Annotated in this window: 49 protein-coding genes (2 of these 49 cut by a window edge); 27 read left to right on the top strand and 22 right to left on the bottom strand. The window is 41.5% G+C overall.

From position 1 onward, the window contains the following. From SJY38_RS12230 to SJY38_RS12210, 5 genes are all read left to right on the top strand, one after another. A protein-coding gene (locus tag SJY38_RS12230; RefSeq protein ID WP_377109849.1) for a phage tail protein crosses the window boundary here: on the top strand, positions 1-1,491 show its end. It extends 1,545 nt beyond the left edge of the window; the window shows 1,491 of its 3,036 coding nt (coding positions 1,546-3,036); its start codon lies off the left edge, out of view; the stop codon is at positions 1,489-1,491. Further along, positions 1,492-1,983: an adenine glycosylase gene (locus SJY38_RS12225; protein WP_377109848.1), complete on the top strand. Its 492-nt coding sequence runs from the start codon at positions 1,492-1,494 to the stop codon at positions 1,981-1,983. It abuts the gene before it with no gap. Further along, complete coding sequence (locus SJY38_RS12220; protein ID WP_377109847.1) at positions 1,983-2,672, top strand: hypothetical protein; 690 nt, start codon at positions 1,983-1,985, stop codon at positions 2,670-2,672. Before SJY38_RS12225 ends, SJY38_RS12220 begins: the two co-directional genes overlap by 1 nt. 2 nt (positions 2,673-2,674) lie before the next feature. After that, complete coding sequence (locus tag SJY38_RS12215; protein WP_377109846.1) at positions 2,675-3,436, top strand: hypothetical protein; 762 nt, start codon at positions 2,675-2,677, stop codon at positions 3,434-3,436. A 515-nt stretch (positions 3,437-3,951) separates the two neighbouring features. Continuing rightward, positions 3,952-4,158, top strand: coding sequence for a hypothetical protein (locus SJY38_RS12210; RefSeq protein WP_377109845.1), 207 nt, complete (start codon positions 3,952-3,954; stop codon positions 4,156-4,158). On the opposite strand, the gene SJY38_RS12205 is transcribed toward SJY38_RS12210, so the two are convergent. Next, the gene (locus SJY38_RS12205) at positions 4,151-5,221 is read right to left on the bottom strand and encodes a site-specific integrase (protein ID WP_377109844.1); all 1,071 of its coding nucleotides are present in this window, start codon (positions 5,219-5,221) and stop codon (positions 4,151-4,153) included. The genes SJY38_RS12210 and SJY38_RS12205 overlap by 8 nt on opposite strands. Positions 5,222-5,365: 144 nt before the next feature. On the opposite strand from SJY38_RS12205, the gene dusA reads away from it, so the two are divergent. The 7 genes from dusA (at position 5,366) to SJY38_RS12170 (ending at position 10,192) form a co-directional block, all read left to right on the top strand. Continuing rightward, complete coding sequence (gene dusA / locus SJY38_RS12200) at positions 5,366-6,340, top strand: tRNA dihydrouridine(20/20a) synthase DusA (protein WP_377110212.1); 975 nt, start codon at positions 5,366-5,368, stop codon at positions 6,338-6,340. A 245-nt stretch (positions 6,341-6,585) separates the two neighbouring features. After that, positions 6,586-7,278 (top strand): PspA/IM30 family protein, encoded by a 693-nt coding sequence (locus tag SJY38_RS12195; protein ID WP_377109842.1) that lies wholly within the window; start codon positions 6,586-6,588, stop codon positions 7,276-7,278. A gap of 10 nt (positions 7,279-7,288) precedes the next feature. Then, positions 7,289-7,495: a PspC domain-containing protein gene (locus tag SJY38_RS12190; protein WP_377109841.1), complete on the top strand. Its 207-nt coding sequence runs from the start codon at positions 7,289-7,291 to the stop codon at positions 7,493-7,495. 9 nt (positions 7,496-7,504) lie between these two features. After that, positions 7,505-7,831 carry a hypothetical protein gene (locus tag SJY38_RS12185; protein WP_024031509.1) on the top strand — a complete coding sequence of 109 codons (327 nt, stop codon included), beginning with the start codon at positions 7,505-7,507 and terminating at the stop codon, positions 7,829-7,831. A 79-nt stretch (positions 7,832-7,910) separates the two neighbouring features. Further along, positions 7,911-8,423, top strand: coding sequence for a copper chaperone PCu(A)C (locus SJY38_RS12180; protein ID WP_029773289.1), 513 nt, complete (start codon positions 7,911-7,913; stop codon positions 8,421-8,423). Positions 8,424-8,431: 8 nt separating this feature from the next. Then, positions 8,432-9,418 (top strand): DUF2333 family protein, encoded by a 987-nt coding sequence (locus tag SJY38_RS12175; RefSeq protein ID WP_004585847.1) that lies wholly within the window; start codon positions 8,432-8,434, stop codon positions 9,416-9,418. A gap of 3 nt (positions 9,419-9,421) precedes the next feature. Next, on the top strand, positions 9,422-10,192 hold the full coding sequence (locus SJY38_RS12170) for a TIGR04219 family outer membrane beta-barrel protein (RefSeq protein ID WP_004585848.1): 771 nt from the start codon (positions 9,422-9,424) through the stop codon (positions 10,190-10,192). A 24-nt stretch (positions 10,193-10,216) separates the two neighbouring features. Here SJY38_RS12170 and SJY38_RS12165 read toward each other — a convergent pair whose 3' ends face one another. Together SJY38_RS12165 and SJY38_RS12160 are read right to left on the bottom strand one after the other, a co-directional pair. Further along, a complete protein-coding gene (locus SJY38_RS12165; RefSeq protein ID WP_121636978.1) occupies positions 10,217-11,104 on the bottom strand; it encodes a TIGR03899 family protein in 888 nt (295 codons plus the stop codon). Further along, positions 11,073-11,654 carry an SRPBCC family protein gene (locus tag SJY38_RS12160; protein WP_004585850.1) on the bottom strand — a complete coding sequence of 194 codons (582 nt, stop codon included), beginning with the start codon at positions 11,652-11,654 and terminating at the stop codon, positions 11,073-11,075. Before SJY38_RS12160 ends, SJY38_RS12165 begins: the two co-directional genes overlap by 32 nt. A 141-nt stretch (positions 11,655-11,795) precedes the next feature. Here SJY38_RS12160 and SJY38_RS12155 point away from each other — a divergent pair, with 141 nt between their 5' ends. Further along, on the top strand, positions 11,796-13,997 hold the full coding sequence (locus SJY38_RS12155) for an EAL domain-containing protein (RefSeq protein ID WP_054983551.1): 2,202 nt from the start codon (positions 11,796-11,798) through the stop codon (positions 13,995-13,997). A 105-nt stretch (positions 13,998-14,102) separates the two neighbouring features. Continuing rightward, positions 14,103-16,289, top strand: a complete 2,187-nt coding sequence (locus SJY38_RS12150; RefSeq protein WP_024031514.1) for a YgiQ family radical SAM protein — start codon at positions 14,103-14,105, stop codon at positions 16,287-16,289. An 87-nt stretch (positions 16,290-16,376) separates the two neighbouring features. Here SJY38_RS12150 and SJY38_RS12145 read toward each other — a convergent pair whose 3' ends face one another. The 7 genes from SJY38_RS12145 to lptD form a co-directional block, all read right to left on the bottom strand. Then, positions 16,377-18,392, bottom strand: coding sequence for a methyl-accepting chemotaxis protein (locus SJY38_RS12145; RefSeq protein WP_004585853.1), 2,016 nt, complete (start codon positions 18,390-18,392; stop codon positions 16,377-16,379). A gap of 112 nt (positions 18,393-18,504) precedes the next feature. Continuing rightward, complete coding sequence (locus SJY38_RS12140) at positions 18,505-19,323, bottom strand: symmetrical bis(5'-nucleosyl)-tetraphosphatase (protein ID WP_377109840.1); 819 nt, start codon at positions 19,321-19,323, stop codon at positions 18,505-18,507. An 11-nt stretch (positions 19,324-19,334) separates the two neighbouring features. Continuing rightward, entirely contained in the window at positions 19,335-19,724 is a 390-nt protein-coding gene (apaG, locus tag SJY38_RS12135; protein WP_004585855.1) for a Co2+/Mg2+ efflux protein ApaG, read from the bottom strand. Continuing rightward, complete coding sequence (rsmA, locus tag SJY38_RS12130) at positions 19,708-20,514, bottom strand: 16S rRNA (adenine(1518)-N(6)/adenine(1519)-N(6))-dimethyltransferase RsmA (RefSeq protein WP_004585856.1); 807 nt, start codon at positions 20,512-20,514, stop codon at positions 19,708-19,710. The genes apaG and rsmA overlap by 17 nt, the downstream gene beginning before the upstream one ends. Further along, entirely contained in the window at positions 20,511-21,503 is a 993-nt protein-coding gene (gene pdxA / locus SJY38_RS12125; RefSeq protein WP_024031517.1) for a 4-hydroxythreonine-4-phosphate dehydrogenase PdxA, read from the bottom strand. Before pdxA ends, rsmA begins: the two co-directional genes overlap by 4 nt. Before the next feature lie 2 nt (positions 21,504-21,505). Next, positions 21,506-22,801 (bottom strand): peptidylprolyl isomerase SurA, encoded by a 1,296-nt coding sequence (gene surA / locus SJY38_RS12120; RefSeq protein WP_064385734.1) that lies wholly within the window; start codon positions 22,799-22,801, stop codon positions 21,506-21,508. A gap of 92 nt (positions 22,802-22,893) precedes the next feature. Beyond that, positions 22,894-25,146, bottom strand: coding sequence for an LPS assembly protein LptD (lptD, locus tag SJY38_RS12115; RefSeq protein ID WP_055254919.1), 2,253 nt, complete (start codon positions 25,144-25,146; stop codon positions 22,894-22,896). Positions 25,147-25,247: 101 nt separating this feature from the next. Between lptD and SJY38_RS12110 the strand changes: the two genes are divergently transcribed. From SJY38_RS12110 to djlA, 3 genes are read left to right on the top strand one after another with little or no spacing between them, the layout of a single operon-like run. Further along, positions 25,248-26,249: an aminoglycoside phosphotransferase family protein gene (locus SJY38_RS12110; protein WP_377109839.1), complete on the top strand. Its 1,002-nt coding sequence runs from the start codon at positions 25,248-25,250 to the stop codon at positions 26,247-26,249. Further along, positions 26,246-26,908: an N-acetylmuramate alpha-1-phosphate uridylyltransferase MurU gene (gene murU / locus SJY38_RS12105; RefSeq protein ID WP_024031520.1), complete on the top strand. Its 663-nt coding sequence runs from the start codon at positions 26,246-26,248 to the stop codon at positions 26,906-26,908. Before SJY38_RS12110 ends, murU begins: the two co-directional genes overlap by 4 nt. A gap of 17 nt (positions 26,909-26,925) precedes the next feature. Continuing rightward, complete coding sequence (gene djlA / locus SJY38_RS12100) at positions 26,926-27,786, top strand: co-chaperone DjlA (protein ID WP_029773301.1); 861 nt, start codon at positions 26,926-26,928, stop codon at positions 27,784-27,786. Here the strand turns inward: djlA and SJY38_RS12095 are convergent. Both SJY38_RS12095 and rluA read right to left on the bottom strand, forming a co-directional pair. Further along, positions 27,769-28,713 carry a DUF3530 family protein gene (locus SJY38_RS12095; protein WP_286744469.1) on the bottom strand — a complete coding sequence of 315 codons (945 nt, stop codon included), beginning with the start codon at positions 28,711-28,713 and terminating at the stop codon, positions 27,769-27,771. The genes djlA and SJY38_RS12095 overlap by 18 nt on opposite strands. 81 nt (positions 28,714-28,794) lie before the next feature. Continuing rightward, the gene (rluA, locus tag SJY38_RS12090) at positions 28,795-29,448 is read right to left on the bottom strand and encodes a bifunctional tRNA pseudouridine(32) synthase/23S rRNA pseudouridine(746) synthase RluA (RefSeq protein ID WP_024031523.1); all 654 of its coding nucleotides are present in this window, start codon (positions 29,446-29,448) and stop codon (positions 28,795-28,797) included. 135 nt (positions 29,449-29,583) lie between these two features. Here rluA and SJY38_RS12085 point away from each other — a divergent pair, with 135 nt between their 5' ends. Further along, positions 29,584-29,805, top strand: coding sequence for a CopG family transcriptional regulator (locus SJY38_RS12085; protein ID WP_286744465.1), 222 nt, complete (start codon positions 29,584-29,586; stop codon positions 29,803-29,805). A 176-nt stretch (positions 29,806-29,981) separates the two neighbouring features. Here SJY38_RS12085 and rapA read toward each other — a convergent pair whose 3' ends face one another. Continuing rightward, positions 29,982-32,876: an RNA polymerase-associated protein RapA gene (rapA, locus tag SJY38_RS12080; RefSeq protein WP_096041176.1), complete on the bottom strand. Its 2,895-nt coding sequence runs from the start codon at positions 32,874-32,876 to the stop codon at positions 29,982-29,984. A 306-nt stretch (positions 32,877-33,182) separates the two neighbouring features. Here rapA and SJY38_RS12075 point away from each other — a divergent pair, with 306 nt between their 5' ends. From SJY38_RS12075 to SJY38_RS12065, 3 genes are all read left to right on the top strand, one after another. Beyond that, entirely contained in the window at positions 33,183-34,580 is a 1,398-nt protein-coding gene (locus tag SJY38_RS12075) for a PhoH family protein (RefSeq protein ID WP_004585867.1), read from the top strand. A 66-nt stretch (positions 34,581-34,646) separates the two neighbouring features. Continuing rightward, positions 34,647-38,438, top strand: coding sequence for an ATP-binding protein (locus SJY38_RS12070; RefSeq protein ID WP_377109838.1), 3,792 nt, complete (start codon positions 34,647-34,649; stop codon positions 38,436-38,438). After that, positions 38,422-39,327 carry a diguanylate cyclase gene (locus SJY38_RS12065; protein WP_248442668.1) on the top strand — a complete coding sequence of 302 codons (906 nt, stop codon included), beginning with the start codon at positions 38,422-38,424 and terminating at the stop codon, positions 39,325-39,327. Before SJY38_RS12070 ends, SJY38_RS12065 begins: the two co-directional genes overlap by 17 nt. A gap of 88 nt (positions 39,328-39,415) precedes the next feature. On the opposite strand, the gene SJY38_RS12060 is transcribed toward SJY38_RS12065, so the two are convergent. Together SJY38_RS12060 and SJY38_RS12055 are read right to left on the bottom strand one after the other, a co-directional pair. Continuing rightward, on the bottom strand, positions 39,416-39,796 hold the full coding sequence (locus SJY38_RS12060; RefSeq protein ID WP_004585870.1) for a DUF3192 domain-containing protein: 381 nt from the start codon (positions 39,794-39,796) through the stop codon (positions 39,416-39,418). A gap of 295 nt (positions 39,797-40,091) precedes the next feature. Continuing rightward, positions 40,092-41,036 carry a D-2-hydroxyacid dehydrogenase gene (locus SJY38_RS12055; RefSeq protein WP_377109837.1) on the bottom strand — a complete coding sequence of 315 codons (945 nt, stop codon included), beginning with the start codon at positions 41,034-41,036 and terminating at the stop codon, positions 40,092-40,094. A gap of 430 nt (positions 41,037-41,466) precedes the next feature. Here SJY38_RS12055 and SJY38_RS12050 point away from each other — a divergent pair, with 430 nt between their 5' ends. Both SJY38_RS12050 and SJY38_RS12045 read left to right on the top strand, forming a co-directional pair. Further along, positions 41,467-42,606, top strand: a complete 1,140-nt coding sequence (locus SJY38_RS12050; protein WP_029774392.1) for a 1-acyl-sn-glycerol-3-phosphate acyltransferase — start codon at positions 41,467-41,469, stop codon at positions 42,604-42,606. A gap of 108 nt (positions 42,607-42,714) precedes the next feature. Beyond that, positions 42,715-42,960, top strand: coding sequence for a DUF1289 domain-containing protein (locus tag SJY38_RS12045; RefSeq protein ID WP_004586824.1), 246 nt, complete (start codon positions 42,715-42,717; stop codon positions 42,958-42,960). 15 nt (positions 42,961-42,975) lie between these two features. On the opposite strand, the gene SJY38_RS12040 is transcribed toward SJY38_RS12045, so the two are convergent. Further along, positions 42,976-43,674: a substrate-binding periplasmic protein gene (locus tag SJY38_RS12040; RefSeq protein ID WP_377109836.1), complete on the bottom strand. Its 699-nt coding sequence runs from the start codon at positions 43,672-43,674 to the stop codon at positions 42,976-42,978. 156 nt (positions 43,675-43,830) lie between these two features. On the opposite strand from SJY38_RS12040, the gene SJY38_RS12035 reads away from it, so the two are divergent. The 3 genes from SJY38_RS12035 to SJY38_RS12025 are packed head-to-tail and all read left to right on the top strand — an operon-like array spanning position 43,831 to position 48,965. Continuing rightward, the gene (locus tag SJY38_RS12035; protein ID WP_377109835.1) at positions 43,831-44,034 is read left to right on the top strand and encodes a DUF3283 family protein; all 204 of its coding nucleotides are present in this window, start codon (positions 43,831-43,833) and stop codon (positions 44,032-44,034) included. Between the two features lie 3 nt (positions 44,035-44,037). Next, positions 44,038-44,439, top strand: coding sequence for a GNAT family N-acetyltransferase (locus SJY38_RS12030; RefSeq protein WP_004586827.1), 402 nt, complete (start codon positions 44,038-44,040; stop codon positions 44,437-44,439). Positions 44,440-44,459: 20 nt separating this feature from the next. Further along, positions 44,460-48,965, top strand: a complete 4,506-nt coding sequence (locus tag SJY38_RS12025) for an EAL domain-containing protein (RefSeq protein WP_377109834.1) — start codon at positions 44,460-44,462, stop codon at positions 48,963-48,965. An 8-nt stretch (positions 48,966-48,973) separates the two neighbouring features. Here SJY38_RS12025 and SJY38_RS12020 read toward each other — a convergent pair whose 3' ends face one another. Both SJY38_RS12020 and SJY38_RS12015 read right to left on the bottom strand, forming a co-directional pair. Continuing rightward, entirely contained in the window at positions 48,974-49,921 is a 948-nt protein-coding gene (locus SJY38_RS12020) for an ion transporter (RefSeq protein WP_377109833.1), read from the bottom strand. Beyond that, positions 49,918-52,590, bottom strand: a complete 2,673-nt coding sequence (locus SJY38_RS12015; protein ID WP_377109832.1) for a bifunctional acetate--CoA ligase family protein/GNAT family N-acetyltransferase — start codon at positions 52,588-52,590, stop codon at positions 49,918-49,920. Before SJY38_RS12015 ends, SJY38_RS12020 begins: the two co-directional genes overlap by 4 nt. 114 nt (positions 52,591-52,704) lie before the next feature. On the opposite strand from SJY38_RS12015, the gene SJY38_RS12010 reads away from it, so the two are divergent. Next, positions 52,705-53,421, top strand: a complete 717-nt coding sequence (locus tag SJY38_RS12010; RefSeq protein ID WP_377109831.1) for an SIMPL domain-containing protein — start codon at positions 52,705-52,707, stop codon at positions 53,419-53,421. Here SJY38_RS12010 and SJY38_RS12005 read toward each other — a convergent pair. The 4 genes from SJY38_RS12005 to SJY38_RS11990 all read right to left on the bottom strand — a co-directional run. Further along, positions 53,418-54,086 (bottom strand): hypothetical protein, encoded by a 669-nt coding sequence (locus SJY38_RS12005; protein ID WP_377109830.1) that lies wholly within the window; start codon positions 54,084-54,086, stop codon positions 53,418-53,420. The genes SJY38_RS12010 and SJY38_RS12005 overlap by 4 nt on opposite strands. Positions 54,087-54,169: 83 nt before the next feature. Further along, positions 54,170-56,002 (bottom strand): DUF885 family protein, encoded by a 1,833-nt coding sequence (locus tag SJY38_RS12000; protein ID WP_126005912.1) that lies wholly within the window; start codon positions 56,000-56,002, stop codon positions 54,170-54,172. 86 nt (positions 56,003-56,088) lie between these two features. Beyond that, positions 56,089-57,225 (bottom strand): radical SAM family heme chaperone HemW, encoded by a 1,137-nt coding sequence (hemW, locus tag SJY38_RS11995; protein ID WP_377109829.1) that lies wholly within the window; start codon positions 57,223-57,225, stop codon positions 56,089-56,091. Then, a protein-coding gene (locus tag SJY38_RS11990; protein ID WP_377109828.1) for an XTP/dITP diphosphatase crosses the window boundary here: on the bottom strand, positions 57,222-57,671 show its 3' portion. 150 nt of this gene lie beyond the right edge of the window; the window shows 450 of its 600 coding nt (coding positions 151-600); its start codon lies beyond the right edge, outside the window; it ends in the stop codon at positions 57,222-57,224. The genes hemW and SJY38_RS11990 overlap by 4 nt, the downstream gene beginning before the upstream one ends.

Here is a 57,671-nt window from a genome sequence, read left to right as displayed (position 1 = left end):
AGGATTTCAGATACACCTATAAAAAATGTAATATTAAAAGGGACTTACACAACATATGATAGGTTTGGTTGTATAAATGTTGATGGTTTAACATATGATAGGGTTCATTGTAAATCTGACCCTACTAAACACGCTACAGGAGGTTATGGTGGAGGTGTGCATATATTTACAATGTGTAAAAATTTTAACGGAAGAGACACCATTATTGATGACACTCAGAGCCAAGCGCAGAGCGCAAACCAGCATGCAGCGTTTGCGTGTGATGGCATAGGGCTAGAAAATAATAAATTTGGTAGAGTTTGGGTGAAAGACTCACGTTGTAATGGGGCAATAATCCAAGGGGAAGGGTGCTCTGTCGACACGCTCATAGTCGATGCATATGGCAGAGGGGTGATGAGTAGCGTGATCCCTTTTGTTGGGCAGTCAGATTTACAGGGCGGTAGCTCTGCAAATATTGCCCATGGTGTGTGGTTGAGTAGATCGTGTGGAAAAATAGGCTACATTAGAGTAAATCAAAAATATGGATTTGATGGGCGAGGTTATGCTCACAAAGATGTGGTTTTTGATAGAGACTTTTTAAGATGGGATAGTCCTAATCAAAGTTCATTTTTAGATGAAGAGCTAGCTATGAGTGTTGGGCACATAGAATGTTTAAACCCGCAATATGTTGCTGTTGACCTTGGTACATATAAGGGGTGGTGCTCGCCAAGTATAGGAAAAATAAGCTTGGGTATTATTCCAGATGAAAATGAAATAATTTTATCTGATGCTTCAAGGCTTGATAAGGGACTAATAAATATAGGGTATACGAGAGCTAAAATAGGGAAAGTAAAGTGCAAAAACGCAAAGCAATCATCCGTTATTTTACATAACCCCTTATATACACCAGCAAACACACCAGCAATGCTCAAAGAGCCAAGCTTAACGTTAGGTAGTTTTGAGTGTGGTGACCATTCAGCTTCACCAATTTCAATTCATTGTAAACACGACATAGGTAATGTTGTCTTTGATAAGGTGACTATTAAAGGGAGTTACTATTTAGAGCCCAGCGTATTAATTGGAACAAGAGCTATATGTTCTGATTTTGGACCTATACATGCGAAGTCAGAAGTGGCGGTTAATAAAAAATTATTAGAGTATGGTGCGCAGCATTCAATGGTTGGTCCTATTGATTCGCACAATATTACTGCGAACAAGAGTACAAATGATGCAACGATACATATAAAAAATAGTAAATACTCAAAACTGAGGGTAGCTAAAGTTAATGCTGATTCCTTGTCGGCTAATGGTGGCGGCATTAAATATACAGGCACTTATAACTTCACAACGGAGAACTTGCTCGTAGATAAAATGGCGCAGGGGGTAATTGATGGTGGTGGTAATGGTAGAATGATAGCCATAGGTTGTGTGTCTTTAGGTAATTCGACTGCTAGTGATTTGCCTAAATCAGTATTAGTTGGTGATGTAGGTAATTACCAATGGAGTGTTTAAATGCTAAATCTCAACTCACTTTCAATAAACCTTAAGTCACTTCGCATTACGGCAAGTCTTGAACTTGCTAGCGAGGATGCGAGCGGCCAATCATCCAGTACAGACCAAGCTGAAACAGGAACTAAAGCTAAAAAGCTAACGGTCAGTGGTTTATTACCATTTACTAAGGCTGATCATTTAGCTGAGCTGTTTACTTTAGCCGAAGCAACTGAAAGTGGTGCGCGCTCTATTTATCGTATAAGCAACAATACGGCCAGTGCGCTTGGTGTTAAACAAGTGCGCTTTAGCAGTAAAATTGAAGCGGTGGAGCAAGAAACCACGCGCCAATGGGCCGTTAGTTTTACGCTAAGCGAATACCGCTCAGTGCCACAAAAAGTGGAAGAGCGTACACCCGGTGCAACGGCAAATGTGCAAGGCGGTGATACTGGTGTTCAATATGCAAACATTAGCCAGCATTTAAACGAAAACTTTGCCGCACTGAGAACAGTATAATGACTACGGCTAACGCGTGTTTTATATCACGTGCTTATGTCAGCGATTCAAAAGTTGATATGAAAGAGCACTGGATAGTACTGCAATCATCAACGCCTGGTACATGCCAAATTACGGTTAATCAAAAGGCTGATAAATTGGCACCGGTTGCGGTTGATTTAGGTTGGGGTGATATGGTCGACCGTGTATTTAGCGGCTATGTTGAACGTGCAATGCCAGCAGTAAATGGCTGGTATACATTGTTTTGCCGTGAATGGGCGGCATCACTTGCTTATAATTTAAGTGTAATGCTGCGCCACCCAACCATGCGCCAGGTACTTGACGAAATTACTAATCAAACAGGTATAGAGTTTGTTATACCAAACGCTGCTTATGTTGATACGGCCATACCGTGTTTTTACTCTGATAGCTCAGGCTATGCCATGTTAAACAACATAGGTCGTGCGTTTAAGATTAACGATTTTGTATGGTATCAACAAGGCAATGGTAAAGTTTATGTGGGTAGTTATGCCGACTCGTTTTGGTCTGATAAACCAATTACCATAGCAAATGGCCTAATGACTGATCATCAAGCAGGAAGAACCGCCACTATGCCAGCCGCACCAATGATACGCCCAAACGTAACTGCCAATGACGAACGTATAACAGCGGTTGAGTTTAAAGGCACTAACATGCAAATAAGTTGGTGAATATGGATAAATCAATTCAAAGAATAGTGCGCCGGCAGTTTCCAGAACTAACGGGCCAATTACATTTACCGCGCTGGGGTAGAGTAGTTGCATTGCCTGAACTGCCGACCGATGATGGCGAACGGGGTAGCGATGCGTTCTACCCGCGCTATGCTGTTAACGTTCAGCTTGTTGATGAAAACGGCACAGACACCAAATCGAAACCACTTCAAGCTGTGCCGTTACCATTACCAGGTGCGGGTGATAAAGCAGGCCGATTAGAACCGCCGGCTATTAATTCAATTGTAGAAATTGGTTTTGCCTACGGACGAGCCGATAAGCCATTCATTAGAACCGTGCTACCGTTTGGTTGGGACCTGCCCGCAATCAAAGAAGGTGAAACCCGTATCCAAGTACGTGAAGGTGTTTATCAACACATTGATGACGCCGGTAACTTTGAAAACAAAACCGACGAATCATTAAAAGACATCATCGGCAAATTAGCCGACCTACAATGTGAAACCCGCAAAGTAATAGCAACTAAAGAGCAAGACCACCGAAGCCCAAAAACATGGTTAGGCAGTGAAGGCGAGAACGTACTTAAGCTACTATCAGAACTAATGGCAACAGTAAGCGCATTAGCTAACACATGTGCAAGCCACACACATAAGGGCGTTGCTGCAGGAACTGCAAAAACCCAAGCACCAGAACAAGCCGGAGACTTTAGCGGCCAAGCATCACAAGCCGACGAACAAAAAGGCAGGCTAGACCCAATAACAAAATAGCATCAAAGCCACTCAAACAAGCCCAGCACCCCGCTGGGTTTTTTATTGCCCGCCACTCACTGCAGTAAAGTTAACGCCGTCTATGTTGGCCAGCGTAGTTTCACCCACGGAAAACAGCCCCACACAGAATGTATGCCACGAAATCCGCACTCTTCCTCACCCTCCTGCGCGCTCTTTATCGTTAATTTTTTTCAGTTTTTAAGTACTTCATTTAAACCGCCAGCCACCGCCTTATATAAAGTTATTAGCAGATCAAAGATCTGAAAAGATCGAAACTAATTTCACTGTTTTACAGTTTAACCGCCTGTAAATAATAAGGAATAAAACAAAATAGAATTGCTAAACAATAGCTTAGCTAGTTTACGTGAGGTTTTGAGGATCAAAGTGCTTTTTATAAGTTATATAAAAAACAATATAAAACAGAAGCTTAAATAAAAACAAAACTGAAATTGGTTGATTAGGAGTGACAAACAAAAGATAGTATAATGGTGCAAGTTTTAAACAGAGGATTCAGCATGAGCGTACTATACGGATACAATGAAAACTTTGATGGCGAGATATTTCTCAGGAACAGAGGGAACTTTGAATACCATGAAGAGGTTATCGCTGTAGAGTTAAAGCCTAATGCAGATCAGCAGGTGGTTGGTAAATTAGAAGATGCTCTATCAGCTGATTTCATTGAAATAGATGAAAACAACTTGGCTATATTCAAAGCTAGGTAAACTTATCATGCAATTTATGCGGGAATAATTGCGTATAAACTTGCCATAAAATATTTAAATTGCGATGGCCTGTTACTTGGGCCACTTCTTCAATTGAATAACCTTTCTCAAATAATCGGCTCGCACCTTCACGGCGTAAATCGTGATAGCGTAAATCCTCAATCCCCAAAGAATTACGCACCCGTTGAAAACCAGCAGTAACCGATCGTGAGTTATAAGGAAATATTAATTCATCATTCCTAGGTTGTTTCATAGCTATATCAAATGAACCAGCCAGCAAAGGAACTATCATGTGGTTGCCTTCTTTTTTACGCGGGTCTTTTCTATCGCGGACTAAAATAGTTTTGTGATCTTCGTTTAAATCTTCCCAGCGTAGTTTGCAAACTTCACCAATGCGCATGCAGGTTAAAATGCTAAAATCCAAAATATCTAAAAAGGGAATCCGCACTTTACCGTTCCGCCTATAGTCCATGCGTTCCTTTAAGCCTTCACGCAATTTATCTAATTCATTATCGGTAGGGCGGCGTGTTCGTTTTCGGCTTTTGCCAACTAACCCCATTTCGATTAGCACCGGCACTGCGTCTTCAAATATTTTATGGTTAGCATCAATATTCCATACTGGCCCCGCCTTTTTCATAACACTGCGTAAATATGCAATATCATGATAAATAGTTGCTGGGCCTGCACCAGCGCTGCGTCTATTTTTACAATGCTCTATCAAATCACTAGTGCGTAACTCATTTGATAAAACCGATGCTATATCGCAATCAATCAGCATCTTAATAACAAATTGCTTAGTGCGTCCGGTAGCATTCCATAAATCATGATTTTCATAATACATGTTCATCAGGGTGCCTAGGGTGACCGCTTGTTTTGTTTCAGTCACCCTCGATTGCTCAATATCGTTAACTTGTTTCTTGCCCCAACTCTCAGCCAACACTCTTTTACTGAATGTTTTACTTTCATTGTGTATAATCTTACCCTTAGATTTCTCGCGTACTACGCACTTGTAGCGGTAGTCGCCTGAAGCAAGACGGCGTTTTTCGATATTATATGAAGCCATTTTTTAACCCTAAGTTATTGAACAGTCCAACCCCATGAGGGTGACTATAGGGTGACTGTATATCGAAACTCGCGGCAATTCAAGGCAATTCAAGGCAATTCAGACTATATGAGTAACACACTAAATAAGGGCTCTAGCCCAGTAATGGCAAGTAATACAGGGTTTAGGCGGTTTAGCGTGGCACCGATGCTTGATTGGACTGATCGTCATTGTCGCACTTTTCATCGTAAGATGACTAAGCACGCTGTTTTATACACTGAAATGATCACCACGGGGGCGATTTTATTTGGTCGCGGCGATTACCTACACTTTAATCAGCACGAGGGGCCGGTTGCTTTGCAGCTGGGGGGCTCTGATCCCGAGGCGCTAGCAAAGTGTGCAAAGCTTGCCGGTGAGCGTGGCTACGATGAGATTAACTTAAATGTAGGCTGCCCTTCAGATAGAGTACAGAACGGGCGCTTTGGTGCATGCCTAATGGCCGAGCCTGAGCTGGTTGCCCAGTGTGTTGCGGCAATGAAAAGCGAAGTTAGTATACCTGTTACGGTAAAAACACGCATCGGTATTGATGAGCAAGACTCGTATGAATTTTTATGCGCATTAATTGAAGCCAGCCATAAAGTTGGCTGTGATGACTTTATTATTCATGCCCGTAAAGCGTGGTTAAATGGTTTGAGCCCTAAAGAAAATCGTGAAGTACCGCCTCTTGATTACCCACGCGTTTACCAACTAAAAAAAGACTACCCACAGCTCGATTTAAGCATTAATGGCGGCGTTAAAACAATTGAAGAAAGCCTAGCGCATTTAGCGCATATAGATGGCGTTATGATTGGTCGCGAAGCATATAGTAATCCATTTATGCTTAATGAGGTGGATGAAAAGATTTACGGTGAGGTGGCTAATACTCAGACTCGTCACGATGTGGTGCGCGCTATGTATGATTACATAGAAGAAGAAATGCGTTTAGGTGCTAACTTTTGGCATATAGCACGCCATATGCTGGGGATTTTTCAGGGGCAGCCAGGGGCGCGCGGATTTAGACGTCACCTTTCAGAAAACGGTCATGGTAAACAGGCTGATTTGTCGGTAATGGATAAAGCATTAAGTTTTGTGCCTGAGTAATACTAAAGCGTTGACCAGTTATAAAAAAACCACTTTATAAAGTGGTTTTTTTATAACTAAAATTTAGTCAAAAGATAAATAAATTAGTGATTTTAGCTTATTAGCATTCAGTTTTTAGTCAGTTTAAAATAACTTGTTAGTTATCTAACTGTCTGAATATAAAGGCTTATAAATAAATTTTTGTTAATTGGCATAACTCTTGGAATCCTGTTGTTGTTATCAATTAAAAACAACAGGACAAAACAATGAGTATATTTAATCGCGTAAATGATGTTATCCAATCCAATATTGCTGCCATGCTGGATAAAGCAGAAGACCCAGAAAAACTCCTCAACCTTATGCTAAGTGAAATGCAAGAAGCGCTTAACGAATGTAGAAGCACGGCCGCAGCCTTACTGTGCGAAGAAAAAACGCTTAAACGCCAAATTGCACAAAAACAAAAAGACTTAACTTTGTGGCAAACAAAAGCTGAGCTGGCAGTTGCTAAAAACCGTGACGATTTAGCCAAGTCTGCGTTAGTAGAAAAACAGCGAGTAGATGAGCAAATTGTAGCAAAAAACACTCAGCTAAATACTCTAAAGGAGTCGATAGAGAAAATTACGGCAGATTGTGAGCGCTTACAGCAAAAAATGGCGCAAGCTAAAAGCAAACAAGCTCAATTAATAAAACGCCACGATATTGTTGCTGCACGTGAAAAAATGAACATGCAATTACACAGCGACAAGGTCGCAAATGCTTTGTCTCGCTTTGAAATGATAGAGCAAAAAGTGGAAGGCATAGAAGCACAGGTTGATGCTTATGAACTTACAAATACAGCGCAATCAACCGCTGAACAAATTGAGTCTTTAGTTAAAAATGAAAAAATAGATGCAGAGCTGGCTCGTTTAAAAGCCAGTGTTAAGCAAAGTAATACCAATACAACTGCGCCAAGCGCTTAAGGAGTAAAGTATGAATAACTTTAAAACACGGCGTGGTTGGTACAAAGATTCACTGAATAAAAAAATATCGGGCGTATGCAGTGGGTTAGCGCGTCGCCTTGATTTTCCAGTGTGGTCAACACGCTTAGTAACAATTTTATTATTTATAAGTTTTCCGTTTGCAGTAGCGCTTGGTTATTTGATTGCTCACTGCTGTCTTGAAGAGCGTGCGTATTAGGAGAGGGATATGAAAACCTTAGCAATATGTGTTGTCGTATATGTGTTACTTTTTACTGATACTGTGTCGCTAATACATTTTGATTCATGGCAGTTTCCACTTTGGATTGCAGATATGAGCTGGGTGGGGCTTGAGCTGGCTGGCGTATTAGTCGCTATTATTGCAGTGGTAGCCGTAATGGCTTTAGTGACCATGGGGTTAATAGGCGCAGGGATTGTCGCGCTGGTTGGCACCATTTTGGCACTGTTATTTGGTTCAGTGATGATAGCCTGGCCATTATTATTTGTAGCTGTACTGTGCTGGTTGGTGCTCGATAACAAAAAAGTAACCTCTTAAGCCTTAATTTAACTGACTATTATTAGTTAACTATGTTAAATTTAAAGTGAAATTTTATGCTTTCACAAGGAATAAAGCGATGATGAAGCAGTGCTTTTTTATGGCCTCGGCGTTAATGATTAATGTGTTTTCGTCATCGGTTGCTGCACATGCTGGGCACAGCCACGATACAGACGAAGCTAAGCTTGAAGTAAGCCATGCACAAGTAAGGGCATTTTTGCCTGGTAGTAAGTCGAGTGTTGGCTATTTAACAATTTCTAACCACGGTGGTGGTGTTGCTAAATTAACTAAAGCGACCATCGAAGGTTTAGGCCGTGTAGAAATACATGAGCATAAACATGTCAACGGCATGATGAAAATGCAACAGGTTAAAGCCGTTACTATTAAGGGCCATGAAAGCCTAAGCTTTGAGCCTGGTGGTTACCATTTAATGGTATTTGATCCACAAGAGCCACTAAAAGTAGGGCAAGAACGTAAACTCACGCTATATTTTAGTGACGGTAACCGCTTGTTTACTAATGCTCAAGTGGTTTCGCTTGAAGCGCAAGCTGCGCATTCAAAGCCATCTAAAAAACAACACGCTCATCACTAGGAGGATAAATGTCGCAACATAAAGGAAAAATAGCTGGTGCCTTAGTGGTACTACTTATTATTTTTTACGCTATTGCAGTTTATTGGAGCATTGAGCCGGCACGTTTTAACGTAGTAACTAATGCAAAAGAAACCGCGCAAGCACGCAACGAAAAAATGGTAACAGGCTATACAACCACCTCAACGCTTATTACCGTTGCTAGCACATTACTTGATAAGCAAGGTGGATATTTATCAAACGATGTGATGCCGCCAAGTGTGATAATGGATGACATGCCTGCGTGGGAATATGGCGCGCTTGAAATGGTGCGTGATTTAGCGCTATCAATGCGTAAAGACTTTAGCCGTTCACAGTCGCAATCTACCGAACATGAAGCCCTTAAAAAAGCGCAGCCGCAATTTAATATTAGCTCTGAGGCATGGGCATGGCCAAGTGCCGAGGGAGAGTATCAAAAGGGAATAGACTACCTTCTTGTGTACCGCTCACAAATTGCTAACGAACATGAGCGCGATAGCCAATTTTATTCACGTGCAGATAATCTACGTAGCTGGTTAAAAGAAGCCGAAAAGCGTTTAGGCAGTTTAAGTCAGCGTTTAAGTGCAAGTGTTGGCCAAGACAAAGTAAATACCGATTTAGCCGGTAATTCTTCAAACACGCAAGCGACCTATACACCACTTCAGCAACAAGTAAGAACGTCGTGGTGGGAAATAGACGACGTGTTTTACGAGTCACGCGGTGCAACGTGGGCGTTATTACACTTTTTACAAGCAGTTGAGTATGACTTTGCTGATGTATTAGAAAAGAAAAACGCGCGTGTAAGCTTACAGCAAATTATACGTGAGCTTGAGGCAACACAAGAAACCGTGTGGAGCCCAATTATATTAAACGGGAATGGTTTTGGCTTTGTGGCAAATCATTCTTTAGTTATGGCAAATTATATTTCAAGAGCCAATGCGGCTTTAATCGAACTTAGCGAACTACTAGCTCAAGGATAAAAAATGAAAAAGTATTGTTTAGCAGCTGCCCTTTCAATGGCATGTTTAGCCCCTGCAGCACAGGCAGACACTCTATTAGGTTTATATGTAGGTGTTGATGGCTGGCAGTCAGATAACGACGGTCAGTTTTCTTACAAAGATAACGCACCACAAGATTTTAATTTTGAAGACGAAACCTTTATTAGCTACTACGCGGCACTAGAGCACCCAGTGCCATTAGTTCCTAACCTAAAGCTTAAATACACTGAGCTTGAACTTAATGGCTCAGCAACCCTTACTGATACGTTTAGCTTTAATGGCTCAGATTACGTGGTTGGTACAACTGCAAATACATTAAGTGATTTAACTCACATTGATTATATTCTTTATTACGAAATTTTTGATAACGATTTAATTTCAATTGATTTAGGTTTAAACGCAAAGCAGTTTGACGGTGACATTGTTGTAACTGGTACTACTCAACAAGGTGGCACTAACTTCTCTGAAACTAAAGATTTTTCGGGCTTTGTGCCACTTGCTTATGGCCGTGCTGAAGCAGGCTTACCATTTACGGGTTTAAGTGTGTTTTTTGAAGGCAGCTTTTTAGCTATCGACGATAGTAAAGTGCAAGACTACCAAGTAGGCGTAGCGTATGAACTTATTGATAACCTAGCGGTAGATGTAGCTATTAAAGCAGGTTACCGTTCTATGACGTTAGAGCTAGATGATGTTGATGATATTAACACCGATATTGACGCATCAGGCCCATTTGCGGGTATTCAAGTTCACTTTTAATTAGTGAGCTTACAGCGTGGTGTGTTATTTATTAACATGCCACGTTAAATCAAATTCTCCCTCCAATGCATTATTAATTAATTGCTTATACACCTTATTTACCGGGTAATTTATAAGCTTAGAAAGCTCATCGCCAGTTTGGGTAAACTTGTAATAGCTTAATACTAAGTCACTGCTTTTAGCTTTTAACGTCACTTTTTGCGATAAAAACGACAGGGTGAGTTCTTGACCTGCTTTTAATACCGCCGATTCTATTTCTTTTCTGTAGAGTAAATTAAGATCCATTAGGGTTAAAATATCAGGAAAGCTGATCCCCGTTTTTCCTAAATTTAACGATACCTTATTGCCTTTTCGTAGTAAGTCGAAAAGCGAAGGCTTTTTATAAAACCCTAATAAAATAAAGTGGCTGTCGTCTTTTGCGTTGTAGCTACTCAGCGATACACACTTTTGTAATGCATCAGCTTCGCGTTGGGTCATATGCTTGAGTGTTTGTAAGCTTTTTATAGAAAATGTACCGGGGTTGAGCGTCTCGCCAGTTAAAATTTTAGCCCACAGTGTTTGCATCGATTCATTTGAGGTGTCTTCACATAAGGCAATAAAGCGCTCTACCCAGTCGGCATCTGGTTGTTTATTGCTTGCCACATCGGGGCAAAATCCCATTGCTTTAGCTAAAATGGTTTCTATATTTTGCTGCTGTTTTATAAGCAGTAAATCTTGGCGCTTTTGGGCGCGCGCTAAAATAGGGTTATCGCTATTTATGTGATAAAGCGGGTTTAGATCGCCTTTAGAGCCGTAACTTTGATCTGTACTTGGTTGCCCAGTATTTGTGGTTATTTTTTTTACGGGGTAGCCAAGTAAAGACTCAATTATATTGGCGAGGTTAATTCTCGCTTGGGCTGATTTTACTGTCATCGTTATCCAGCTGCGTTTTTTGGTCGCGTAATTGCGCCACTGTTTGTAAGTTATTTAAGCCAAGTGACACTGTATTGCTTAATACATACTCACTAAAAATTGATAGATAACCCGAAATTAGCGGGGTATTGGTTTGGCCATTAATATTACACGTTACATTTACCACACCTTCTACTTCGGTAAATGTAATTTCACCTTCAATAATATGCTCATTTTTTAAAAGCGCATTAAAGGTCATTTTATTTTGCGAAAGCGAAGTAATGGTCATTTCTCCATACCCCCAGTCACTTTGCCACGATTGATGCGCGCCTATACCGCGACTAGGTTCGCCTAAAGTAAAAGTGATAGACGGATCTACTTTGCCCCAAGGTGACCATGTATGCCAAAGGCTAAAGTCAGAGACCAGCGATTTAACGGTCGCTACATTGGCATTTATTTGTATGTTTTTATTTACGCTGTAATTTTGCGGCAGGGTTAAACCAATCAAAATAGCCACTAAAACTAACAATAAGAGCGTTTTTATAAGGATTTTAAAAAATTTAATAGGCACACCTTTCACGAGTTTTTTAGTTTGAAATATAACAACTTTTTATTAATCGACTATAGTATGAATTAGCCTATAAACCAAAAATATATTTTTAGCACATAGGTATGAGCTTATATAAGTATTAAAACTGATAAAGGGTAGATAATGTCGTCAGAGCAAAGCGATTTTTTATTTTTAGCGCCAGACAGCGAAGAAGAAATAACCCAAGAATTATCTGATTTTTGGGATGTTTTGATCGTTGATGACGATCCTGAAATACATTCAGTGACTAAGCTTGCATTGTCGGGCGTAGAGTTTTGGGGGGCAGGGCTGCGTTTTCACGATGCGTACTCTGGCAGCGAAGCCATCGAAATACTCAAAAACAATAATACAATATCCGTTATTTTTTTAGATGTAGTGATGGAATCTGATGATGCGGGTTTGCAAGTTGTAAAACGCGTACGCGAAGAGCTTAACAATCAGCATGTGCGAATTATTTTACGAACCGGCCAAGCGGGCAACACCCCAGAAGAAAAAGTAATTCGCGAATATGACATTAACGACTATAAAACAAAAACAGAGTTAACTCGTTCTAAATTAGTAACTTCTTTAATCACCGCTATTCGCTCGTACGAGCAAGTATGCCAGCTTGAGTATCAAAGTGATGCGATGAACACCATTGTTTCGGCTTCAAAGTCTATTTTAGGGCTTACCGATATTAAAGTGTTATGCAAAGAGATTATTAAACACTTGGGTATTATTTTAGAGTGCCAACAAGTTGGGTTGGTATGCAGTAAGCTAGATGGCGATAACTTTATTCAAGTATTGGGTGGTAGTGGCCATTATGAGAGCTACTTTGGTGAAAAGCTTGCTAATGTTGATAGCGTTGCGCTTGAACAAGTAGATCAGTGTTTTGAGTCGGCTCAGCATTGCCAAACTGATTCGAGCGTAACTTTTATTGTTAAAAGTAAGCACCGCCAGGCTGCTATTTATTTAGAGTGCGAGCATAAACCGAGTGATGCGCAGCTGCAATTTGCAGAGATTTTTCTTACTAATGTGAGTGTAGCCCTTGATAACGTAAGGCTGTTTGTAAAACTAAGAGATGCGGCCTACAAAGATGTACTAACCGGTATTTCTAATCGTACTAATTTTATTGAGCGGGTGGTGCGTTATCAAAAACCACATGTTAATGACTACGTTTTTGTATTAATTGATGTGATTGGTTTTGCAGATATTAACAATGGCTTAGGACAAGAAATTGGCAATCATTTGTTAATCGAGATTGTAAAGCGGCTTAAAGATGCTTATCCAGACGCAAAGTTATTGTCGCGTATTGGCGCAGATGTATTTGGCTTTATTATTCGCCAAACGGAGTTTGACCTTGAACAATTTAACGACGTGCTAAGTGTGCCTTTTAGTGCTGGCGAGCATATTTTGCCTGTCGATTTTAGAATTGGTTTATGTCAGCAGCAAGACTTTCAAAGTACTGGGTTAGATACACTCAAAGTTGCCTATATTGCATTAAACCAAGCTAAAAAGCTTAAATGCAAAGAGGGTATTTACTACGATATTGATATGCAAGACAAAATGGCTTGGCGCTTAGGTATTATTAGGCAGTTACGTCATGACTTTGCTCGGCAAAAGCTCCAAGTGTGGTATCAGCCTCAGCTTTCACTCGATAATTTATCTTTGATTGGCTGTGAAGCATTGCTGCGCTGGCCATCAGAAGATGGCTCGTTTATATCTCCTGCGGTGTTTGTGCCTTTAGCAGAGGATGCCGGTTTAATTGTTGATATTGGCCAATGGGTTTTAGAACAAGCTTGCCAACAGCAAAAACGCTTAGAGGCACTCGGTGAAGAAATTTGCATTGCTGTAAATGTATCTGTGCCGCAATTTAAGGTTAAAGGCTACGCTAAAACAGTAAAAAACACCTTACAAAAGTACGATGTTAAACCCTGCAATATAGAGTTAGAAGTGACTGAAAGCGTGGTAATGGATGAATTAGAAACCGTGATCAATACCCTAAAAGAGTTAAAAGAATTAGGCGTAGAAGTGGCGATTGATGATTTTGGAACGGGCTTTTCTTCGTTAAGTTACTTACAAAGTTTACCGCTTGATAGGCTTAAAATAGACCGCGCATTTGTAAAAGATTTACCTGATAACGATACCGGTGCTATTGCTGCTTTGGTGGTGTCGCTTGGTGCTAAACTAGGACTAAAAACAATTGCTGAAGGTGTAGAAACACAGCAGCAGGCAGAGTTTTTGAAAAACTTAGGGTGTGATGAAGTACAGGGTTTTATGTACGCTAAGCCAATGCCTGAGCACGAACTTTTAGAGTTTATTAAAGAGCGAAATAAAAAAACTTAATATCAACAGACTTTACAGTAGGCGCGATATCTCTAGGCAATGTTGTATAAATAAGCAATGTATTAGGATATAATTCGCGCCTTTTGTTATTCTACGGCCAAAACTATGAGCTCCCTTAAAGCTGAACGCGCGCTATTTTCATACCCCAAATATTGGGCTGAATGTTATGGCACCGCCCCATTTTTACCTACCACTCGCGAAGAAATGGACGCTCTTGGCTGGGATAGCTGCGACATTATAATTATTAGCGGCGATGCCTATGTAGATCACCCTAGTTTTGGTATGGCGGTTATTGGCCGTGTACTTGAAGCGCAAGGCTTTAGAGTGGGTATAATTGCTCAGCCAGATTGGCAATCAAAAGATGCCTTTATGGGGCTTGGTAAACCAAACTTATTTTTTGGTGTAACAGCCGGCAACATGGATTCGATGATCAACCGCTACACGGCAGAAAAACGAATGCGCCATGACGATGCCTATACACCAGGTAATGTGGGCGGCAAGCGCCCTGACCGTGCGGTGATGATTTACTCTCAGCGCTTACGCGAAGCCTACAAAGGTGTGCCTATTGTTATTGGTGGTATTGAAGCAAGCTTGCGCCGTATTGCTCATTACGACTACTGGCAAGAAAAAGTACGCCGTAGTATTTTATTTGATGCCAAAGCCGACATCCTTATTTATGGTAATGCAGAGCGCCCGCTGGTGGAAGTAGCCCATCGTATAGCCGCTGGCGAAACTATGGATACAATTCAGGATATTCGTGGTACAGCGGTTATTCGTAAAGAGCCAATACCGGGCTGGCGCGGAAGTGATTCAACAGCGATTGATAAAATTGGCAAAATTGACCCTATTCCAAACCCCTATGGGGCTGATGATGTTGGGTGTAGTAAATCAGAGTTTAAGCAAGCCGGTATTGATTTAAAAGCAGAGGCCGCTAAACCTATAACTATTCAGCCTGCACGTCCTAAACCGTGGGAAAAAACATACGTTAAACTGCCTGCATTTGAGCAAGTAAGTGTTAATAAACCGCTTTATGCCCATGCTTCGCGCATTTTGCACCAAGAGACCAACCCAGGTTGTGCTCGTGCGTTATTTCAGCGCCATGGCGATCGCTCTATTTGGGTTAACCCGCCGGCATTCCCGCTCGAAACCCATGAGATGGATGATGTATTTGGTTTGCCTTATCAGCGTATACCGCACCCAAGTTATGGTGATGCAAAAATACCAGCCTACGATATGATTAAAACGTCGGTTAATATTATGCGTGGCTGTTTTGGTGGCTGTTCGTTCTGCTCTATTACCGAGCATGAAGGACGTATTATTCAAAGTCGCTCGCAAGAGTCGATTATTGATGAAATAGAACAAATTAGAGATAAAGTACCTGGTTTTACCGGTGTTATTTCTGATTTAGGTGGCCCAACGGCCAACATGTATAAATTACGCTGTACGAGCAAAAAAGCAGAAAGTACCTGTAGACGACTTTCATGTGTTTACCCTGATATATGTAAGCACATGGATACAGACCATACACCTACTATCGATTTATACAAAAAAGCCCGTGAAGTGAAAGGCATTAAAAAGATTTTGATCGCCTCAGGCGTTCGTTACGATCTAGCCGTACAAGACCCTCGCTATGTAAAAGAGCTGGTTACACATCATGTGGGTGGCTATTTAAAAATTGCCCCTGAGCACACAGAAGATGGCCCTTTGTCTAAAATGATGAAGCCGGGCATGGGTGCTTACGATCAATTTAAAGAGTTATTTGATAAGTACTCAAAAGAAGCGGGTAAAAAGCAGTATTTAATACCGTACTTTATTTCAGCGCACCCAGGTACCAAAGACGAAGACATGGTTAACATGGCATTGTGGCTTAAATCTAACGACTTTAAGTTAGACCAAGTACAAAACTTTTACCCGTCGCCTATGGCCAATGCAACCACCATTTACCATACAGAAATGAACTCGTTGCGTAATATTAAAAACAACAAAGAGCAAGTTCCCGTGCCAAAAGGAGCACGCCAACGTCGCTTACACAAAGCAATATTGCGTTATCACGATCCATCGGGTTGGCCAATGATCCGCGATGCACTGCGTAGTATGGGGAAAGCCAATTTAATTGGTAAAGGCCCAAATTGCTTAGTGCCAGAAGAAGGCCGTGATGAAAAAGCACATAAAGGCGCTGGTAAAGGTAAAGGAGGGCGCCCAGCCTTAACGCGCCATACTGGGTTTAGCCAATTTAAAAAGGCTAACACTAAACCTAAAGTGGGCGGCAATCGCCAGCGTGCTTCTCGCTAAGTGTTAAAACAAGTAAATAAAAAACCCGATACTGAGTAACAGTATCGGGTTTTTTTATTGCGTTAATTTACTGTTGTTAGGTGTACATTACACTTTAAAGTTTTCTACCGATATTCTTAGCTCTTCAGCAAGTTTGGCTACTTCTGAGCTTGAAATGTTTGTTTGATTTGCACCCTCAGCTGTTTGCTCGGCTATGGCTACAATAGATTCTAAACGTTCACTAATTTCTTGTGATACTTGTTGTTGCTCTTGAGCAGCGGTAGAGATTTCTTCACTTACATCGTGTGCTTGCGATACGGCAAGTGTAATTGAGTCTAATGCGCTGCTTGCTAAGTCGCTTTGTTCAACACATGATTCTGCTTGCTGTTTACCTTTATCCATTGCTGTTACAGCCGCTTCTGCGCCACTTTGAAGCGATTCAATCATAGATTGTATCTCTTGGGTCGACTCTTGCGTTTTGCTTGCCAGTGAGCGTACTTCATCCGCTACTACCGCAAAACCTCGGCCATATTCACCTGCACGCGCTGCTTCAATTGCAGCGTTAAGTGCTAATAGGTTGGTTTGCTCTGCAATGCCGCGTATTACATCTAAAATACTGCCTATAGATGCGCTGTCTTGATGAAGCTTATTAATAACACCTGATGCATCGTCCACCTCGCGAGCAAGTTGCTCAATAGTGGCTTTGTTTTGATGAGATATACCTTTTACACGTTCAGCTTCTTTATCGGCATTTTTTATTTCGTTAAGTGCCTGCTGTGCGCTGTTGCTTACTGTTTGCGACGTGCTGCTCATTTCGGTTGTGGCGGTTGCCGCTTGCTCTACTTGTGCTTGTTGGTTACGAATAGCTTGGCTTGACTCACCGGTAATGGCCGATGTTTGCTCAGACGCCGCTGCTAATTGAGTTGAGCGTGAAATAATGCCCTTAATTAAGCTACGTAGGCTATCTATAAGGGTGTTACAGCTTTTTGATAGCTCGCCAAATTCATCTTTTGCAGAGTCATCTAAGCGTTGGGTCATATCACCGCTGGCAACAATATCTAAAATCCGATTAACCTCAGCCAGTGGCTTAGTGATTCTATTAACGGTAAGGATCGCAATTGCAATTGCAATTAACGTTGCGATGATCATACCTGCCCATGTCCAGAGCGTCGCTGAGTCTACATCCTCGCGAACACCTTCTTGTAATTTGTAAGCCACAGTACTTGCTTGTGTTACTAAATCATCAATTTGCGACAGTGCCATAGTGGTTGCTTGCTCTGATTGGGCAAGTTCTTTTTCGGTAAGTGCGATAGCGTCAATAAGGCGCTGCTTATTGGCCGCTAGGCTATTATTGCCGCTAATATTTTCTATCAGCGTATCAACGTATGCTTGTAAATCACTGTATAGGTCGTTGTTATCTTGCTCTATAGCTGGCTTTATTAACGTTAAAGTACGAATTACTTCGTCAAGGTAATAAGCTTGCTCATTTTTTACAATATCTAAGGTGTTTGTCGTCTTAACCGTGAGCATATCGGTACTGTTACTCACCACAGACATAAAGTTGTTTTCTAAGTTATTGGCGGCTTGGTAAGCGCGTGGGTGATTTTGCTCAAAGTTAGTAATATCTGTGATATCAAGCACGACTGAATTGGCATCTTCAGCTGCAATCTCAATTGTTTCAAGCTGTGCTGTGAGGGTTTTATTAAGTGCTAGTTGTTTATCTTTATCAGCTAATAGGTTTTCGACCGTACCTAAAAAGCTTAGGTAGGTTTTTTCTACAGCTTGGCTTTTTTGACTCAGTGATGCATCATTTTTTACAACACGTTGAAGGTCGGCGTGCAGCGAGTTGAATTTGTCTTTTTGCTCAAGTACTTTTTGTTTTATAGGGGTGAGCTGTGCGCTTGAGGTGGTATAAAAACTAGCTTGGGCTGCTTTACTCATTAAAATAAATTCAGCTTGTAGTTCTGAGCTTTTATTAAGCGCGGGCAGTGATAACTGGTTTACCTGCTGGGTAGAGCGGTCAATGCTCGCAATTTTTATTAAAGAGTTACCACCAATGATTATGAGTAATAAGGTGATAAATATAAAACCACACCAAATTCGTTGGCTTACTGTCAGATTCATATGGATTTCCAATTAAAGTACTTCAATCACATCTTATCGGCTTTTTAACCAATAAGTTAAGCAATTAATATCTATTAATTTAAATTTAACATATGTGCTGGAGTTTTACAGTTTATTTAGATAAAAGCGTCGGCTTTTCTACTATTTTTTGCTTAGTTTGCAAGTCCATCATCGTTAAAGCACCGCCCCATACGCATCCGGTATCGAGCGCATGTATGTGATTGAGCTGAGTAACCCCTTCAAGAGCGGCCCAATGGCCAAATATAAGGTTGTTTTCTAATGCTTTTATATTAGGGTGAGTAAACCAGGCTGTTAACGTTTTATTATCGTTAATTGCGCCTTTCGCACTAAGCTCTAACGTGTTGTTGCTGGTTAAAAAGCGCATGCGGGTAAAGTAGTTAACAATGTATCTAAACTTCTCAAATTCGTTTAAATCGTCATGCCATATAGCGGGGTGGGGCTGATACATTTTTTCAAAAAAGTGCTTAGCATTAGCCGATTGATAACAACGCTGAGCAAACTGTGCGTGTTTAAGTGCGCTTTCTATAGACCAATTAGGGTTAAGCCCTGCATGCGATATAAAGCTGCGGTGCTGTGCTAAATAAATAGCAAGCGGCTGAGTTTGCAAATAGGCGATATAGTGATGAAGCTTTTTACTATCAAAAATAGCACCGAGTTTATCTTTGGGGTTGATTGGCTTATTAAGATAGTGACAGGCAACCATGTGTAAATCATGATTGCCTAAAGTAACAGTCATGCTGTCTTGATGGCGATAAATATAATCTAGGCAGGCTAGGGAGTCCGGCCCACGTGCGACGATATCGCCCACTAAATAAAGGTGATCTTTGCTTGGGTTAAAGTCAACCCGTTTGAGCAAGCGGCTAAACTCTTTAAAGCAGCCTTGTAAATCACCAATTGCGTAATCAGCCATGGCGCTTTTTACTAATGTAGAATGTTAGGGCACGCTAAACGAAATACGCTTATAGGTGCTTCAAACTCAGAGCCAAACTCATTGCGCAGTGTGTAGTGTCCCTGCATGGTGCCAACAGGGGTGTCCAATATTGCGCCACTGGTGTATTTATAAGTTTCGCCTGGGCCTATAACGGGGGTTTCGCCCACAACGCCTTCGCCCTCTACTTCAACTTCTTTACCATTGGCATCGGTGATCAACCAATAACGGCTTAAAAGTGTAGCGCTGCAAAGACTGTGGTTTTTAATTGTCACTGAGTAGGCAAAAACGTACTTTTCTAGCTCAGGCTGAGATTGCCCTTCAACATAAAAAGTCTCTACAGAGACTTTTACAGGAGAGCCAATATTACTGCTTGTTGTCATAAATCCAATTAGCTATATCAATAAATTGTTGTAACGTTAGGCTTTCAGCACGCAAAGTAATATCAATACCAATGCTGGTAAGCTCATCTGCGGTGAGTAAGTTGCCTAAGCTGTTACGCAATGTTTTACGGCGTTGGTTAAAGGCTTCTAAACACACGGTGTTTAAAATTTTCACGCTTTTAGCGGTACGTTGCTCGGCTTTTTTAGGGATCAGACGAATAACCGCAGAGTCTACTTTAGGTGCTGGTTTAAAACACTCTGGCGGTACTTCAACCACGGGCATTGCGTGGCAGTAGTATTGTGTCATCACGCTTAAGCGGCCAAAAGTTTTGCTGCCTGGGCCTGCAACCATACGTTTTACTACTTCTTTTTGCAGCATAAAGTGCATGTGCTCAATATGATCAGCAAACTCAAAAAGATGAAACAGTAATGGCGTAGAAATATTGTAAGGCAGGTTACCAAACACTTTTAATTTTTTGTCATCGCGTACAAGGCTTGCAAAGTCAAACTTCATTGCATCGCCTTGGTTTACGTTTAATTTAGGACCTAAAAAAGGGTGCTCAATTAAACGCTGAGCTAAGTCTTTATCTAGCTCAACAACAGTAAGTTGGCCGCTTAAATCGGCAACAGGTTCGGTAATTGCGCCTAAACCTGGGCCAATCTCTACTAGGTTGTCTTGTGGTTTAGGATCGATTGCAGTCACTATTTTATCAATGATAGATTCATCAAATAAAAAGTTTTGCCCAAAACGTTTACGGGCGCGGTGTCCTAAATGTACTTTATCGGTCATTGATTCTGTGCTTTTTCATGGGCGAGCTTAATTGCTTCGCGGATCGCTAATTCAAAACTGCCAACTTCAGCGTCACCGGTGCCTGCTAAATCAAGCGCAGTACCGTGATCAACCGAAGTGCGGATAAATGGTAAACCTAAGGTTATATTTACCGAGTTACCAAATCCCTTGTATTTTAGCACAGGTAAACCCTGATCGTGATACATAGCAAGCACGGCATCGGCTTGAGAGAGGTATTTATCCTGAAATAGGGTATCGGCAGGAAGCGGACCAATTAAATTCATGCCTTGGCTGTTTAAGAGCTCAAGCGTAGGTGAAATTGTCTCTATTTCTTCTGTGCCTAAATGACCGTCTTCGCCGGCATGGGGGTTTAATCCACACACTAAAATTTTTGGTTGCTCAATACCAAACTTAGTTTGTAAGTCGTGGTTTAAAATACTAATAACTTTAGTTAAGCGCTCTTGTGTAATTGCACGCGATACATAAGCCAGTGGTATATGCGTTGTTACTAGGGCAACACGCAAGCCTTCAGTTGCTAGCATCATTACTACATCAGAGGTGCCCGACTGCTGAGCAAAGTACTCAGTGTGGCCACTAAAGGAAATACCGGCTTTATTAATAATCCCTTTGTGAACAGGGCCCGTGACAACGGCATCAAAGGTGCCGTCCATATTCTTTTCGCTGGCAATACGTAAGGTATCAAGCACGTATTGGCCGTTTAAGTCGTCTAGTTCACCTAGCTTAACGTCAGTGCCTAAATCTACTTGGTGAATATAAATGCTACCTGCAGGCGCTATAGCTGCAGGGGCATTTTCATCAAAATCAATTAGCTCAATATTAAGGCCCAAGTGTTGAGCGCGTTCTTTTAATAACTGTTTGTCGGCGATAGCGACCAGTTGAGCTTGCCATGGTTGCTGCGCTAATTGCAGCAGCAAGTCAGGGCCAATCCCCGCGGGTTCACCCGGGGTAATTGCAATTCGTAATGTCATAATTACTCGTCTATAGGGAAAATTTCAACATGGGCTTGTTCGCGCATTTCTTGCTGCCAGTTAAAACTTTCTTCTTTAAATTTACGATTAAACAACATGCCGTGCGCACGGTTACGTTTAGCTAGCTCGGTTTTATCTGCTACACGTTTATCTAAAAGTTGTACTATGTGCCAACCAAATTGTGTTCTAAATGGTTCACTAATTTGATTTTTATCAAGTGATAACAAAGTATCTTTAAACGCCGGTACATACGTTGTTGGGTCAGTCCAATCATACTCACCGCCTTTAAGGGCTGAGCCTGGATCTTCTGAATATTCTTTAGCAAGCTCAGCAAAGTCAGCGTTTCCTGCGCGTAAATCTTTGGCAAATCCTGCTAGCATGCTACGTGCTTTTTCTTCACTTAAAATAATTGAAGGCTTAATAAGAATATGGCGTGAGCGTACTTCTGTAGTTTCTACTAATTGGCGACCACGTACATCTTGCACCTTAATTATATGAAAGCCAGCACCCGAGCGAAGCGGGCCAACAATAGCGCCTTTCTTTTGACCTTTTACAGCTTCGGCAAATAACGAAGGCATTTCGTTGATACCCATATAACCGAGTTGTCCACCTTCAAGCGCTTTTGAGCCACCTGATGATGAAATAGCGATGCGTTTAAACTCTTGGCCATCGTTTAATAGCTCAATAACTTTGTCAGCACGGGTTTTAGCACTGGTGATTTCATCTGCTGTTGCATCGTTAGGAATATCAATAAGGATGTGGCCAATATCATACTCTTCAGAGTTTTGACCTTGGCTTTCCATTATTTTTAACAGGTTATCTACTTCTTGTTGGCTAATATAGATTCGACGATCTACATTGGCACGGGTAACCTGTTGGGTGGTGATCTCTTTACGAATTTCTTCGCGGTAGGCTTGAAAGCTCTCGCCAGCGGCTTCAATGGTACGACGAAGATCGGCAATGCTGCCGCCTTGATCTTTTGCCATATTCGCGAGTGTTTGGTCTAACTGGCTGTCTGAAATTTCAAGGCCCATACGTTCAGCCATTTGCATCATAAGCGTTTGGTTAACTAAACGCTCAACGGCTTGTACGCGAAGCGTTTCGTCTTTAGGAAGTTGTTGGCCTTGCTCTGCGGCTTGCTTTTTAACACGATTAATTATGGTGTCTACTTCACTTTTTAAAATTACGCCTTGGTTTACAACACCAATTACTTTGTCGATTTCCTGTGGGGCGGCAAATGCGCCATGGCATAAGCTTAAGCTTAAAATAGCTGTTGATAATAGTTTTTTTAAATTCATATTCTTTTTACTACTCTTCTAATAGTACTGCTTTAAAACAGGGCGTACTGCATTTTAGGGCTTTAAAGTATCACCTTAATTGCTCGTTTGCCTTAATTATTAAGAAAATACGGTCTACGGTAGCCAAAAATACCTTGTTGTAATAATTTTTGTGCATCGTAACGGCTCTTACTGCCAAGTCCTTTTAATACAAAGTTTAAACTAATACCTGAATCAAAAGTGGCTTGTTGCTGCCCGATAGACTGATTTAAATCGGTTTCAATCTGACGGTGACCAGTAATTTGGATTGCCCAACAGCATGATTCATACTGTAATCCGCTTAAAAATTCGATGCTTCGATTATTTTCAAGGTCCCGGTGGTAGCTTGCAATAAATTGCCACTGATCACTAATTGGGATACTTGTAAATACACCCGTTTGCTCGATTGTATTTCCTGAGACATCATTTGCATAGCGATGGTTCAATTGAACTAGCTCATTATTGTCACCTTTGTAATCGAGGGTGACATTTGACTGGATCATTTGCTTACCATCCGTGTCGTATTGCATACCCGCTGAGAGGTACCAACGGCGGTGCCAATGTAGCATTGTTTGCGCTGCAAAAAGGGCGTTGTAGTTTGTCTCTGAGTCTAAATCTTGCTCGGTAGGTTTAGCCGAGTCGTTTAGGTAAAAAATTTGACCCGCGCTAAAGTTAAACACTTCTTCGTGTTTATTATCAAATAAGCGTGTTGTTGCACCTAACGTAAATTGGTTAGCTGCGGCTATACGGTCTACACCCGAAAAGCGCGTATCTCTAAATAGGCCAAAAAAGTCATCCTGTAGGCGAGTGGTGTCAAATAGGCCTATCTCAGATTGATCCTTATTAGGGGTATATAAATACTGTATTTGTGGCTCAAGAGTTTGAATGCCATCTTCAAAAAAGGTCGAGGTGTCACGTTCAAAATTAAGCTGCGAGTACAAACGTACTTTTGGCAAGGTACGCGAAACGCTATCGCTATATTGAGTGCCCGTTAAATTACCACTTTGCTTGTAGTTAGTTTGCAATAAGCTCACTTCTGAGAGAAACGACCACGCATGTGTTGCATAGTTAAAGCGGGCTTTTGGCTCTACGTGTACACGGGTAGCACTGTCTATGGCTATTTCTGAAGAGTCGTTGGTGAAGTGGCTTACTTCACCCGACAAACTAAAGTCAAAGTTATCAAAACGCCATGGGGCGGTTTGTGTAAAGCTAATTTGTGGAACCGCGGCATACGACTCTAAGTGATCGCCCAGTACTTCAAAGTTTTGAAATTTAATATCGGTACGCCATGTGTCACCAAGGTGAGTCACAGAGCCGGTACGATAAAGTTGGGTATCGGTTTTATTTGCGTAATTAGAGCTTAAATCGGTGATGTAGTTGTCATCACTGACGTTAGTTACATCAATATTGGCGCGCCAGTCTTCACTTAAATAGCTTTGTTGCTGCCAATGAAACATATAGCGCTCATCAAGGCTTGGCTCCGAATCATCGCTATCTAAGTATTCAATACCGACTAAGCCTTCATGTTGCTCCGTGAGGTATCTAAACTCAGTTTGCAATTGTAAGCCTTTGCGCGACATATAACGTGGTGTAATAGTGGCGTCAAAATTAGGCGCAATATTCCAATAATAAGGCGTAACAGTTTCAAGGCCGTAACGGTCGGAGCTTGAAATGCTTGGTGTTAATAAGCCCGACTTTCGTCGCTCATCCAGTGGAAACGTGAAATAAGGTAAATATAAAACGGGGGTATCAAGAATACGTAAAACGGCGTTATAGGTTTCGCCCCAGCCTTCTTCACGAGAGAGGTTAATTTCGTCGGCTTCTATTTCCCACACGGGTGTATCGCTTGGGCAAGTAGTAAAGCTTGCATTCATTAACAATAAGCCAGACTCGTTGACGGTGAGTTTTTCGGCGCCACCTTTGCCTTGTTGCGCTGTTAAGCTGTAATCGGCACCTAGTAGGCTTATTTCTGAATTATTTAAATCGGCATTTAAACCTGAGCTGTTTACTTGGCTTACACGGTCTTGATAAGTAATAGGGCCTGTTGCATTAAGTAAACCGCGCTGTTTATCTATAAGCGCAGTTTGTGCGGACAAACTCATATCAAGGGTGTTAATATCAACATTGCCGGTAAATTCAGCGCTTTGTGTGCCGAGGAGCTCTACATCGTCAGCTTGTATATCAACCGATCCTACCGCTAAGTTTGGTAGAGGTTGCCAAGCTCTGGTTTGCATTGAAATGCCACATAAATTGTGTGCCAGTTCAGTTTCGGCAAGCGATGGTGCGCTAATTACGCCTAGCATCAATATGCCCCAGGTTTTGCTCATTTATCGACCTTAATGCTCTTTGGTTTATTATAAGCTAGACATAATAAAGGAAAACAATGGCAAATACAGTAATTGACCTATAAAAATAGACATCTTATATAATGACACGCTTTGATAATTTACAACTATTTATAAATACGCACTTTGATGCTAAACCACACTCCTTAGTAGCCATTACTGGGGATGCCAGCTTTCGCCGTTATTACCGTTTAAGCTGTGCCGGAAAAGCGTTTATTGTGATGGACTCCGACCCACAAAAAGTAAATAACGCTCCGTATATTTCTCTTAATAAAGTATTCACCGACAACGGCTTTTTATTGCCTGAAATAATTGCAAGCGATGAAGAACAAGGCTTTTTTGTGTTAAGTGACTTAGGAAATACACACTTAGCCGATAAGCTCGATGAGCCAAATAGAGATGAATATTACAAGCAATTAATCCGTTTAGCGGCAAGCTGGGCCAAAACCCCTGAATCAGCAGCTATGCAAAATTATAATAAAGAATTTATTCACCTAGAGCTGAATATTTTTAGCCAATGGCTGGTTACTGATTTTATTGGCTTAACATTAAGTACTGAGCAAAAAACACTTTGGCAGCAAAGCTGTGAGCTATTAACGAACGCTATGCTAGCGCAGCCTACGGTGACGGTTCATCGTGATTATCACAGCCGTAATATTATGTATAGCAATGAGCAGTGGGCAATTATAGATTACCAAGATGCCGTGCGCGGGCCGCTGTGTTATGACTTAGTGTCGCTGCTACGTGATTGCTACTTTAAGTTGCCACAAGCACAGCTTAATCAGCTGCTTGAGTACGGATATGAAGAATTTACAGCGCAAAAATTAATAACAGATACTTCTTTTGAGCAGTTTAAACAGTGGTTTGATTTAACGGGTATTCAGCGCCATTTAAAGGCGGCGGGAATATTTTGCCGGCTCTATTTACGCGATGGCAAAACCGGTTACCTTGATAATATTTTGCCAACGTTGGATTACATTGTTGATGTTGCTAAAACCTATCCAGAGCTTGCAGCGTTAAGTGAGTGGGTAAGCAGCATTGTAATACCGCAGGTAACACTAAAATTAGCTAAGGAGCGCACATGAAAGCCATGATTTTAGCTGCCGGGCGCGGCCAGCGAATGATGCCGCTTACACAAGCTATGCCTAAACCTATGCTAAAAGTGGCGGGTAAACCGCTGATTGAGCACCATATTAATAACCTTAAAGCCGCTGGCATTACTAACATTGTTATAAACCTAGCTTGGCAAGGGGATAAAATAAAAAGCTATTTTAAAAATGGTGCTGAGTTTGGTGTGAGTATTGAATATAGCCAAGAGGCTGAGGGCGGCCTTGAAACCGCAGGCGGAATTATTCAGGCGCTGCCATTACTAGGTGAGCAATTTATTGTAATTAACGGCGATGTATTCACAGATTACGATGTGAGTGCGCTTACACAATTGCACCTGCAAGATGGCGAGGCCCACATAGTGTTAGTAGAAAACCCACCTCATAACGAAAAAGGGGATTTTGCATTAAGTCACTTATCGGCTGAGAGTCAAAAGTATACATTTTCGGGAATTAGCCGTTACCACGCTAATTTTTTTAAAGGTTTAGAGCCAGGCATACGCCCGCTTGGGCCAATATTGCGAGAAAAACTCGCCCAACAGGTTATCTCAACTGAGCTTTATATTGGTCAGTGGGACGATATAGGCACACCACAGCGACTCGCGCAGCTCAACGAGCGCATACAAAACACACTTTAATAGAGGCAGTTAATTAGATGTGGGGAAAAATACTCGGTTTTTGTTTTGGCTTTATGTTTGGCAAAATTTTTGGCGCCATTTTAGGTTTATACCTCGGCCATTTATTTGATAAAAGCTTAAAAAACGATTTTGATAAAGCCGGAGGCTTTTCAGGTTTGTTTAAAGGTGATGATGTAAACGAGCGCCAAGCGTTGTTTTTTTCGAGCTGTTTTGCGGTTATGGGGCATATTGCAAAGTCGAACGGTCGCGTAAGCGAGGTGCATATAAAAGCGGCAAGTATGTTTATGGATGAAATGGGGCTAAAGGGCGATGAGCGCCGCGAAGCTCAGCATGCATTTCAATCAGGTAAAGACAGCGACTTTTCGATTAAAGAAACAGTGCACGACTTTAAAGAACGCTTTGCAAAACGTTACGACTTACTGCAACTGTTTTTAGAAATTCAAATTCAAATGGCGTTTTCTGATGGCGTGCTCGCAGAGCAAGAAAAACAGCTGTTACAAGAGGTAAGTAAGCAATTAGGTATTTCTAAAACTCATTTTGCTTTTATTCTTAAGCGTTACCAAGCTGAATTTAGTTTTAGACAGCAGCAACAACAGTATAGACAACAGCAGCAAGGTCAAAGTAGCAGTTACCGTGAAGGCTCTGGTCATCATGTGCCCCCTAATAACAGCATGAACCGCTCACAGGCCTTGGCTTTATTAGGGTTAAGTAGTGACGCGACGCAACGAGATATTAAAGTAGCGTATCGTAAATTAATGGCGCAGCATCACCCTGATAAATTAGTCTCTCAAGGGCTGCCTAAACACATGATGGAAGTAGCAGTTAAAAAAAGCCAAGATATTCAAGCGGCTTACGAGTATTTAAAAAAGGCGGCGTAAAAAACCGTCTATCACTTTAGTTAACCGTGCATGCTGCTCTGGCGCATCGCGCAGGCCAAAGAGTTGGCGCTGGCGGTAATCAAATTTAGCATTTCGATTTACCCAGCGCTGACGGTTTTTAAGGCTCATAAGTATATCGGTATTGTCATTTGCATAGTAAATATCAAGCAAGGCGGGGGTCACCAGCGATGTGGTTTGCGCTAAACCTTTATTACGCTGTGTATTAGGTAAATAACTACTTAAGCTTATAAACGCATCTATTCGCGAGTCAGGAAAATCAGCATAGTATTCTAGGAGTACCCCCGCACTGGTACCTTGTGCTATGACGACAATATTATTTGGCTCACTCATTGCGTTTTGATAGAGCGCCTCATAACGCATTATTAAATTAGTTTTATAATTGCTTAGTACCTCATTACTCACCAAGTCAATGGCATTAACAAAGTGTGGCTCTTGAGCCGTTGTGGCAACACCGTCGCTGTTACTTTGCGCCGTTTTTGTTGGCTCTTCAGTTTGCGCTTGCGTACTTGATTGGGCAGCTGCTTGTGCAGCCATGTTACTTGCTTGCCAATCTATATCGGGTACTGTCATGGCGTAGGTTGTGTAACCTAAATTAGTAAGCTCTTTTCGCAGGTAACTCATGCCAGCATTGCTAGTGGGGGTAGAATTCCAATCGGGGATGAGTAATACAATACCTCTAAAATCTCGGCTCATGTATTCGCTATACAAACTTAAAAACTCTGTATCGCCAGCAAGTATGGGTTTAACTTCATCATTGGGTAGTAGACGTTTTATATCGCTATTTTCGATACTTGATAAAGAAGGTGGGGCTATATGCTCTGCAGCACTGGCATATGCGCTTAAGCATAACGCAGAGCAATAACATACACTTTGTAGCGTTTTTTTGATTAGCTGCGCAAATATCATAGTAAGCCCAAAAGGTGAGTAATAACTAAGTATCGGCGCGCTAAGGTAAAAGTTTAGTACTAACTTTGTGGGCTTTACCTATTAAAAGTCGGGCTCTACCTCAAAGGTCAGTACTTGCTCGGTCACGGGGTGTTTTAGTTGCAACATTTGCGCATGTAGTTGTAAACGTGGCGCCGCGGCTAGGGCCTCTTTATGGGCATAAAGTCTATCGCCCAGTATTGGGTGGCCAAGGCTTAGCATGTGCACGCGTAATTGGTGCGAGCGCCCCGTAATTGGCGTGAGCTCTACACGTGTTGCGCCCGCTTCTCGTGCAAGTATTTTAAAGTGGGTTAGCGAGGGCTTACCGTTTTCATAATCAACCATTTGCTTAGGGCGATTAGGCCAATCACAGATAAGTGGCAAATCAACCGAACCGGTATCTTGCTCAAGTTGGCCGTAAACACGTGCAATATAGCGTTTTGCAGTTTCACGTTCTTGAAACTGCATACTTAAATGCCTATGAGCTGCCTTATTCATAGCAAGGCAAAGTATGCCTGACGTTGCCATATCTAGGCGGTGCACTATTTTAGCTGTAGGAAAAACACGGTTAACGCGATTAATTAAGCTATCGGCATGTTTTGGATCTTTACCTGGGACGGTTAAAAGTTCGCTGGGTTTATTAACGATGAGTAAGTCGTCATCTTGGTGCAGTATTGTTAAATACGGACTCATTGGGGGATTGTAATTAACTAACACGGCCGACCTCAGTAATTTTGCAGGGCGCTATTTTAGGGGAGCGAGAGCAAAGGCTCAAGGAAAAGATAAAAGTTTAATTGCGTATTTTTCATGCTGGTGTGAAATTGCACCAACTTAAAGTTGTAGGAACACATTATGGCAAGGCAAAGTATTTCACTTACTGAACAGAATGATTTATGGCTTCGTAATCACGTTGAAAACGTGGGGGATTACACAAATAAAAGTGAATTGCTGAATGATTTAATTCGCCGTGCAAGAAGAGCAGAAGCAATAAATGGTAAGCTTGCTAACTCAGAAAAAAGCGGTTTTAGTGATCAATCGACGTGCCGTTTGTGGCTCAGACAGCATCTATTATAGAGTTACAGAAATAGATATTGAAATAATGGCTATACTAGGTGGCTAAGATACTGATGAGTAATTGTAGAGGTGAATGTAAAAAGCACGGCCTGTAAACCGTGCTTTTTGAAGTGTAGTTTAGTTAAATCTTGAGCTAACTAACGGCAGATAGCTATAAACTAAACGCTCAAAAACCTTTAGTGTGAAACTACGATTAAGCGTATCGCATCAAGTTTTAACTGGGCTTTTTCTATATGCGTTGTCAGCTCGCTGCGCTGCTTATCGAAGAAGGTAATTTCTTCTTGGCGAATATTAGGGTTAATTTGCTTAAGCGCTTCAAGGCGAGCTTGCTCTTCCCCTAAGGTGCTTTGCATTTTTTCAAGTGACGCACTGCGTATAACCTCAAGCTGTTGCTGAGCCATTTCTTTTGCGGTGTTGATCATTGGGTGAACCGCACCTTGTAAAGCGCCTGCTAATTTACTTGCAGTTTGACGACCAACGGCTGAAAGCTGTTGGTTAAAGCTATCAAACGCCACGTTTTCGCCGAGGTTATTACTGGCTTTATCAAGTAATATGCGAATAGGCGTTGGCGGTAAAAAGCGACCTACTTGCAGGGCTTTTGGTGCCATAGCTTCGGCTACAAATATTAGCTCAACAAAAAAGGTACCTGGTGGTAATTTTTTGTTTTTAAGTAAAGCAACAGAGGCACTACCAAAGTCATCATCACAAATCATGTCCATTGTGCCTTGCACCATAGGATGATCCCAGCTAATAAAATGTACGTCTTCTTGCGAAAGGGCGGTATCGCGGTCAAAGGTAACCGTCATGCCATCTTCTTTTAAGCTTGGGAACGATGCACTTAGCATATGCTCTGTTGGCTTTAAAATAATGGTGTTTTCGCCTTTGTCTTCTTGGCTTACTCCAAATGTGTCGAATACGTTGATCATGTAACTTGGTAACTCAAATTGGTTATCAAGTGCTTCAATTTCTTCAACCAATGAATCGGCAGCGCCTTGGCCTGATGAATGCAGCTCTAATAAACGGTCTCGGCCACTTTCCATTTGCTTGCGTAGCACGGCATTTTGCTTGGCTACTTGCTCAAGTAGAGGGTCGAGCTCTTCTTCATCACAATTATGGGCAGCAATGTAATCAAGTAGGTCTTCACTAAATTCTTTATACAATAGCTGGCCAGTGGTAGATGTGCTTTCAAATGCATCAAGGCCTTCGTTGTACCAACGCAGTAATACTTCTTGCGCTGTATTTTCAAAATACGGCACATGAATATTAACATCCTTTGTTTGCCCAATACGGTCTAATCGGCCAATACGTTGTTCAAGTAAGTCAGGGTTTAGTGGTAAATCAAATAACACTAAGTGATGCGAGAACTGGAAGTTACGTCCTTCTGAGCCAATCTCTGAACACAGCAGTATTTGTGCATTGTCGTATTCATCGGCAAAAAAGGCGGCTGCGCGGTCACGCTCTATAATCGACATGCCCTCGTGGAACACAGATGCTTTTATTGCTTCACGCTCACGCAAAATTTGCTCAAGGCTAATAGCGGTTTCGGCTTTGGCACAAATAAGCAGTACTTTTTCGTGCTTTAGGGTTTTAAGTGTTTCGATTAACCAATCTACACGTGGATCAAATGCGCCCCAGCTTGCACTTTCACCTTCAAACTCTTGAAAGATTTTCTCTGGAAACAGCGCGCGTTGTGCGCTTAGCTCTGCACTTTGTATACCGCTCATGCTGCCAAGTACTGACATTGCTGTTTTATATTGCTTTGGCAGTGCCATTGGGTAAGCATGTAATTTACGGCTAGGGTAGCCATCAATTCCGCTGCGACTGTTTCTAAACAAAATACGACCTGTACCGTGGCGATCAAGCAGCATGTTAAGTATTTCTTTACGCGCCGGTAAATCACCTTGCTGAGCTTTTTCAAGCACATCAGTAATATCGGTTTCTTTTAATAGCTCAATAAGTGTGGCTTTGGCTGTATCATCAAGGGCTTGCGCTTGCAGTAGCTGATTTGCCGCTTCGGCAACGTCTTTGTAATTAGCTTCTTCTTCTTTGAATACGTCGTAGTCGTAAAATCTATCTGGGTCGAGCAATTGTAAGCGGGCAAAGTGGCTACGGTGACCAAGTTGATCAGGCGTTGCTGTTAATAGAATAAGACCCGGAATATCTTGGCTAAGCTCAGCCATGCGCTGATATTCGGTGCTCGGCTTACCATTGTTAATGCTTAGGTGGTGCGCTTCATCAACAACTAATAAATCCCAATCAGCAAGTGTTGCTTGTTCAAACCAGCGTTTTTTCTTGGTTAAAAACTCAAGGCTGGTAAGCACTAGCTGCTCGGTATCAAATACGTTTGGCGAGTCTGCAAAGGCTTCGTCGCAGCGCTCTTCATCAAAAATAGAAAAACGTAAATTAAAGCGGCGTAGCATTTCTACTAACCATTGGTGTTGCAGGTTTTCTGGCACCACAATGAGTACACGGCTAGCACGGCCACTAATGATTTGTTGGTGTAAAATCATGCCGGCTTCGATGGTTTTACCAAGGCCTACTTCATCTGAGAGCAGTACCCGTGGGGCAAAACGTTTACCTACTTCTTGTGCAATATAAAGCTGATGCGGAATAAGGTTAGCGCGCTGGCCAATTAAGCCTTTAATAGGCGATTGCTGGCGCTCAAATTGGTGTTGCCATGTTTGGTAACGTAAGGTGTAGCGATCAAAGCGATCTACTTGGCCTGCAAATAAACGATCTTGCGGTTTATTAAACTTAATAAAATGATCTAAAAAGGTTTCTTTTAGCTTTGCTTCTTCGCCGGTATCAACGCGAGTACCTACGTAGCAAAGTAGTTCACCTTGCACTTCAATAGACTCTACTTCTAATTCCCATTCTTCAACGCTTTTGATCACATCACCTGGATTAAATGCCACACGGGTAACCGGTGCTTCTGCACTAGAATAAACACGGTTTTCACCACTGGCAGGAAATAAAATGCTGACCTGGCGGCCTTCAATGGCAACTACGGTGCCTAATCCTAAATCTGACTCTGTATCACTGATCCAACGCTGACCTAAGGAAAAATTCATGTATGTCTCGTCTATGAAGAAAAAGGCGGCTATGTTACCTGTTACATAACACCACTGCAAGGCGCTATTTGACTCACTTTTAATTAATTTTATAAGTGCGAATTAATCCCATTAACAGTGCTAACAAATGGCTCTTTTTTAGGTAAATAAAAACTATATCGTGTTTGTAATAAAACGGACTTTTATGACAAATAGACTAAACTTAGATTATGCCTTAGCAATTAAGTATTGCAGGTTTGAATTTAGGCCCGTTTTACTTAGTTATTTTGGTATAGCATAAAAATCATAAAACGTAAGGAAAGTGCTATGGAAAAAGCTTCGAACCTTGAAAGTAAAATGTATGTGCTAGACACCAATGTATTACTCCACGAACCCCTCGCTTATTTGTCTTTCCAAGAACATAACGTTGTCATTCCCATGACTGTTTTAGAAGAGCTTGACCACATTAAAGATAGAAAACACGACGTAAGCCGTGATGCACGAGTGGCTATTCGCGGCTTAGATGAGGTACTAAAAGACGCAACTCCAGAGCAAATGTTGCAGGGTGTTGCACTGCCTAGCAATAAAAAGGCAAATGCCAATTCCACCGGTACGCTCATTATTGTTAATGATCATCTTTTTGCAGATTCTATTTCTGGTTTACCGGGGGATGAAAACGACCACCGTATTATTAACTGCGCCGTGTATTTACAAAAACAGCACAGCGATTCAAAAATTGTATTGGTGACAAAAGATATAAACATGCGCCTTAAAGCAAAAGGTGCAGGCCTTAAATATGTTGAAGATTACCGTACCGACCAACTAATTGATGATATTGCTTTATTAACTAGCGGCTATAAAAAAATAGAGGGCGATTTTTGGCAGCACGTAGGGCAATGCGAAACACAGCAGCACGGCCGTGATACGTTTCATTATGTGGCTAAAAACTTAATTCCAGATGTGTTTTGCAATGAGTACATACTTGATGGCAGCGAGCACTTTGCTGCGCGGGTCAAATCTTACGATAACGAGCGTATTAAATTAAAAGATATTAGTGTTGAGCGTTTAATGCACCAGCAAGCGTGGGGCGTAAAACCTAAAAATATTTACCAAGGTATGGCACTCGACGCCTTGCTTGACCCTAGTATTGAGCTGGTTATTTTAACCGGCCCAGCGGGGTGTGGTAAAACATTACTGGCACTAGCCAGTGCGCTTGAAATGGTGATTGAACGCGGTATTTACGACAAGGTCATTGTAACGCGTAATACCCCCGAAATAGCTGAGTCTATCGGTTTTTTACCCGGTACCGAAGAAGAAAAAATGGCGCCGTGGCTAGCTGCAATTACCGACACCTTAGAGGTACTACACAAAGGAGACGAGAACCCAATTTCGAGTCGCAATTACATAATGGAAAAAGCCAATGTACAGTTTAAGTCGGTGAACTTTATGCGTGGGCGTAGTATTCAAAATGCAGTGGTAATTTTGGATGAGAGCCAAAACTTAACGGCATCTCAGCTTAAAACTATTATTACCCGTTGTGGCGAGGGAACAAAACTAATTTGTAGCGGTAATTTAGCGCAAATAGATAGTAACTACTTAACCCCCGTTACCTCCGGCCTTACTTATATTGTTGAGCGTTTTAAAGACTTTGAAGGTAGTGCAACAGTTAATTTAAACGGGGTAGTGCGCAGCCGTTTAGCCTCCTTTGCAGAAGAAAATTTATAACTTGCGCAGAACAATTTGGCTCGATAGTCTAGTGGCTGACTATCGGGCCAAAACTTAGGCAAAACGTTGAAATTTTTACCTCTAAAAGACTATTACCGCTCTTTATTTGTAGCATTATTTGTTCCCTTATTTGTGGCATTTTTACTGTGTTTGCACTTGTATAATATAAAAGTTGAGCGCGCCATAGAAAAACGTCAAGCCGATTTTGAACAAGTGTCGGCTCAAGTTAGCCATATAATGAGCTCGGTAAACGACTTTTTTGACAATGCCTTTATATCGTATCAGCAGCCTAGTGTTGAGCAGTTCAATCGCAACTTATTAGAAGGTATTAATCAATACGACAATTACTACTACCGCCACTTTAGCGAGCGCCAAGGCGAAATAGTCGGTAAAGGGCAGTTTGCTTTTTCTAACCGGGCGTTGATCCAATGGCAGCAAGCTACAACCCTAAGCCCAACGTTTAATACCGCGTTATCGCTTATGCAATCGTTGTCGGCTGTTGCCTATGTTGATGATTCGGGGTTTGCCTATGTGGTAAGGCGTAATAAAAGCCAAAGCACTATGCTTAATAAAATTTTAAATGGTAATTTTAAGCCCACATTTATACCTGGCCAGCTTACCTCAAGCGCCATTGTTAAAATACGCGATAGCGCTTATTTTGCTATTGGCCGTAAAAAACAACCTAATTCGTCAGACTACATCATTTTAATATACGATTTAGAGGCCATGTCTAGCTGGCTTAAAAAGGTGGCACCAAGCGAAGGCGAATATGTGTTTATGAACCAGTCGCATCAAGTGATAGCCAGCTCTGTTAAGCAGTTAAATGAAGCAACAGCCTTAAAAGATTATTGGCCTGAATTAGCCCATAACAATGAAAAAATAAACTTAGTTAATAACAAAAATGCGCAGTTTTTTATGCAAGCTATGGGGAATCTGCCCATTCATGCCGCCTTTTATGAGCCGCAGATAAAAGTGATCACGCCAATTAGGTATGAGGTTCTTTTAGAGTTTGCGTTTTTAACGTTATTTTTAAGCTTAATGTTTGCGGTATTTTTTTGGTTAAGCCAACGTATTTTTGTTAGACCTATGACTCATTTAATGCAATATTTTGAACAAAATGATGCCCCTAAAGCTGCGCTTTCCAATTACCCCATTCCTTTAAATTGGCAGCCTTGGTTTTCTCGCGTTAAATATGTATTTGATAAAAATGCACAGTTAGTTGAGTCGCTCCAAGAGGCTAATAAAGAACTCGATGAGCAGTTACAGCTGCAATCTCAAAAGCTAAAACGTAGCTACGAAGCAAAAGAGCGACACCTAGCGCTATTAAATACCATGCTAAATAGTGTGCCTGATCTTATTTACTTTAAAAATATTGATGGCTCTTTTTTAGGTTGTAATAAAGCATTTGAAGCCTATGTAGGCAAAGAGCAAGCCATCCTCGTCGGTAAGCGTATTGAAGATTTAGACAGCGACGATTTACAGTTAAGCCTACTAGAAAAGCAAGTTTTACAAACCAAAAGTAGCATTGAGCAACGCATAGATAGCACCGACAAATCGTATCAATTAACGATTGCCCCATTTTATAACGAGCACCAGCACTTATTAGGCACTATGGGAATTGGGCGAGACATTACTGAGCAGCAGCAAACTCTATCGGCGTTAAAAGCGTCAGAATCTAAATTTAGAAGTGCAATAGAGTTTGCAGCAAACAGTGTGGTGTTACTTTCGCTTGAGCACACCATATTGCAAGTTAACAAAGCGGCTCGTAAGTTATTTTCACAGCAAGATATTTTAACTGGTGAGCCACTAAAAATGCTGTTTGATGAGGCGCAGTGGCAAGAAATAAAAAATGCGCTTTGTCACTTATTAGATGATAAAAAACGGGTTTATCATTTAACGCTCTCACAAGGAAAACTAACAAGTTGGCTGCAGCTGAGTGTGTCGCTGGTGTGGGATGAAAACCGTGATCCCTCTTATTATGTTATTCATATTCAAGATGTAAGTGCGCTGACTAAAGCTAAGCATGACGCAGAACGCGCAACAATAGCTAAAAGCCGCTTTATTGCTAATCTAAGCCATGAGATCCGCACCCCTCTTAACGCTGTGTTAGGGCTGTTAGATATGATAGTAGAGCAAGGCTTAAAAAATAAGCAGCTGCAACAAACTAAGCAGGCTAAAAACGCAGCACAAAGCTTATTATTAATGCTAAACAGAATGCTCGATTTTGCCCGTGTAGAAAGTGCGCAAGCGCAAATTAAACCGGTGCCTTTTTGCTTAGTTGAACTGATTGATATTTGTGAGAGCTTAACAGCGCCATTGTGCCAAAACAAAGGGTTAAGCTTTAATATTGAAATAGATCCACTCATTAACCCCGCGCTGGTGGGGGATTCAATACGTTTGCAACAAATATTAGGTAACTTACTTACCAATGCCGTTAAGTTTACTAATAAAGGCAGTATTACCTTAAAAATGGTGCTTGAAGAAAATGACGTTTTAGATCAGCAACGTATTTGTTTTCACGTAATAGACAGTGGTGTAGGTATTGCTAAAGCTGACCAACGACGACTGTTTGATGCTTTTACTCAAGGCGATGAATCTTCTACGCGTATTCACCAAGGGGTCGGGCTTGGACTTGCTATAGTTAAACATGGTGTAGCCTTAATGGGCGGCGAAATTGCAATTAATAGCGACAAAGGCCGTGGATGTGAGTTTTTCTTTACTCTAGCGCTTGCGGTAGATACGGCTAAAAATAGTGTATTTATACCTAATACATTAGCCATTGTGAGCGATGACACTGTACGGCTAAACGAAGTGGTTAATGCCTACTCACAAGTGGTAGCTATTGATTTAGAAGAGGCGCTTCGCTACCCAATAAAGCTTGCTGATGCACAGCAACTGATTATTGATGAAACCACATTGAACGATTTATTGAAGGTTGAATCTATACACGAAACGCTCAGTGGCAACTCATACCCTGTGGTTGTGGTGAATCACGAACACACTTTAGCATTGCCTTGTACTACGCAAATTAACGCACAACATGTTAAAGCTACGGCGTTAGCTCAGCGCTTGATTAGCTTAAATGCTAATGCGGGGGCGGAGCCACCTAAAGCCGCTGAAAATAATGAAGAAGTAAAAAAAGATATATCGGGTCTACTTATTATGGCGGTTGATGATAACCCGCTTAATTTAGACATTATTAGCAGTGTGCTAAAACAGGCCCATATAAATGTAATAACGGTTACCAATGCGCCAGATGCAATAGAGCTGCTACAAATATTAAAACCAGATTTAATTCTGATGGACGTGCAAATGCCGCATATTGATGGTTGCCAAGCAACGCAATTGATTCGCCAACAGTTTGACGCGCGCCAGCTGCCTATTTTTGCTTTAACAGCACATTGTGAACCTGCAGATGTTGAGCGCTCACTTAGTAGCGGCATGAATAAGCATTTGACTAAACCTGTGGTTGCAGCTGTGCTGTTAGATGCAATTAGAGACGTAGACTTTATAAAACCTAAGTTTTATGACCAAAGCTTTGCGCTCACCCAGTTTAATTTTGATGAAAATTTACTGGCAACCATGGTCGGAAAGTTTGCCAAATTGTGTGAAACGCAGTTAGAACAAATTGAAGAAAACACCCAGCGAGATGAAGTGGTACGCTTAGTGCATAGCATTAAAGGCGTGGCAGGTAACTTAGGTTTTATTAGGCTTTCATTGTGTGCGAAACAATGTGAAACGCACCTTAAAACAACTAACGAGCCGCTTCAGCACACTTTAAAAGAGCTAATCATTCAGCTAAAGCAAGTGATTATATTTATTGAAACCTTAGGGGGACGGGATGTCGAAAAAAGCTAAAATACTGATTGTGGATGATGATCCCCTTAACCGGCTGGTGCTTGAAAAAACACTGGGCACGGAGCATGACGTATTTTTAGTCGAAAGCGGCGAAAAAGCGCTCACCTTTATTAAATTAAATCAGGTCGATTTAATTATTTTAGATGTGGTGATGCCAGGCATTGATGGTTATGAAGTGCTTGTACAGCTTAAAGAAAACCCTATTACTCAGTCTATTCCTATTGTGTTTATATCGGCTAATAATAGCCACACCGATGAAGCAAAAGGCCTTGAGTTAGGTGCAATGGATTACATCACTAAACCCTTTAATGCGTCTATAGTCAAAGTGAGGGTACGCAACCAATTACTGATCAAGCAAAAAAATGATTTGCTAGAAATGCTTGCCTCAATTGATGGTTTAACGGAAATACCCAACAGGCGTTATTTAGATGAAAACCTCTCTCGTGAATGGCGCAGAAGTAAACGCAATGGCTCGTGTTTGTCTGTTTTATTAATGGATATAGATCACTTTAAGCGTTACAACGATTGCTATGGCCACCGAGCGGGGGATGAGTGTTTAAAGCAGGTTGCCCAGGCGTTAGCAGCGCAATGTGAGCGTAGTACTGACTTTATTGCCCGCTACGGGGGGGAAGAATTTGCAGCGGTATTACCCGATGTTAACAAACAACAGGCATTAGCATTTGCCCAAAAGTTAAGAAAAGCAGTAAACAGCCTCAATATAGAGCACAAAGCTTCGTTAAATGCAGATCACATAACAATCAGTATTGGCATTGCCAGTATGGAAAACGGCAATGCAAGTGCCGAACAAGCCTTACTCGAACAAGCTGACCTAGGGCTATATGCCGCAAAAGATGCAGGGCGAGATCAGGTGGTTGCGCTTAACTTATAATGTGGCTGTGTTTATATTAAAGCGTTATTTAAATCGGCCCCACACGTTAATGTTATTACCAAGTGGGGCTGCTTTACGCTACTAGCGATTATTTTGTGATCATGCCCAGTGCGCTTTCACCAATACCCACCAATTTATCATTTTTAAATACCAATGGCGTGCATTCATCTTTTGTTGTTTTGCCATCAGAGTGAATGCTGTTAGTCACGTAAAACAGTACCTGATACACATCATCGTCTTTTTTCAATAGCTCGGTAAAGTTTGGCGTTTTTAATTGCGCTAAAACAGATTGGTAGCTGCTATCCATTGTTAAATCTGCAATCGCTTCGCGGTTTTTTTTATGCTGATGTTGCCAGCTTGATGAGTCGTTACCTGCCCAGTGCGTTTCTGCTTCGCCATCTGATACGGCAATAACACAGCCTGTTAAAAACGGAGCAATAAGTGCAGCAGCTAAAAGTGATTTTTTCATTGTTATAGTCCTTGATGAGTTTTAATTTAATTATTTACTTATCAGGAGCAAGTAATAGGCCAATATAACAAAGTTATAAAATTCATGAGGTTAGGTTGCGATGGCTGTTTTTAAGTGATTAATTATAAAAATCATTAGCAAAAACAGCCACTTTTTAGGTTTTTTAACGATTGAGCTAGCCTGCGTTTATTTAGCATAGCGAAAACACGTTACAGCTATTTACTAAATAGAATAAGGCACTTTGAGGCAGGTAAAACCTAGCCTCAATGCGGCTAATTATTATTGCAAATTGTTATTATACCAAGCGGTTACGAGACTCACCGTTAGTAAAGGCTGCAATATTTAGGCTTACCTCATTAATTAAGCGCACGATTGACTCTGTGCTGGCCCATGCAATGTGAGGTGTAAGAAGCAAGTTTTCGCCTGTGTAATTAGCCAGCGGGTTAGAAGGCTCTGCCGGCTCTTTAGTAAGTACATCAACACCCGCACCGGCAATTAAATTTTGCTCTAGGGCTGTGGCTAAGTCGGCTTCATTTATAATGCCACCACGGGCGGTATTGATAATAATACTGCTGGGTTTCATCATTTTTAGCTCATTTAACGAAATTAAATCACGTGTTTCATCAGTAAGCGGGCAGTGCACGCTAATTATATCAGCGGTTTCTAATACTTCTTCAAAAGGTGTACGGCCTTCTCTACAAGAGGCGCCTTTACGCTCTGCAACCACTACATTGGCTCCAAAAGCTTGCGCTACTGTCGCCACACCTTTACCTAGCGTTCCGCCGCCTATAATGGCAAATGTTTTACCTTGTAAATCATTAAAGCTGTAATCTAATCGGCAAAACATCTCGCTTTTTTGCCAAGCGCCTTGCTGGCAGTCGCGCTGGTAGCGGTGTGTATTACCTAATAAATTAGTCACTAACGAAAACGTGTGCTGTACAACCGAAGGGGTTGAGTAGCCTGCTACGTTGGTAACGGCAATACCAAATTCTTCAGCGGCGTTTAAATCAACATTATTAGTGCCTGTTGCACTTACGCAAATAAGCTTAAGCGTTTTAAGTTGGCTTATCGTATCGCGATTTAGCACAACCTTGTTGGTAATAAGGACGTCCGCGCCTTGGCTGTGAGCAACAACTTGCTCAGGTGACGTAAGTTCGTATGTAGTTAGCTCACCTAGTTCTTCAATGCAAGTTAACGAGGTTTTAGCTAAAGTAGCGTTATCGAGAATGGTGATTTTCATTGTGTGTCCTATCTAAATGCGTACCGTAAAATGGCAAGAGCGTTTAAGGTACTACGAATACACACCTTTGTTAATGCTATTACTACCAAATGCTTAGTACAAAAAGTCAGGTTGCTGATAAAAGTTTAAATTGGCTGGTCTGCCCACTCAAATATAAATAACATGATATTTTAGCGGGCTATATCGCTGGGGCCTGTTTATTTTTTGAGGTTGAACTCACTTTCCTGTGAAAGGTCAACAAGCCTTATTAAGGTTGATAAAACTAAAAAACAATGCACCAACCCCTTTTTGTGTGGTCATAGACTGAAATGGCTCGCAAATAAGCATAACCAAATGGCTATTTCTTATTTAAGAGTGGCTGAGTTATAATCAAAATTATATATAAACGGTACGTTTTGCGTGCCGTTTTTTTAACATTGTAGATGCAGTAATGAGTGAATTAGAAGATAAGTACGCAGACATAAGACCTTACAACGACGATGAAGTTGCGGCCTCGCTAGCGCGTTTAATTAACGATAATGCGTTTATAGATGTAATAGCAAAGTACAACTTACCGCGCTTTATATCCGCTATGCCTTTTATTGCTCGCACACTGGTGAGAAGCCAGTTACGAAAAAAATGGGGTAAATTTACGAGCGTTGAAGATGTACAAAACGAAGTTGCAAAGTATTTAGATAAACTTATAAAACGCACTACCTCAAAAGTTACCTTTTCGGGATTAGACAAATTAGACCCGCAGCAAGCGTATTTATTTATATCAAACCACCGCGACATAGTGCTGGACCCTGCACTTGTTAATTGGGGTTTGTATCAACATAAAATGAAGACGGTGCGTATAGCAATTGGTGATAACTTATTGCAAATACCGTATATAACCGAGCTGATGCGTTTAAATAAAAGCTTTATCGTTAAGCGCTCAGCCAAAGCTCCTAAAGAGATGCTTAAGGCGCTTACGCAGTTGTCATCGTATATTTATGACTCGTTAACAGCAGGAAATTCCATTTGGATTGCGCAAAAAGAAGGGCGTGCAAAAGACGGCTTTGATCAAACAGATCCGGCGCTTTTAAAAATGCTGCAACTTAATGGTCGTAAACAAAAGAAAGAATTTGGCGAGTACATTAAAGAGTTAAAAATTGTTCCGGTGTCTATTTCTTATCAGTATGAGCCTTGTGCAATTTCTAAAGCAAAAGAGCTTTATCATAAACAGCAGCACGGTGAATACGTAAAATCAGCAGGCGAAGACATAGCAAGTATTGTTGAAGGATTTAGCTCTGCTAAAGGGCATGTGCATTTAGCATTTGGACAACCGGTTGAAAGCGGTTGCGATGATGCTGATGAGCTGGCGCAAACAATTGATAAGCACATTGTTGAGTCTTTTTACTTACACCCAGGAAATTACATTGCCGGTGGGTGCAAGCAAGCAGTTATTGATGAGCCCGATACCGCCACTTTTGAGCAGCGTTTAGCCTTAGTGCCAGAAGAGCTAAAGCCACTTGTTTTAGCTATGTATGCAAAGCCATTTCAACGCAAAACTGAAATCACAAACAAAGTATGTGAGCAAAGCCATTAGGCATCTGCGTTGGCAAATAGCGTAATAAAGCAGCGTAAACGCTGCTTTTTTTTTGTGCATAAATAACGCTATACTCATACAAAGCAATTAATCTACTTAGGGGGCGCAATGCAACAAATTGAAATATTTGATATTCCAAGCCCCTGTAAAAGTATTTGCCAAGTAAACAACCGAGGTTATTGCAAAGGCTGCTACCGAAGCCGGGATGAGCGCTTTAATTGGAATGCGTTAAGCAATGCGCAAAAAAAGAAAGTACTTAGCTTGTGCCAACAACGTTACAAACGGTATTTACAAAAACGCCAAGCTGCGCAATCACAAGCCACTTTAGATAAACAACAAGGCTTTGAATTTTAAACCTTGCTTTACATGCTAGAGTTTTAAATTGTATTTTGCGCGCAATGCGCGACTAGTGCCGTTATCGTGTAGTTTATTTAAAGCATTCAATAATTTACTTACCAAAGCCGCGTGCTTTTTATGTACATAGTGATAGAGCGAAAATGTACTTAGCAGCTGGGTTTGCATACAGGTCTCTGGTAGGGAAAAGTTATCGGCTTTAAGCACAAAGTCGAGCATAATTGCCCCATCAACTTTATGCTGGGCTAGTAGGTTAAGTTGGGTCGTAATATTTTTTACTTCAATAATATTGCCGTTAAACTTATGCTCATTTAAGTAATGGTGCTGAACTGGATAGCCTGACAAAACCGCAATACTATCGAGCTTATCGAGTGTATTGGGTAGGCAGTTTTTAAACAGTAAAAGCTTATAGTCAAACAGTGGGTAGTTAATTCTGATCAGGTTTTTATTGTCCGCCTCTATACTTATATCGCGGCCAAGTTGGCCATCTAACACCCCATTATTGGCTGCTAATAAGGCATTTTGGCGATTAAAATCAATTATGTGTACTTCATAATTAAGTTCTTTATAGGCTAATGTGAGTAAAGCGAGCGCATAGCTTGCTTGAGCTGAGTCGGCCGGGCGGTTAAATATAACGCTATTGTGATTGGCGAGTGTAATTTTACTAAAAAATAAAACGACTAATAAAAACAAAGCATTGAGCTGTATCTGCAAGGTTACTTCCGTTTAAAATAAGGACAGGGCAAATGATCGCAGCGAATAATACCAAAATAGTCTGGTTTTTGCCCATGTTTGTTGCTTTTTAAACAGTAAATGGGTTCAAATATACGTATAATAAATGCGGATAACTAACCGTACTTAGGAGTGGTTGTGAGTTTTAATTTATGTGCTTTACCTCGAGAGCAAAAATACCAGATTCAATTAGATTACGAAGCCTCATTTTGGGCTTATCAAATTAAACGTAATAAAAAAACACGTGAGCAAGTTTATAACACGATTCATAGCCGCCCAGTGGCAGATCAAACGTTTTTAAAGCAACAGTTTGAGCAGTATTTGGCGTTAATGCTAAGCTAATATATGTACACAGTACAAAAGTTAGACACACTTAAGATTCCATTAGTTAATAAGTTTTATGCACTGTATAGCGTAAGAGGACGTGCTAATAAGCAAGATCAGGTTTGGGTTGTTTACAGTGAAATGCAGATAGTTGCGGCGTGTCGGATACAAAATAAACACGATTTTTTGTTTTTATCGACCGTATTTGTTGCCCCGCAGCACCGTGCAAAAGGGCTGGCAAAGCAACTTGTATGCGCCGCTATAAAACAGCAAAGCATGCCGCTTTACACCTTTGCTTATAAAAATATTACAGCTTTATATACGAGTCTTGGTTTTAACCAAGTATTAACATATACTCCTGGTTTAAAAGCACTTTTTGATATTTATACGCATCGAAATATAGTCGCTCTCGAATACTTATAACAAAAACAACGGATCAAGCCATGAGTAAAGGCGTTCATTGGATCATTAGTTGCTGTATAGCTTTAATCGCTATATTTAGTTGCCATGTTGGCGCACAGGTTAAACGTTTATCCCCCAGTGAAGGCCTGTCGCAAAGCTATGTGAACACTATGCTGCTTGATGATAACGGTTACCTATGGCTCTCTACCGAAGGGGGGTTAAACCGCTATGATGGTTACCAAGTTGTTTCAATTAATGGCCCTAATGGCGAGCTTGAAGAAGCCATAATTGATTGTATTTACCAAGACCCCGCAGGCAATATTTGGATAGCCTCGTTACTTGCCGGCTTATTTAAATACGACCCAAGTACCGACACCTACCAGCAATTTATTTCTCAACCTACCAGCGAAAAACAAATTTTAAGCCAGTCGGTATTTAGTATGGCTGCGGTTGATGACAAAACCTTATGGATTGGGCGTGGTCGCGACTTTGCTAAATTAGATATTGAAACAGGTAAAATAACCAGCCTATTTGAGCTGCCTAAAGAATACGAAAACACCTTAGTCAGAGAGCTTTTTCATTACAATGGGTATATTTTTATAGGCACAAGCCATGGGGCGTTTGTATTTGATATCGCCTCTGAACAAATTAGGCCGCTGCAGCATTTAAAAAGCAAAGCTGAGCATATTTATCAAAACAACGTTAAATCGTTTTCGGTTATTGAAAATAATCAGTTGTTAGTAGGCACCGTTAAAGGCTTGTATCAAGTTGATATTAGCGACTTGCCAGGCATGTTTGAACGCCCCGACATAGCATTTAAAAACCAAGCCGTTATTGCCGATTTAAATGTATGGCGCATCATCAACGAAGGCGAAAAGCTAGATCTGGCGACTAATAAAGGGCTCTTTAAATTTGATTTAAATACCAAAGAGTTGGTAAAAAACACACGGATTACGCAAAGTAAATACAGCCTATCTGATACCAGTATGATAGACATGGTAAAAGATAAATCGGGAGGGTATTGGCTCGCTACTAAAACCGATGGTGCATTTTATCTGTCTAATAATACCTATCACTTTAGCAATATAGATGGTAGTAAACTGGGTGGCGATGGCCTTTCTCATCCTTCGGTTTGGGGCATTACGGAGTATGGTAACAGCCTATGGCTGGCAACGCATAATGGCTTAACCGAAATTGATTTAGCCACTAACACCAGCCAAGTTTACTTAAAAAACCACAAAGTAGACTTACTGACTACCGAATTTAGCGTGTATGAAATTATTCCTTATAAGCAAAAGCTTTGGTTACATACAAACCGTGGGCTGTTTGAGTTTGACCCCATAACGCATCAAATTAACGAGCCAACAATAACAAACCCCAACAATAGAGCCTACATAGAAGGCTGGGTACATGGCGTAACCTTAATGCCTAACGGTGATTTGTACTATGTGCACTCAGATCACGGTATGTTTGTATATAATATTGATACTCAGCAGATCACCCGATTAGAAGGGGCCTTTAGCAAAATAGAGCCGTTTTTGGCGCATGGTTTTTCGCCAGCGCTGGCAACCAAGCCTGATATGCCCCTGTTTTTTAATGCGGGTATTTTATATCAGGTAAATCCGACCACATTAGCATTAAACACCATTTATAAAGTGCCAAAACAGCACGATAACGTGGCTATTAATGTGCTTTCTTACGTGGTCGATAACAACAATATTTTATGGATTTCGCTATCTAATTTTGGTCTGATTGGGCTTGATGCAGCCAGTTACAAATTGGTACACACGATTGACTTAGAAAAAAATAAGCTAGGTACCTTACTTTATGACATGGTGCTTGATGATAATGGCATGATTTGGATGAGTAGCCATAAAGGCATATGGCGACTAAACCCAGAAACACTTCATTTTCAGCAGTTTACTACATCTGAGGGGCTGCTTTCTGCTGAGTTTAACAGCAGTGCCATGGCGCATTTAAGCGATGGCCGCATTGCCTATGGCAGCTTAAAGGGCATTACATATTTTCATCCGATGGAAAATCAAAATTACCACTCATTAATTGATCATGTAAATATAACGCGAGTTGATTTAATGTCGCGCGACTTATCTATCGATTTAAAACAGCCATTAAATGAAATAGTCCTTAACCATGATGATATCGGTTTAGAGGTGGCGTTTTCGGCGATGGCGTTTAGCTATCAAGAGCGCATAATTTATGAGTACCAGCTCGATAACGGCCAAAAAACCTACACCCGTAATAATAATCGGGTGTTATTCCCTAAATTAAATCCAGGTAATTACCAGCTCAAAGTATGGGCTAAAGATCCGTTAACCGGCGAGTACACGCCGCCTGCAGTGCTAAAAATTCGTGTTAAGTATCCCCTGTGGCGAGCGCCATATTTTATGGTGCTTTATGGCGTTTTGTTTATCGCATTTATTGCTTTTTGGGTAATGCGCCGCAACAAAATTCAGCGCATATTACTGGCCGCTAATAAAGAAAGTAAAGAAAGTGAAGCGCGATTAAAACTAGCCTTAGAGGGTAGTGAGTCGGGCATGTGGGATTGGCAGTCTACATCGAGTAGTATTTACCAGCCGCGCTTATGTAACGAACTTGGGTATGATCAAGAAAGCGTGAGCCTAGATGATTACCTAGCTAAAATTCACCCTCAAGATAAAGCGCTTTTCAGATTAGAATGGTTAGAATTCTTATCAACCGATAAAGGCTACTTTAATTGCACTTATCGTTTGCGCCACGCTAAAGGCTATTGGCGTTGGTATAAAGACTTTGGCAAAGTAGTGGAATGGAGCGGGCAACTTCCTAAAAAAGTAGCGGGTACTTACACCAATATGACCCGCGAAATGGTGTTTGAAGAGCATGCCCGTTTATTTACCGCTGCGTTTGAGCAAACCCGCGATTGGGTATTTATTCTTGATAAAAACTTTACGGTTCGCGCCTCTAACAAATCGTTGCAAACGGCCTTTAACTTTCCTAGTGAGCCACGCTCTAGCCGCGCCCTTAATTTAGGCATATCGAGAAGCAATCGCTTTGACTACTTACGGATAATGCAAAAGCTGAATGTGGGTGAGCATTTTTCCTGTGAAGACTTAGTCACCCTAGCCAGTGGTGAGCAGCGCCATGTGTTAGTAAAAATAAGTGCAGTGGCCGACACCGAACACCGTTTAAGCAGCTACGTTATTATTTTAACCGATATTCATGCGCAAAAATTGGCTGAAAATGAGCTTCATATTTTAGCCAACTATGACTCATTAACCGGTTTGCCTAACCGTATGCTGTTTAACGACAGGGTCGAGCATGCGATTGAGCAAGCACAAAATCATCAATGTAAAGTAGCTATGCTGCACATAAACATTAAGCGGTTTAAATACTTTAACGACTCATTTGGACGTGAAGCGGCTGATGAGCTAATAAAGCAAGTGGCTAAGCGTATTAAGCGCTCCTTGCGTCCTTCTGCAAGTGTTGCGCGATTTGGTGGCGATGAATTTGTGGTGCTGGTGGAAGATGTGCAGCAAATTGAAGAAGTATTGCTTATTTGCTCTAAATTAATAGACTCTGTAAGCCAAAATATGGAATTTAATGGCCAGGTGGTAAACGTTAATTTAAGTATTGGTGTAGCAATTGCGCCTGATGACGCCGCAGATCATGCTGCGCTGTTAAAAGCTGCCAGTATAGCTTTGTACCATGCAAAAGAGTCGCTCGAAAGCAGTTATAAGTTTTACAAGCAGGAGATGAATCAACATGTACAAAAAGCCCTGCATTTAGAGTCTTTGCTAACTAAAGCGTACCAAGAGCAAGAGTTTTGCAATTACTACCAGCCTATAGTGAATGCGCACACTCAAAAAACCGAAGGTTTTGAAGTGTTGTTACGCTGGCCAGAAAACACTTTAGTGCCCACGCAAGAGTTTTCTTTAGCGGCTGAGAGCATAGGGTTAATAACAAAAATTATGCTGCAAACCTTTGCCCGTGCGTTGCAAGCGCTTAAACAATGGCGTGAGATTTCACCTCAGCTGTACTTGTCGATAAACCTTTCAGCACTTGATTTTGAATACGAAGAGCTTGTAACCGACATTCATAAAGCGCTGAGCCACGCTAATGTGCCCTCAGAAGCCATAGTGTTTGAAATTACCGAGTCTATTTTAATGCGCGACTCTAAACATGCGCTACACAGTATGGAAATGCTGAAAAAGCTTGGCTGTAAACTCTACATGGATGACTTTGGAACAGGCTATGCCTCATTAACGTATTTAAAGCGTTTTCCTATCGATGTACTAAAAATAGATAGAAGTTTTGTGCAAGATATTGGCGTGGACTCGGATGATGAAGCCATTATTCAATCAACGCTTACCTTAGCTCATAGCTTAGGTAAAGAGTGTGTGGCTGAGGGCATTGAAAACAAACAACAGCTGCAGTTTTTAAAGCAGTTAGGGTGTAAGCATTTTCAGGGCTATTTATTTAGTAAGCCAGTACCTAAAGAAGCTGTTCCCGCACTGATCAAACAAGATTGGGGCAACATATTTAACCAGTAAAAATAAGCTTATTGGCGTTTACCACAGTGACGGCAAAATAAATGACTGTTGCGTTGATTAAGCTGCGTTTTAATTGCTTTATTGGCCTCAAGTTTACTTAAACCTAACTTGTAGCGCAGCTCCTCTAAGTGCAAACGCTGTGAGTCATCTAAACTGCCTTGGTGAATTTGCTCATGTACGGCATCTTCAAAAAATTGCCGGCGTTTACGTATTTGCTCCGAAAAACTAGAGGCAAGCAAGCCTGTAGGAATTGCCACCATTCCCATGCTCACCAAAGTGACTACGCCACCAAATAGTTTACCAAGTGGCGTTAGCGGTACAACATCACCATACCCAACCGTAGTGAGGGTCGCCATAGCCCACCACATAGCCGCAGGAATAGAGCCAAATTTATCTGGCTGAATATCGTGCTCCAATAAATAAATACCGCAGGAGGCAAGTATTAGCAGTACCGACATAATAAAAAACGCGGCCAGTAACGAGCTCGCTTCGTCTTTAAATGCTTGTAATAACAACTGCATTGCACGTGAATAACGAGTAAGTTTAAATACTCTTAACAGCCTTAATACACGTAAAAAACGCAAATCCAGAGGAAAAACAAACATTAACAAGCTGGGTAAAATGGCTATTAAATCGATAAGAGCCAAAGGTGATAAAAAATAATGCAGCCGGCGTTTTGCGTTTGAACCTTTTATAGCTGCGTATTTGCTTTTATCAACACAGGCCCAAAGCCTTGCAAGGTATTCAAGGCTAAAAATAGCCACCGAAATAACCTCTAATAGTAAAAACTGCGGGTAGTATATTTTGTTTATACTCGGTACTGATTCCAACACAATGGCAATAACGTTAAGCATAATTAAAGCAATCAGCGCGGTATCGAGTATATGCCCCGCTTTGCGGTAATCGCCGGTCCCTTCAAATACCTGCGCTAACGTTTGTCTTGCTGTGCTGCTCATGTGTTTAGCTTTAACAGCATATTAATACTGCCTTCTTCAAAATCACGGCTAATTGTAAAACCTAACTTACGGGCAAGCTCAATCATGCCGGTGTTCTCAGGCAGTGTTATGCCTTCAATTACTTCTACGCCTTGGCGCTTACAATGATTTATTGCAGCGCTCATAAGCAGCCTGCCAAGACCTAAGCCTTGGTAGTCAGAGCGAACCACGGTTGCAAACTCAGCATGTAAATTATCAGGGTCCATAATAACGCGTGCTACACCTAGGGTGCGGCTTTTACCTTCAAAGCGCTGACAAACAATAAAGGCCATTTCTCGGTCGTAATCTATTTGCGTCATTTTTGCGAGTTGATCGTGGTTAAACTGGGGCAGCTCACCAAAAAAGCGTTTGTAACGATCTTCTTTATTGAGTGATTGATCAAACTCTTGGTGGGCTTTTTCATCCTCTGGACGAATAGGCCTTAATGTAGCTCGCGTATTATTTTTAAGGGTTACTTCTTCTACAAGATCAATAGGGTAAGGGCGGATACACAAACGTTTACGATCGCTGCGTGCCTGATAGTGATTAACACTAATAGTGGCATCAAGCACTAAAAATTGCCCATTGCTGGCTAAAATAGGATTAAGTTCCATGGCACTTATATCGGGCTGATCGACAACAAGTTGAGATATACGTGTGAGCAGGGCGCATAAGCGATATTTGTCGACTTTTTCTGGCAAAATGCGATCTTTTAATACGCCTTTATCGTTTGCGGCTGCAATGAGGTATTTAGCTAAGTTCATATTAAGTGGCGGCAAAGCAACGGCTGCTTGGGCATACTCTAACCCATTACCCGCTTCACCAAGTAATATAACAGGGCCAAAATTAGGCTCAGTTTTAATGGCGATTCGCAGTTCATTAGCGCCGGCGCGCGGCGCCATTTTTTGCAATGAAAACCCTTCAATAACAGCATCTGGATAGGTGTTTTTAATTCGTATCAGCATGGCAAAGGCGGTTTGCTCAACCTCGTTTGCATCGTTTAAGTTAAGAACCACACCCCCTACTTCTGATTTTGAGGCAATACTTGGGCTAATCAACTTTAACGCTACCGGAAAGCCTAGTTCAATTGCTTGCTCACGCGCCTCTGTGGGCGTGTAGGCTACTTCTGTTTGAATACACTCAACACCATAATGACTAAGAATTTGGCTTGCTTGATGAGTGGGTAAGTAGCTTTGCTCTTCTTCTAAAAACTCGTTAATGAGCGTAGTGGCCGCTGATTTATTTATTTTTGCATCATCGGTATTTGATTCGGGTGTTTGCGTTAAATGTTTTTGGTTACGACGATAGCTAACTAAATGCATAAATGCGCCAACCGCACCCTCAGGCGTACGATAGGTTGGAATAGTGTGGTTAGAGCAAACACGCCTCGCGGCATAAGCAGCATCTTCACCCATAAAGTTGGTCATTACATAAGGGCGTGCCATCTTTGGTATTTTTTGTAAGGTTTGCACTATCATATCGGCGTAGTCTTCACTTGGTGCAAGTGCCGAAGGGGTATGAATAATAAGTAAGTTTTTAACTTCTTCGGCGCGAAGTAAAATTTCTAATGCTTGCTTGTAACGCGCCGGAGCAGAGTCACCAAAAATATCGACAGGGTTAGATGTAGTATCCGACTGCGGAATAACTTTATTGAGTGCGGATCGTGTTTGCTCACTAAGCTGGGTAAGTTTGCCCGAATTTAAAATAAGCTCATCGACCGCCATAACCCCCGGGCCGCCTCCGTTGGTTAAAATGGTTAACTGCTCAACTTTTAGTAATTTAGGGTGGATGGCAAGTGTTTGCGTGGCTGCAAAAAGTTCGCGCAGATCACTAACACGCAGCATACCGGCGCGTTGAAAAAGCGCATCGTACACTGCATCTGAACTTTGCTTGCCACCGGTATGAATTTCAGCAGCCAGTGCACCTGCTCCGGTTTTTCCCGTTTTAATGGCAATAACTGGCTTACTAAAGGCCGCTGCCCGTGCTGCCGAGATAAATCCGCGAATGTCTTCAATATTATCTATGTAGAGCAAAATCGCTTTGGTTTTAGCATCGCGGCCTAAAAAATCGAGCAGCTCGTCAAAATCGATATCTAGGCAATCACCGACCGAAACAAAATACGAAAAGCCAATTTCTTTATTTTTAGCCCAATCTAAAATAGTGGAACACACCGCTGCGGATTGCGATATAAATGCCAGTTTCCCTGGTGCTGCAACTGTGTGAGAAAAGCTGGCATTAAGGCCAATATGCGGAATGAGCAGCCCTAAACAATTAGGCCCAAGCAAAGTAACGTGATGGGCATTTGCAGCGCGCTTTAAGGCTGTTTTTTGGCTCAATGAGAGCCCATCAGCAATCACAATTGCACTTTTACAGCCAAGCTCACCTAGTTGCTCGATAATGCTTAGTAAGGTATTTTTATTTGTACAAATAACGGCTAAGTCGGGCACTTTGGGCAGCGCGGCAATATCAGGGTAGGCAAGCACACCGTGTACCGCACTGTGGGTAGGGGTTACGGGCATAATTGGCCCTTTAAACCCACCTTGCAATAAATTGCGCATAACCACAAACCCCGCGCGTGTGGGGGTATTCGAGGCGCCAATAACGGCTACCGAGGCCGGATTAAAAAATTGGCTGATGCGCTTTAAGCTCATGACATATCCTTGGCTGATTATATTTTGCGTTATTTATAGTCTCAATGTACCCTGTTTGCTGTGTTATTTCGAGCGCATAGATACTTATTATTGATATCAATCAAGGAGTTTTTTGTGAATAAAACACCCGGTTTTTACACCGTTATAGCCGCAATTTGCCTAAGTATAGGCTTCATTTTATTAGGCTTTATTATTAAAAGTGCCGCAGTAGATGTAAAAAGCATGGAACGTAGTGTGCAGGTTAAAGGGTTAGCAGAGCGTGAAGTTAGCGCCGATACGGTAATTTGGCCGCTGCAATACAGCGATGCAGACAACGACTTAGAAAAACTGGTTAGTCGAGTTGAGCAAAAAAACGATGCTGTTATTGCATTTTTAAAGCTACATGGCTTTGATGATGACGAAATAAGTATGGGTAGCCAGTCGATTATTGATAAGCAAGCCCGAGAATACGCTAACGATAATCAAAAGTTTCGTTACTTGGTACGCGCTAATATTATTGTGTATTCGAACGCGCCCGACAAAGTACAAAATGCGCTGAGTAAAGTGAGTCAATTAGCTAAACAAGGCATTGCCATTGTGCAAAATAGCTACGAAACCAAAGTTGAATATTTATTTACCGGCCTTAACGATATAAAGCCAGCCATGGTGCAAGAGGCTACAGAAAAAGCCCGTGAAGTTGCCAACAAATTTGCTAAAGATTCGAACTCAACGCTGGGTAAAATAAAATCCGCTCGCCAAGGGCAATTTAGCATTAGCAATCGCGATTCAAACACGCCACATATCAAAAAGGTGAGGGTGGTCACCAGTGTTGAATATTACTTAAGTGATTAAATTGCTCTAACTAAGTGGGCAATTTGCGCGGTTGAGCGCTGTAAGTAAGCAGCGCTAAGTAAAATGCTGGTTTCGTTAATATCAGCGCCTTTTAATATATTTGTCAGTTGCTGTTTAGCGGTTGGATTTTGTTTTTGCTCTATTTCCATAAGCGCTAATAATGCTGAAAATTCATGCTTTATTGGTGTGCTAGGTTTATCAGCATAGGCGATATAACAGGCAACAGGGGTGAGGCCGCAAGCATTTGTTTGAGCAAGGGCTTTTACTAAATTGTCGTTAGATTCAAATAGCATTAATGAGCGCACATAGTTAAACGCCAGCTTTTGAGCATTGGCGTGTTTAAATACATTGTGCAGTACATTATTTCCTTGGCCGTCTTGTGCTAAAAAGCCGTTATTTTCTTTTAATGCGGGTGTAAAAAACGTTAATGCATCAGTCGTTGTTAATTGGTTTATAAAAGGTGCTGGTGGGTTGTTGGTTGTTAAAATACGTGTGGCCACATTTTGCATAAAGTCGTATTTAATACTCATCCGCAAAGCACTTTCGTAAAGGTGGTTTAGCTGTAATGTTTGCTGAGCAGGGCTTAACTGTTTAAAGTCGTTATCGAGCTCGTCTAGCTGATGCTTAGCAATGCGCGCATTAAGTAATTGTATGCTTAAATCCATTCTTAACCCTACCTCTGAGCGTTTTTATTACTATAAAACAAAAAAGGCCGCATCAGCGACCTTTTTCTATTTATAACCAAGTATTAAGCTTTTTTACTTGCTACCCACTCGTTTACAAAGTTCTCTAGTACGTTAAGTGGTACAGGGCCATTTTTAAGTATAACGTCGTGGAACTGACGAATATCAAACTTATCGCCTAGTTGCTTTTTAGCCTCTTCACGCAGCTCTAAAATTTTAAGCATACCCACTTTATAAGCTGTCGCTTGCGATGGCATTACAATGTGACGCTCAACCATTTTAACACCGTCAGATGTGGCGTTAGGCGTATTATTCACGTAGTAATCAATACCTTCTTGGCGAGTCCATTTCATTGCGTGAATACCGGTATCAACGACTAAGCGACACGCACGCCATAATTCCATAGAAAGGCGACCAAAGTCTGAGTATGGGTCTGAGTAAAGGCCCATTTCTTTAGGAATGTACTCTGAGTATAAGCCCCAACCTTCAATATAAGCGGTGTAGCCACCAAACTTACGAAACTTAGGTACACCTTCAAGCTCTTGTGAAATAGCAATTTGCATGTGGTGACCCGGAATACCCTCATGGTACGCTAATGCTTCCATTTGGTACGTTGGCATTGCTTCCATGTCGTAAAGGTTTGCGTAGTAAATACCAGGGCGTGAGCCATCTGGTGCAGGTTGTTGGTAAAATGCTTTACCTGCTGCTTTTTCGCGGAATGCTTCAACGGCTTTAACTTTAAGATCAGCCTTTGGCTTAACAATAAATAACTCATCTAGACGAGTTTTCATGGTGTTGATTAGGCCAGTGGCTTCATCTAAATAACGCTGTTTACCTTGCTCGTCATTGGCATAATAAAATTGTTTATCCGTTTTCATAAACTGCATAAACGCTTTTAAATCACCTTTAAAGCCTACTTTGTCTTTAATTTCACGCATTTCATCATGAATACGTTTTACTTCAGCAAGGCCAATGGCATGAATTTCTTTAGCGGTTAAGTCAGTTGTTGTGGTGCGCTTAAGTGCGTTATTGTAAAACGCTTCCCCGTCAGGCAGTTTCCATGCGCCATCGCGGTTATCTGCACGTTTTTCTAGCTGTGCTAAGTAATTAATTAACTTAGAGTAAGAAGGCTTAACGGCTGATTTTAATGCATCAGTTGCCTCGCTAATTAAGGCATCTTTTTCATCTTGGCTAATTTCAAGAGCGCTTACTTTACGTTTAAAGTCGGCTAATAGTGTTGAGTCTTCACCTTTTTCAAACGGCGCACCATGAATGATGTTTTTGCTCGAATCTATAACATGTGGGAACACAAATTTAGGCGCAATAATGCCTTTATCAGCACGGGTTTCTAAATCAGTAATTAGCTGATCAAATACAGTAGGTACACCGTTTAAACGCGCAATATAATCTTTAGCTTCTTTAACATTACTAATTGAATGTTGGTTAATTAAAAACGCAGGCACCATAGAGTGAGTACCAAACATTTGGTTAACTGGGTAGTTATGGTAACGCCATTTAAAATCAGCAATCGAGCTTTCTAGGTCTTGTTTTTTTAAGTCGTAACTTACTTTAGTGGCATCATCAAGCAGGTCGCGGTTGATAGCATTTAAAGTAACTAAGTCTTCTTTTGCTTGCGCAAGGTCTTTTAGTTTTTGCTCTTCGCTGCCGTCATCCCATTTATCGTAATCTTTTTTAATACCCATGTAAGTTTGATAAACCGGGCTGCTCATTACATCGCGGTTAAAGGTATCTTCAAAAAACGCATTCGCTTTGTCGATTTCGCTTTGCACAGGTTGCGCTTGAACTGCAGGCGCCGGCGTTGTTTGTTGTGGTGCCTGCTGGCAGCCGGCTAAAATAGCAACGCTCACGGCTGCTGCAATAAAGGTAAGTTTACGCATTGTTTTCCCTTTGTTGTTAGAAACCCATTAGGGTGTATTATATTTATTTGCTTGTATTTTATGTTTATCGCGCGTGGTTAAAACCACTACACGAACAATTCTAGCAGGTCATTTAAAAAACGATGCCCTTTAAGGCTTACTTGCCAATGGCCGTTTTCTTGTATTAACAAACCTGCATTTATTGCTTTAGTTAACGCTGCTTGTTGGCTTTGCAATGGCTGATTAGTCAGCTCACTGTAATCATCAATAGGGCAAGGCTCGACTAAGCGAAAGCGATTCATAAAAAATTCAAAGGCTAAATCGTCTTGCTCTACTTGCCAGCTTTTATACAAGTACGGCTTAAGCATATCCATGTAACCACGCGGATGCTTAATTTTTTCTGTACGGGTAATAATACCGGTTTTTGCATCAGTAACCTTACCATGAGCGCCACAGCCAATACCGAGATAATCGCCAAAACGCCAATAATTCAAGTTATGTTGGCATTGAAAGCCTGGCTTTGCATAGCCCGATATTTCGTATTGTATGTAACCGGCTTGAGCAAGTAGTGCTTGGCCTTGCTCTTGAATATCCCATAGGGTTTCATCTTGTGGCAAAGTTGGCGGCTTGGATGCAAATTGTGTATTAGGCTCAATAGTGAGCTGATACCAGGAAATATGTGGCGGGTTTAAAGCAATTATTTTTTTTAAATCGCTCAGCGCATCGTCAAGGCTTTGCCCCGGTAAGCCATGCATTAAATCAAGGTTAAAGCTATTTAACCCGGCTTGCTTAGCTTGCTCTGCAGCGTAGTGCGCTTCATCGGCACCATGAATACGGCCAAGTGCTTTTAACTTGTCGTTTTGCATGCTTTGCACGCCAATAGAAATACGGTTAATACCCGCTTTAACGTACTCTTTAAAGCGTCCGGTTTCTACGGTACCAGGATTTGCCTCAAGGGTTATTTCGCAGTTGTCGCTTAGGCCAATTAGGTTATCGACTTCGCTTAATAAGCGGGTATATGCATCGCCAGTTAATAAGCTTGGTGTCCCGCCGCCAATAAAAATACTGTGAATTTTACGCCCTTGCACCAAGTGCAAATCGGCTTTTAAGTCGTCAATTAAATGCTGAACATATTCAGCTTCAGGAATGTCGCCTTTTTGCCCATGGCTATTAAAATCGCAATAGGGGCATTTTTGCACGCACCAAGGTACGTGCACATATAAGCTCAGTGGTGGAAGGTTCACAGGCCGCCTTTGCTTTGTAGCTCTAGTAATAACTTTTTAAGTGCTTGGCCGCGATGACTCACCGCATTTTTTTGCTCTTTGGTGAGCTCGGCACTGGTACAGTTTTGCTCTGCTACAAAAAATACTGGGTCATAACCAAAGCCGCCTTCGCCATTTTGGGTTTGTGTAATTTCGCCTTCCCAGCTTGCGCTGCAAATAAGTGGGGTAGGGTCATCGGCGTGGCGCATTAATACCAGCACACACCAAAAGCGGGCTTTACGATTTGGGTTATCGGCTAATTCGCTAAGTAGTTTATCTATGTTGTCTTGATCGCTGGCGCTTTCACCGGCAAAACGAGCTGAGTACACGCCCGGTGCACCATTTAAGCCATCTACCTCTAAGCCTGAGTCATCTGCAATGGCTGGCATGCCGGTAATTTTAGCAGCATGGCGGGCTTTAATTATCGC

The organism is Pseudoalteromonas sp. R86517 (genome assembly GCF_042466295.1).
Taxonomy (GTDB): Bacteria; Pseudomonadota; Gammaproteobacteria; order Enterobacterales; family Alteromonadaceae; genus Pseudoalteromonas; species Pseudoalteromonas atlantica.
This window is presented reverse-complemented; position numbering and strand designations above follow the sequence as displayed.

What these genes read in the sequence shown, in the direction of transcription:
- SJY38_RS12020 (WP_377109833.1), bottom strand. Translation starts at nt 49,921, where the DNA reads ATGAGCAGCACAGCAAGACAAACGTTAGCGCAGGTATTTGAAGGGACC.
- rapA (WP_096041176.1), bottom strand. Translation starts at nt 32,876, where the DNA reads ATGAATTTTTCCTTAGGTCAGCGTTGGATCAGTGATACAGAGTCAGAT.
- SJY38_RS12045 (WP_004586824.1), top strand. Translation starts at nt 42,715, where the DNA reads ATGCAACAAATTGAAATATTTGATATTCCAAGCCCCTGTAAAAGTATT.
- SJY38_RS12085 (WP_286744465.1), top strand. Translation starts at nt 29,584, where the DNA reads ATGGCAAGGCAAAGTATTTCACTTACTGAACAGAATGATTTATGGCTT.
- SJY38_RS12150 (WP_024031514.1), top strand. Translation starts at nt 14,103, where the DNA reads ATGAGCTCCCTTAAAGCTGAACGCGCGCTATTTTCATACCCCAAATAT.
- SJY38_RS12155 (WP_054983551.1), top strand. Translation starts at nt 11,796, where the DNA reads ATGTCGTCAGAGCAAAGCGATTTTTTATTTTTAGCGCCAGACAGCGAA.
- SJY38_RS12110 (WP_377109839.1), top strand. Translation starts at nt 25,248, where the DNA reads ATGACACGCTTTGATAATTTACAACTATTTATAAATACGCACTTTGAT.
- SJY38_RS12005 (WP_377109830.1), bottom strand. Translation starts at nt 54,086, where the DNA reads ATGGATTTAAGCATACAATTACTTAATGCGCGCATTGCTAAGCATCAG.
- SJY38_RS12015 (WP_377109832.1), bottom strand. Translation starts at nt 52,590, where the DNA reads ATGAGCTTAAAGCGCATCAGCCAATTTTTTAATCCGGCCTCGGTAGCC.
- SJY38_RS12220 (WP_377109847.1), top strand. Translation starts at nt 1,983, where the DNA reads ATGACTACGGCTAACGCGTGTTTTATATCACGTGCTTATGTCAGCGAT.
- SJY38_RS12175 (WP_004585847.1), top strand. Translation starts at nt 8,432, where the DNA reads ATGTCGCAACATAAAGGAAAAATAGCTGGTGCCTTAGTGGTACTACTT.
- djlA (WP_029773301.1), top strand. Translation starts at nt 26,926, where the DNA reads ATGTGGGGAAAAATACTCGGTTTTTGTTTTGGCTTTATGTTTGGCAAA.
- SJY38_RS12185 (WP_024031509.1), top strand. Translation starts at nt 7,505, where the DNA reads ATGAAAACCTTAGCAATATGTGTTGTCGTATATGTGTTACTTTTTACT.
- SJY38_RS12075 (WP_004585867.1), top strand. Translation starts at nt 33,183, where the DNA reads ATGGAAAAAGCTTCGAACCTTGAAAGTAAAATGTATGTGCTAGACACC.
- SJY38_RS12095 (WP_286744469.1), bottom strand. Translation starts at nt 28,713, where the DNA reads ATGATATTTGCGCAGCTAATCAAAAAAACGCTACAAAGTGTATGTTAT.
- dusA (WP_377110212.1), top strand. Translation starts at nt 5,366, where the DNA reads ATGGCAAGTAATACAGGGTTTAGGCGGTTTAGCGTGGCACCGATGCTT.
- SJY38_RS12170 (WP_004585848.1), top strand. Translation starts at nt 9,422, where the DNA reads ATGAAAAAGTATTGTTTAGCAGCTGCCCTTTCAATGGCATGTTTAGCC.
- SJY38_RS12225 (WP_377109848.1), top strand. Translation starts at nt 1,492, where the DNA reads ATGCTAAATCTCAACTCACTTTCAATAAACCTTAAGTCACTTCGCATT.
- SJY38_RS12030 (WP_004586827.1), top strand. Translation starts at nt 44,038, where the DNA reads ATGTACACAGTACAAAAGTTAGACACACTTAAGATTCCATTAGTTAAT.
- surA (WP_064385734.1), bottom strand. Translation starts at nt 22,801, where the DNA reads ATGAATTTAAAAAAACTATTATCAACAGCTATTTTAAGCTTAAGCTTA.
- SJY38_RS12165 (WP_121636978.1), bottom strand. Translation starts at nt 11,104, where the DNA reads ATGACAGTAAAATCAGCCCAAGCGAGAATTAACCTCGCCAATATAATT.
- SJY38_RS12000 (WP_126005912.1), bottom strand. Translation starts at nt 56,002, where the DNA reads ATGCGTAAACTTACCTTTATTGCAGCAGCCGTGAGCGTTGCTATTTTA.
- SJY38_RS12205 (WP_377109844.1), bottom strand. Translation starts at nt 5,221, where the DNA reads ATGGCTTCATATAATATCGAAAAACGCCGTCTTGCTTCAGGCGACTAC.
- SJY38_RS12065 (WP_248442668.1), top strand. Translation starts at nt 38,422, where the DNA reads ATGTCGAAAAAAGCTAAAATACTGATTGTGGATGATGATCCCCTTAAC.
- SJY38_RS12050 (WP_029774392.1), top strand. Translation starts at nt 41,467, where the DNA reads ATGAGTGAATTAGAAGATAAGTACGCAGACATAAGACCTTACAACGAC.
- rsmA (WP_004585856.1), bottom strand. Translation starts at nt 20,514, where the DNA reads ATGACCGATAAAGTACATTTAGGACACCGCGCCCGTAAACGTTTTGGG.
- SJY38_RS12025 (WP_377109834.1), top strand. Translation starts at nt 44,460, where the DNA reads ATGAGTAAAGGCGTTCATTGGATCATTAGTTGCTGTATAGCTTTAATC.
- SJY38_RS12140 (WP_377109840.1), bottom strand. Translation starts at nt 19,323, where the DNA reads ATGGCTGATTACGCAATTGGTGATTTACAAGGCTGCTTTAAAGAGTTT.
- apaG (WP_004585855.1), bottom strand. Translation starts at nt 19,724, where the DNA reads ATGACAACAAGCAGTAATATTGGCTCTCCTGTAAAAGTCTCTGTAGAG.
- SJY38_RS12195 (WP_377109842.1), top strand. Translation starts at nt 6,586, where the DNA reads ATGAGTATATTTAATCGCGTAAATGATGTTATCCAATCCAATATTGCT.
- murU (WP_024031520.1), top strand. Translation starts at nt 26,246, where the DNA reads ATGAAAGCCATGATTTTAGCTGCCGGGCGCGGCCAGCGAATGATGCCG.
- SJY38_RS12215 (WP_377109846.1), top strand. Translation starts at nt 2,675, where the DNA reads ATGGATAAATCAATTCAAAGAATAGTGCGCCGGCAGTTTCCAGAACTA.
- SJY38_RS12055 (WP_377109837.1), bottom strand. Translation starts at nt 41,036, where the DNA reads ATGAAAATCACCATTCTCGATAACGCTACTTTAGCTAAAACCTCGTTA.
- lptD (WP_055254919.1), bottom strand. Translation starts at nt 25,146, where the DNA reads ATGAGCAAAACCTGGGGCATATTGATGCTAGGCGTAATTAGCGCACCA.
- SJY38_RS12210 (WP_377109845.1), top strand. Translation starts at nt 3,952, where the DNA reads ATGAGCGTACTATACGGATACAATGAAAACTTTGATGGCGAGATATTT.
- SJY38_RS12060 (WP_004585870.1), bottom strand. Translation starts at nt 39,796, where the DNA reads ATGAAAAAATCACTTTTAGCTGCTGCACTTATTGCTCCGTTTTTAACA.
- SJY38_RS12190 (WP_377109841.1), top strand. Translation starts at nt 7,289, where the DNA reads ATGAATAACTTTAAAACACGGCGTGGTTGGTACAAAGATTCACTGAAT.
- SJY38_RS12145 (WP_004585853.1), bottom strand. Translation starts at nt 18,392, where the DNA reads ATGAATCTGACAGTAAGCCAACGAATTTGGTGTGGTTTTATATTTATC.
- pdxA (WP_024031517.1), bottom strand. Translation starts at nt 21,503, where the DNA reads ATGACATTACGAATTGCAATTACCCCGGGTGAACCCGCGGGGATTGGC.
- SJY38_RS12180 (WP_029773289.1), top strand. Translation starts at nt 7,911, where the DNA reads ATGATGAAGCAGTGCTTTTTTATGGCCTCGGCGTTAATGATTAATGTG.